Origin of the sequence: Corynebacterium marambiense (assembly GCF_016342275.1) — a bacterium.
GTDB classification, from domain to species: domain Bacteria; phylum Actinomycetota; class Actinomycetes; order Mycobacteriales; family Mycobacteriaceae; genus Corynebacterium; species Corynebacterium marambiense.
Window position 1 is genome coordinate 634,386 of record NZ_JAEIOT010000007.1, and the last position, 57,671, is coordinate 692,056.

The 57,671-nt window shown below is 63.2% G+C and carries 53 protein-coding genes and 1 riboswitch (2 of these 54 cut by a window edge); of the genes, 27 read left to right on the forward strand and 26 right to left on the reverse strand.

From position 1 onward, the window contains the following. From JDV76_RS07895 to ctaC, 10 genes are all read right to left on the reverse strand, one after another. Positions 1 to 358 carry the beginning of an ROK family protein gene (locus JDV76_RS07895; RefSeq protein WP_198736297.1) on the reverse strand. 605 nt of this gene lie to the left of the window's left edge, so 358 of the gene's 963 nt are visible here — the first part of the coding sequence; the start codon lies at positions 356 to 358; the stop codon falls past the left edge of the window. 96 nt (positions 359 to 454) lie between these two features. Continuing rightward, complete coding sequence (locus JDV76_RS07900) at positions 455 to 1,597, reverse strand: glycosyltransferase family 4 protein (protein WP_198736298.1); 1,143 nt, start codon at positions 1,595 to 1,597, stop codon at positions 455 to 457. A gap of 18 nt (positions 1,598 to 1,615) precedes the next feature. After that, entirely contained in the window at positions 1,616 to 2,680 is a 1,065-nt protein-coding gene (locus tag JDV76_RS07905; RefSeq protein WP_248140785.1) for a C40 family peptidase, read from the reverse strand. Between the two features lie 227 nt (positions 2,681 to 2,907). After that, positions 2,908 to 3,528, reverse strand: coding sequence for a C40 family peptidase (locus tag JDV76_RS07910; RefSeq protein WP_198736299.1), 621 nt, complete (start codon positions 3,526 to 3,528; stop codon positions 2,908 to 2,910). Between the two features lie 15 nt (positions 3,529 to 3,543). Then, positions 3,544 to 3,712: riboswitch (cyclic di-AMP (ydaO/yuaA leader) on the reverse strand. Positions 3,713 to 4,613: 901 nt separating this feature from the next. Next, on the reverse strand, positions 4,614 to 6,245 hold the full coding sequence (gene qcrB / locus JDV76_RS07915; protein ID WP_198736300.1) for a cytochrome bc1 complex cytochrome b subunit: 1,632 nt from the start codon (positions 6,243 to 6,245) through the stop codon (positions 4,614 to 4,616). Further along, a complete protein-coding gene (gene qcrA, locus JDV76_RS07920; protein ID WP_198736301.1) occupies positions 6,242 to 7,447 on the reverse strand; it encodes a cytochrome bc1 complex Rieske iron-sulfur subunit in 1,206 nt (401 codons plus the stop codon). The genes qcrB and qcrA overlap by 4 nt, the downstream gene beginning before the upstream one ends. Further along, positions 7,444 to 8,334, reverse strand: coding sequence for a cytochrome bc1 complex diheme cytochrome c subunit (qcrC, locus tag JDV76_RS07925; RefSeq protein ID WP_198736302.1), 891 nt, complete (start codon positions 8,332 to 8,334; stop codon positions 7,444 to 7,446). Before qcrC ends, qcrA begins: the two co-directional genes overlap by 4 nt. Before the next feature lie 92 nt (positions 8,335 to 8,426). Continuing rightward, positions 8,427 to 9,041, reverse strand: coding sequence for an aa3-type cytochrome oxidase subunit III (ctaE, locus tag JDV76_RS07930; RefSeq protein ID WP_198736303.1), 615 nt, complete (start codon positions 9,039 to 9,041; stop codon positions 8,427 to 8,429). A gap of 764 nt (positions 9,042 to 9,805) precedes the next feature. After that, entirely contained in the window at positions 9,806 to 10,237 is a 432-nt protein-coding gene (gene ctaF, locus JDV76_RS07935; protein WP_198736304.1) for an aa3-type cytochrome oxidase subunit IV, read from the reverse strand. A gap of 16 nt (positions 10,238 to 10,253) precedes the next feature. Then, positions 10,254 to 11,390: an aa3-type cytochrome oxidase subunit II gene (gene ctaC, locus JDV76_RS07940; RefSeq protein WP_198736305.1), complete on the reverse strand. Its 1,137-nt coding sequence runs from the start codon at positions 11,388 to 11,390 to the stop codon at positions 10,254 to 10,256. 522 nt (positions 11,391 to 11,912) lie between these two features. Between ctaC and asnB the strand changes: the two genes are divergently transcribed. Then, positions 11,913 to 13,835: an asparagine synthase (glutamine-hydrolyzing) gene (asnB, locus tag JDV76_RS07945; RefSeq protein WP_198736306.1), complete on the forward strand. Its 1,923-nt coding sequence runs from the start codon at positions 11,913 to 11,915 to the stop codon at positions 13,833 to 13,835. A 31-nt stretch (positions 13,836 to 13,866) separates the two neighbouring features. Here asnB and JDV76_RS07950 read toward each other — a convergent pair whose 3' ends face one another. Next, complete coding sequence (locus JDV76_RS07950) at positions 13,867 to 14,415, reverse strand: hypothetical protein (RefSeq protein WP_198736307.1); 549 nt, start codon at positions 14,413 to 14,415, stop codon at positions 13,867 to 13,869. 206 nt (positions 14,416 to 14,621) lie between these two features. Then, complete coding sequence (locus JDV76_RS07955; protein WP_198736308.1) at positions 14,622 to 14,966, reverse strand: HesB/IscA family protein; 345 nt, start codon at positions 14,964 to 14,966, stop codon at positions 14,622 to 14,624. 237 nt (positions 14,967 to 15,203) lie between these two features. On the opposite strand from JDV76_RS07955, the gene JDV76_RS07960 reads away from it, so the two are divergent. The 4 genes from JDV76_RS07960 to JDV76_RS07975 all read left to right on the forward strand — a co-directional run bounded on the left by JDV76_RS07960 (position 15,204) and on the right by JDV76_RS07975 (position 18,487). After that, on the forward strand, positions 15,204 to 15,938 hold the full coding sequence (locus JDV76_RS07960; protein ID WP_198736309.1) for a DUF3043 domain-containing protein: 735 nt from the start codon (positions 15,204 to 15,206) through the stop codon (positions 15,936 to 15,938). A gap of 16 nt (positions 15,939 to 15,954) precedes the next feature. After that, positions 15,955 to 16,482: a bifunctional adenosylcobinamide kinase/adenosylcobinamide-phosphate guanylyltransferase gene (locus tag JDV76_RS07965; protein WP_198736310.1), complete on the forward strand. Its 528-nt coding sequence runs from the start codon at positions 15,955 to 15,957 to the stop codon at positions 16,480 to 16,482. A 104-nt stretch (positions 16,483 to 16,586) separates the two neighbouring features. Further along, entirely contained in the window at positions 16,587 to 17,630 is a 1,044-nt protein-coding gene (cobT, locus tag JDV76_RS07970) for a nicotinate-nucleotide--dimethylbenzimidazole phosphoribosyltransferase (RefSeq protein ID WP_198736311.1), read from the forward strand. 2 nt (positions 17,631 to 17,632) lie between these two features. Then, entirely contained in the window at positions 17,633 to 18,487 is an 855-nt protein-coding gene (locus JDV76_RS07975) for an adenosylcobinamide-GDP ribazoletransferase (RefSeq protein WP_198736312.1), read from the forward strand. Between the two features lie 112 nt (positions 18,488 to 18,599). On the opposite strand, the gene JDV76_RS07980 is transcribed toward JDV76_RS07975, so the two are convergent. Then, positions 18,600 to 19,721, reverse strand: coding sequence for a branched-chain amino acid aminotransferase (locus tag JDV76_RS07980; RefSeq protein ID WP_198736313.1), 1,122 nt, complete (start codon positions 19,719 to 19,721; stop codon positions 18,600 to 18,602). Positions 19,722 to 19,913: 192 nt separating this feature from the next. On the opposite strand from JDV76_RS07980, the gene JDV76_RS07985 reads away from it, so the two are divergent. Further along, the gene (locus JDV76_RS07985) at positions 19,914 to 21,407 is read left to right on the forward strand and encodes a leucyl aminopeptidase (protein ID WP_198736314.1); all 1,494 of its coding nucleotides are present in this window, start codon (positions 19,914 to 19,916) and stop codon (positions 21,405 to 21,407) included. Between the two features lie 116 nt (positions 21,408 to 21,523). Here the strand turns inward: JDV76_RS07985 and JDV76_RS07990 are convergent, their stop codons facing one another. Further along, positions 21,524 to 21,919 carry an oxidoreductase gene (locus JDV76_RS07990; RefSeq protein WP_198736315.1) on the reverse strand — a complete coding sequence of 132 codons (396 nt, stop codon included), beginning with the start codon at positions 21,917 to 21,919 and terminating at the stop codon, positions 21,524 to 21,526. 126 nt (positions 21,920 to 22,045) lie between these two features. On the opposite strand from JDV76_RS07990, the gene sucB reads away from it, so the two are divergent. The 6 genes from sucB (at position 22,046) to JDV76_RS08020 (ending at position 29,310) form a co-directional block, all read left to right on the forward strand. Then, positions 22,046 to 23,776 carry a 2-oxoglutarate dehydrogenase, E2 component, dihydrolipoamide succinyltransferase gene (gene sucB, locus JDV76_RS07995; RefSeq protein ID WP_198736316.1) on the forward strand — a complete coding sequence of 577 codons (1,731 nt, stop codon included), beginning with the start codon at positions 22,046 to 22,048 and terminating at the stop codon, positions 23,774 to 23,776. Positions 23,777 to 24,020: 244 nt separating this feature from the next. Next, on the forward strand, positions 24,021 to 24,626 hold the full coding sequence (locus JDV76_RS08000) for a TetR/AcrR family transcriptional regulator (RefSeq protein ID WP_198736317.1): 606 nt from the start codon (positions 24,021 to 24,023) through the stop codon (positions 24,624 to 24,626). Between the two features lie 40 nt (positions 24,627 to 24,666). Continuing rightward, a complete protein-coding gene (lipB, locus tag JDV76_RS08005) occupies positions 24,667 to 25,446 on the forward strand; it encodes a lipoyl(octanoyl) transferase LipB (RefSeq protein ID WP_198736318.1) in 780 nt (259 codons plus the stop codon). Between the two features lie 44 nt (positions 25,447 to 25,490). Next, positions 25,491 to 26,558 (forward strand): lipoyl synthase, encoded by a 1,068-nt coding sequence (gene lipA, locus JDV76_RS08010; protein ID WP_198736319.1) that lies wholly within the window; start codon positions 25,491 to 25,493, stop codon positions 26,556 to 26,558. Positions 26,559 to 26,611: 53 nt separating this feature from the next. Next, positions 26,612 to 27,385, forward strand: coding sequence for a DUF4191 domain-containing protein (locus tag JDV76_RS08015; RefSeq protein WP_198736320.1), 774 nt, complete (start codon positions 26,612 to 26,614; stop codon positions 27,383 to 27,385). 305 nt (positions 27,386 to 27,690) lie between these two features. Then, positions 27,691 to 29,310 (forward strand): aspartate:alanine exchanger family transporter, encoded by a 1,620-nt coding sequence (locus JDV76_RS08020; protein ID WP_198736321.1) that lies wholly within the window; start codon positions 27,691 to 27,693, stop codon positions 29,308 to 29,310. 87 nt (positions 29,311 to 29,397) lie between these two features. Here JDV76_RS08020 and JDV76_RS08025 read toward each other — a convergent pair whose 3' ends face one another. Then, a complete protein-coding gene (locus JDV76_RS08025; protein WP_198736322.1) occupies positions 29,398 to 29,874 on the reverse strand; it encodes an RDD family protein in 477 nt (158 codons plus the stop codon). Between the two features lie 220 nt (positions 29,875 to 30,094). On the opposite strand from JDV76_RS08025, the gene glnA reads away from it, so the two are divergent. The 3 genes from glnA to JDV76_RS08040 all read left to right on the forward strand — a co-directional run bounded on the left by glnA (position 30,095) and on the right by JDV76_RS08040 (position 33,612). After that, positions 30,095 to 31,531: a type I glutamate--ammonia ligase gene (gene glnA / locus JDV76_RS08030; RefSeq protein WP_198736323.1), complete on the forward strand. Its 1,437-nt coding sequence runs from the start codon at positions 30,095 to 30,097 to the stop codon at positions 31,529 to 31,531. A gap of 330 nt (positions 31,532 to 31,861) precedes the next feature. Continuing rightward, positions 31,862 to 32,569, forward strand: a complete 708-nt coding sequence (locus JDV76_RS08035; RefSeq protein ID WP_198736324.1) for a hypothetical protein — start codon at positions 31,862 to 31,864, stop codon at positions 32,567 to 32,569. Positions 32,570 to 32,592: 23 nt separating this feature from the next. After that, a complete protein-coding gene (locus JDV76_RS08040) occupies positions 32,593 to 33,612 on the forward strand; it encodes an AbiH family protein (RefSeq protein WP_198736325.1) in 1,020 nt (339 codons plus the stop codon). On the opposite strand, the gene JDV76_RS12600 is transcribed toward JDV76_RS08040, so the two are convergent. Genes JDV76_RS12600 through JDV76_RS12610 form a run of 3 tightly spaced genes read right to left on the reverse strand, consistent with a single transcriptional unit; the run spans position 33,577 to position 35,143 of the window. Further along, positions 33,577 to 34,005, reverse strand: coding sequence for a hypothetical protein (locus JDV76_RS12600; protein ID WP_232958973.1), 429 nt, complete (start codon positions 34,003 to 34,005; stop codon positions 33,577 to 33,579). The two genes, JDV76_RS08040 and JDV76_RS12600, sit on opposite strands and share 36 nt — an antisense overlap. Then, positions 33,995 to 34,522, reverse strand: coding sequence for a recombinase family protein (locus tag JDV76_RS12605; protein ID WP_232958975.1), 528 nt, complete (start codon positions 34,520 to 34,522; stop codon positions 33,995 to 33,997). Before JDV76_RS12605 ends, JDV76_RS12600 begins: the two co-directional genes overlap by 11 nt. Before the next feature lie 24 nt (positions 34,523 to 34,546). Continuing rightward, on the reverse strand, positions 34,547 to 35,143 hold the full coding sequence (locus JDV76_RS12610; RefSeq protein ID WP_232958977.1) for a recombinase family protein: 597 nt from the start codon (positions 35,141 to 35,143) through the stop codon (positions 34,547 to 34,549). Between the two features lie 29 nt (positions 35,144 to 35,172). Here JDV76_RS12610 and JDV76_RS08050 point away from each other — a divergent pair, with 29 nt between their 5' ends. Further along, positions 35,173 to 35,955: a DUF3644 domain-containing protein gene (locus JDV76_RS08050; RefSeq protein ID WP_198736326.1), complete on the forward strand. Its 783-nt coding sequence runs from the start codon at positions 35,173 to 35,175 to the stop codon at positions 35,953 to 35,955. 11 nt (positions 35,956 to 35,966) lie between these two features. After that, on the forward strand, positions 35,967 to 36,209 hold the full coding sequence (locus JDV76_RS08055) for a hypothetical protein (protein ID WP_198736327.1): 243 nt from the start codon (positions 35,967 to 35,969) through the stop codon (positions 36,207 to 36,209). Between the two features lie 175 nt (positions 36,210 to 36,384). Here JDV76_RS08055 and JDV76_RS08060 read toward each other — a convergent pair whose 3' ends face one another. Then, the gene (locus JDV76_RS08060; protein WP_198736328.1) at positions 36,385 to 36,594 is read right to left on the reverse strand and encodes a hypothetical protein; all 210 of its coding nucleotides are present in this window, start codon (positions 36,592 to 36,594) and stop codon (positions 36,385 to 36,387) included. A gap of 246 nt (positions 36,595 to 36,840) precedes the next feature. Here JDV76_RS08060 and JDV76_RS08065 point away from each other — a divergent pair, with 246 nt between their 5' ends. The 4 genes from JDV76_RS08065 (at position 36,841) to JDV76_RS08080 (ending at position 40,396) form a co-directional block, all read left to right on the forward strand. Continuing rightward, on the forward strand, positions 36,841 to 37,443 hold the full coding sequence (locus tag JDV76_RS08065; RefSeq protein WP_198736329.1) for a hypothetical protein: 603 nt from the start codon (positions 36,841 to 36,843) through the stop codon (positions 37,441 to 37,443). An 83-nt stretch (positions 37,444 to 37,526) separates the two neighbouring features. Continuing rightward, positions 37,527 to 38,462, forward strand: coding sequence for a uridine-preferring nucleoside hydrolase UriH (gene uriH, locus JDV76_RS08070; RefSeq protein ID WP_198736330.1), 936 nt, complete (start codon positions 37,527 to 37,529; stop codon positions 38,460 to 38,462). Between the two features lie 84 nt (positions 38,463 to 38,546). After that, positions 38,547 to 39,824 carry an MFS transporter gene (locus tag JDV76_RS08075; protein ID WP_198736331.1) on the forward strand — a complete coding sequence of 426 codons (1,278 nt, stop codon included), beginning with the start codon at positions 38,547 to 38,549 and terminating at the stop codon, positions 39,822 to 39,824. 152 nt (positions 39,825 to 39,976) lie between these two features. Continuing rightward, entirely contained in the window at positions 39,977 to 40,396 is a 420-nt protein-coding gene (locus JDV76_RS08080) for an organic hydroperoxide resistance protein (RefSeq protein WP_198736332.1), read from the forward strand. A gap of 197 nt (positions 40,397 to 40,593) precedes the next feature. On the opposite strand, the gene JDV76_RS08085 is transcribed toward JDV76_RS08080, so the two are convergent. After that, positions 40,594 to 41,259, reverse strand: coding sequence for an anaerobic ribonucleoside-triphosphate reductase activating protein (locus tag JDV76_RS08085; protein WP_198736333.1), 666 nt, complete (start codon positions 41,257 to 41,259; stop codon positions 40,594 to 40,596). After that, a complete protein-coding gene (locus JDV76_RS08090; protein WP_198736465.1) occupies positions 41,256 to 43,031 on the reverse strand; it encodes a ribonucleoside triphosphate reductase in 1,776 nt (591 codons plus the stop codon). Before JDV76_RS08090 ends, JDV76_RS08085 begins: the two co-directional genes overlap by 4 nt. A gap of 597 nt (positions 43,032 to 43,628) precedes the next feature. Here JDV76_RS08090 and JDV76_RS08095 point away from each other — a divergent pair. Then, positions 43,629 to 43,805: a hypothetical protein gene (locus JDV76_RS08095; RefSeq protein ID WP_198736334.1), complete on the forward strand. Its 177-nt coding sequence runs from the start codon at positions 43,629 to 43,631 to the stop codon at positions 43,803 to 43,805. A 50-nt stretch (positions 43,806 to 43,855) separates the two neighbouring features. Here JDV76_RS08095 and JDV76_RS08100 read toward each other — a convergent pair whose 3' ends face one another. Further along, on the reverse strand, positions 43,856 to 44,086 hold the full coding sequence (locus JDV76_RS08100) for a hypothetical protein (RefSeq protein ID WP_198736335.1): 231 nt from the start codon (positions 44,084 to 44,086) through the stop codon (positions 43,856 to 43,858). A gap of 1,397 nt (positions 44,087 to 45,483) precedes the next feature. Continuing rightward, complete coding sequence (locus JDV76_RS08105; protein WP_198736336.1) at positions 45,484 to 46,158, reverse strand: biliverdin-producing heme oxygenase; 675 nt, start codon at positions 46,156 to 46,158, stop codon at positions 45,484 to 45,486. Positions 46,159 to 46,583: 425 nt separating this feature from the next. Between JDV76_RS08105 and JDV76_RS08110 the strand changes: the two genes are divergently transcribed. Further along, the gene (locus tag JDV76_RS08110; protein ID WP_198736337.1) at positions 46,584 to 47,375 is read left to right on the forward strand and encodes a CPBP family intramembrane glutamic endopeptidase; all 792 of its coding nucleotides are present in this window, start codon (positions 46,584 to 46,586) and stop codon (positions 47,373 to 47,375) included. A gap of 610 nt (positions 47,376 to 47,985) precedes the next feature. After that, positions 47,986 to 48,306: a hypothetical protein gene (locus tag JDV76_RS08115; protein WP_198736338.1), complete on the forward strand. Its 321-nt coding sequence runs from the start codon at positions 47,986 to 47,988 to the stop codon at positions 48,304 to 48,306. A gap of 486 nt (positions 48,307 to 48,792) precedes the next feature. On the opposite strand, the gene JDV76_RS08120 is transcribed toward JDV76_RS08115, so the two are convergent. Both JDV76_RS08120 and JDV76_RS08125 read right to left on the reverse strand, forming a co-directional pair. Next, on the reverse strand, positions 48,793 to 51,912 hold the full coding sequence (locus JDV76_RS08120) for a bifunctional [glutamine synthetase] adenylyltransferase/[glutamine synthetase]-adenylyl-L-tyrosine phosphorylase (protein ID WP_198736339.1): 3,120 nt from the start codon (positions 51,910 to 51,912) through the stop codon (positions 48,793 to 48,795). Positions 51,913 to 51,965: 53 nt separating this feature from the next. Then, on the reverse strand, positions 51,966 to 53,306 hold the full coding sequence (locus JDV76_RS08125; protein ID WP_198736340.1) for a glutamine synthetase family protein: 1,341 nt from the start codon (positions 53,304 to 53,306) through the stop codon (positions 51,966 to 51,968). Between the two features lie 119 nt (positions 53,307 to 53,425). On the opposite strand from JDV76_RS08125, the gene pip reads away from it, so the two are divergent. Then, a complete protein-coding gene (gene pip / locus JDV76_RS08130) occupies positions 53,426 to 54,433 on the forward strand; it encodes a prolyl aminopeptidase (protein WP_198736341.1) in 1,008 nt (335 codons plus the stop codon). Positions 54,434 to 54,498: 65 nt separating this feature from the next. Continuing rightward, a complete protein-coding gene (locus tag JDV76_RS08135; RefSeq protein ID WP_198736342.1) occupies positions 54,499 to 56,163 on the forward strand; it encodes a CYTH and CHAD domain-containing protein in 1,665 nt (554 codons plus the stop codon). A 19-nt stretch (positions 56,164 to 56,182) separates the two neighbouring features. Here the strand turns inward: JDV76_RS08135 and JDV76_RS08140 are convergent, their stop codons facing one another. After that, positions 56,183 to 56,416: a hypothetical protein gene (locus tag JDV76_RS08140; RefSeq protein WP_198736343.1), complete on the reverse strand. Its 234-nt coding sequence runs from the start codon at positions 56,414 to 56,416 to the stop codon at positions 56,183 to 56,185. Between the two features lie 210 nt (positions 56,417 to 56,626). On the opposite strand from JDV76_RS08140, the gene JDV76_RS08145 reads away from it, so the two are divergent. Then, positions 56,627 to 57,671: the 5' portion of a galactokinase family protein gene (locus JDV76_RS08145; protein WP_198736344.1), read on the forward strand. It continues 296 nt past the right edge of the window; the window shows 1,045 of its 1,341 coding nt (coding positions 1-1,045); the start codon lies at positions 56,627 to 56,629; its stop codon lies beyond the right edge, outside the window.

A 57,671-nucleotide genomic window follows, 5' to 3' on the forward strand; every position in this document is an offset into this window, starting at 1 on the left:
GGTATTCTCCCCAGGCTGCGGCGTTCGCGTCGTGCTCGAGCGTCACCGGGACACCCAACTGGTCCTGCAGGGTGTCCCGGACGGCGGCGTCGCGCCAGGGCAGATGCGGGGCGAATCGGACGGTGGTGCAGTCGGGATCGAGGAACCCGGCGACCGCGAGTCCGACCGCACTGACGTCCTGGCGACGGCTATGGTAGGCCACGATCTCCGCTACCGCGGATTCCAGTTCGGCCGCGGTGGCTGGGGTGGGTACCTTGGCGGAATCGATGATCCGACCCGTGGCATCCACCGCAGCACCCCGGAGGTTGGTCCCACCGATATCGAACCCGACGGTGACCGAACCGGATGGGAGTGGCATGTGCGCACCTTAGTTTCTTTGACGTCCTGATCAACAACCCGGTCATTATATCGGGAGGAAACCGAAACTCCCCACTTACGCCCGGTGACCCAGTGTCTAAATCGATGCAGTTCCGGCGAGCACGTTCCGGAGGCGCTCCCCCATGCTGTCCCATGTCCAGTGCTCAAGAACGTGCTTCCTGCCCGCCCCACCCATCCGCTTCCGGAGATCGGCGTCGCCAAGGAGACGGTTCAGAGCCTCAGTGAGGGCTGTGGTGTCACGACCACCGACAACGATCCCGGTTTCCGGGGTCACCGTCTCCGGGGCACCACCGGAGTCTCCCGCGATGACCGGTACTCCGCTGGCCTGGGCCTCGAGGTAGACGATTCCCAGCCCCTCCACATCGAGTCCACGGCCCCGGGTCCGGCACGGCATCGCGAAGACGTCGGCGGCGGCGAGGAGTCGTCGCATGGCGTGGAAATCGAGTTTTCCGGTCAACCGGACCCTGTCGGCGATGTCCACCGGGATCAGCGACGAGAGTCTGCGGCGATAGGCTCCCTCCCCGACGATGAACAGATACGCATCGGGATGCGCGGCCAGCACCCCGGGCAGCGCGCGGATGAGCTGATCCTGCCCTTTCCTCGGAACGAGCCGCGAGATGCAGACGATCAGCGGAGCCTCCGCGGGAAGGGCGAACTCTTGCCTTGTCGTGAGCCGCTCCGCCGCCGACACCGGCCGGAATAGCATGGTGTCGACCCCCGACGGCAGCGGACTGAAGGTGACGTCGCGTCCGAAGGCGCGCCGAAACCTGCCGAGTGTGTACTCCGAGATGTAGGTGATGTGGTCACAGTGCGCGCCGATCCTGCGGAGTGCGGACCTCGCCCCGGGGAGCATGGACCACCCGACCTCGTGCCCGTGGGTGGAGGCCACGATCCGCCGAGCTCCCGCACGACGCGCCACTGTAGCCAGCAGTGCCAGGGGCGCCGCCGCCCCGAACCAGACGGTCTCTATGTTCTCCCGACGGATGATTCGTTCCATCTCACGGGCCGTGGCCGGGGTGGGGAGCATGATCCTGCGGTCCCACCTATAGACCCGGTACCGCACACCTGCGTCGTGCTCGGCGGCGGCGGCCCGGTCCTGGGTGGAGGCGAACACGACGGTGTCCGCGGGGTCCAGGGTGTCGACGTAATCCCTGAGGTATGACTGTATTCCCCCCAGGGTCGGCGGGAAATCGTTGGTGACGAGAAGCGTCCGGGTCATCGACAGGGTCGCCCGCGGTCAGTAGCGGCGCGCGCCGACGAAGGGCATTGAGTCCATCGGGACGACCTGGACCGGGATCCCGTAGTCCGAGGCGTGGACGACCATGCCATCACCGGCGTAGATACCGACGTGCGTCGCCCCCGGGTAATAGCCGATGACGTCACCCGGCTGCAGTTGATCACGGCTCACCGGGACGCCCCCCGCCATCTGTGCCTGAGAGGTCCTAGGGAGACGCTTGCCCTGCTGGGCGTACGCCCAGACAACCAGACCCGAACAGTCGAAGGCATCGGGGCCTGTGGCGCCCCAGACATAGGGGGAACCAATTTTGGTCATCGCCTGTTCGAGCGCCGACATGCCGGACGGATTCAGCCCCATGATGCCGTCCAGCGAGTGATCGACGGGGCCGTTCTTGTTGATCCATGCGAGCTTCTCGGCCGCGGACATATTCTCGACGCGGTCACGGATAACGGTGGTGCGTTCCTCCAGGTCCGTCCGCTCCCGTTCCAACTTCTCCCGGCGCACCCGGAGATCACCGGCCTGAAACTCGGCCTGCGCGCGCGCCCGCGCGACGGCTCCCCGGGCCGCGCCGGCCTCAGCACGGGCGCGCTCGAGCTCACTGAGCGAATCGGAGTACTGGCGCGATAACGCATTCATGTACGCGGACCGGTCGATCGCTTCCTGCGGGCCGGTCGCGTCAATGAGCATCGTCAACGGATCGACTGTCACGCCCCGGTAGCGGGACTGTGCGATCCGGTTCACCTCAACCCGTGCGTCAGCGACCGCGCGGTCGGCCGCCTCGGACCTTTCCCGCGCCTCCACCGCGCGTTTGTTGAGCTCGTCGAGTTCCCGTTCCCGAGCGGCAATCTGCTCTTCGAGGTCTTTGACCTGTTCGGTGCGTTCCTCAGCCTCGTGCGAGATCCGGTCCAGTTCGTCGATGAGGGACCCCAGGTCCTCGGTCGCCGGAGCTTCCACGGGGAGGCCCGCGGGGTCGGCCATCACCGGTGGGACCAGTGAGAGGGAGATGCCTACAGCAGCTACGCCAGCGAGAACCAGCTGATGATAACGGAAAGTGGAAAGCTGCACGGATAACTCACCTTCGGAGAGGACGGATGGGGGATACAGGTCCTGGCGGATCACTGCGCCACCTCGACTATAGAACGAGGGACGAGATTGGGGAAACGGGGCAGCCGTCGGTTCTTCCGGCGAAACCGGAGGTTGTGACGGATATTTCTGATGATTCAAACCTGAGAGACACGGACCGCCACCCGGGATACTTCCCGGATGGCGGTTTCAGTGGAATCTGTGCGACGTCAGTAACGGACCGCAGAATGGAAGGGCATGTAGTCCATGGAGGTCTCGGACAACGGTGTACCCGACTGGATGGCGTGGATGACGGTGCCGTGACCCGAGTAGATGCCCACGTGGGAGGCTCCCGAGTAGAAGGCGATGATGTCGCCAGCCTGGAGGTTGTTGAACGAAACCGGGGTTCCACCGGCGGCCTGTGCGTAGGAGGTACGGGGAATATGCTTCCCGACCTGTGCGTAGGCCCAGGAGGTCAGACCGGAGCAGTCGAAGGCGTTCGGGCCGGTCGCGCCCCAGACGTACGGGGACCCGATCTTGGACCGTGCCGCGTCGACGACGCGCTGACCGTCAGCGGCTGGCTGGGCGATCGGGGCGGCTGCGATAGCGGAATAGTTGGCCTGGGCTGCCTGGCCCGCGAGTGAGGGAACCCACTCGGAGATACCGGGCACTGAGGCGATGTTCGGAACGTTCTCGAGCCCAGCGACCTCAAAAGAGAGGTCAGTGTTAGGAACATGAACCTGAGCGGCCTGCGCCGGACCTGCCAGTGCGGCGGTGGCGCCAAAAGTGACGACGGACGCGATTGCTGTGCGTTGGACCGTCTTGTTACTACGGCGGCTGTGCTTACCCACGAATGAATCTCCAAATCTTCCAGTGTTTTTACCTGCCGGGTTAGCTGTCGGGCTTGGAAGCGGAAGGCTCCTACCCCACTCCACGGCCGTCAGATGCAGCGGCGGCCGTTCTTGTGCGGGACTCGCCCCAGAAGAGCTTTGGTGTCGGGTCCCCGGCTCGCGATGTCGACTCGGACAGAGGTTCTGTCGTCGACCGACGGTGCGAAAAGGTGCGTATTTCGGTTTTCATTGGCGGTGCTTCCGGGGCCATCCCCGTTGCCTGCCGCAATGTCTCGATCAGATTACGAAACGGACAACAACATGTCCACTCGAAAGTCGAATTCAGGGCTGTTATCGGTCCGTTATCATTTCTTCATCCGAGCTGCATCGATCCACATAGTCATCATCCGCACCATCAGTACCCTCCGGAGATAGTGCACAAAATGTCTCTGAACAGTGCTTTTGATGAAGAATTCTGGAAAGCGGCCGACCAACGGACCTTCGAGTCACGACCTGAAGACGGGACCCGAATAAACTAATGTGTTCCTCATCACACTTAGGTCTGCATGGGGCAATCCGGCCGAACCGGGCGTGATCGGACGTAGATTCCCCGGCGCCTTCTCATCATCCACCACAGGCAGCCGAGCACGCCCGGGCTACCCAACTCCCGCGCATCCACGAGGACCGTGATCATCAGATAGGGTCAAGGGACGTGCAACGTCGAATCCGTACCTGGGCAGGCAACCACGCACGAAAGGCGTACACACGTCCGAGAGGCATAGTGGCTGCGAAGACACCCCTTTGCTCACGACCCCGACACCTATATATATGTGTGCCAGGAAACGTGCTTCGGTAAACCGTGGCAGGCGGTACCGGGTCCAGACGGGACGGGCGGCGTTCCGGTATCCCCGATCGGCGCATCCCTGCCCCTGGGATCCCCAAGATATCGCTGGGCCACCCACCGTGGAGTATCGCGCCCCGGATCCACTTCCCCCACAGCATGACACCGTCCGCCACTGCACAGGGAATGCAGAAGACCCCGGTCTCCTGGGCATTTAGATGTCCAGGAGACCGGGGTACCGACAGTCAGCTGTCAGCGATTCCCGCTAGTTGTCGAAACCGCGGGCTCTGTCTTCCGCACGAACCGATTCTTGGAGACGTCGGAACATCTCGGTCTCTTCGTGGTGATTGGCTTCCTCGATCTCGCGCGCCTTAGCGGCGAGCTCTTCCGGATCAGCCTTGAAGAATCCACCGCGGCCGGGTTGTCCACCGTAACCGAGCTCGTTCATCTGCTTCGGCACCTTCGCACCGGCGTACTCGAGCGGGATCGGGTGACCGTGCTCATCAACCGGACCCAGGGGCTGATGAACCTCCACAAATGCACCGTTCGGCATCTGGTTGATCACGCCGGTCTCGATGCCGTGCTCCAGGACCTCACGGTCGGAGCGCTGCAACCCGATGCACAGCCGGTACGTCAAGAAGTAGGCCAGCGGTGGCAGAACGACGAGACCGATGCGGCCGATCCAGGTCATCGCGTTCAGCGAGATATTAAAGTGCAGCGCGAAGAGGTCGTTACCGCCGGACAATGTCAGCAGGAAGTAGAACACCATAGCCATGACGCCGATGGAGGTACGGACCGGCACGTCGCGGGGCCGCTGCAGGAGGTTGTGGTGCGCATCGTCCCCGGTGATCTTCTTCTCGATGAACGGGTACGTGAAGAGCAGCGCCACGAGGATACCGAGCATGACCGCCACCCAGAAAACGGCGGGGATCGTGTGGTTACCGAAGTAGAGCTCCCATGCCGGCATGACACGGGCGGCGCCGTCCGTCCACAGCATGTAGATGTCGGGCTGCGAACCGGCGGAGACCTGCGAGGGGTTGTACGGGCCGAGGTTCCAGATGGCGTTGATCTGGGTGACGCCGGCGAGCAGTGCCAGGAGCCCGAAGGTGATGAGACCGAAGGCAACGGACTTGACGGCGAATACTGGGAGAATCCGGACACCGACGACGTTGTTCTCGGCGCGACCCGGTCCGGGGAACTGGGTGTGCTTCTGGAACCAGACCAGAGCCAGGTGGGCGGCGATCAGGGCCAGGAGGATACCGGGGATCAGCAGCACGTGGGCGATGTAGAAGCGGTCTAGCATGAGATCGGACGGGAAATCGCCGCCGAAGATCAGCCAGTGCATCCAGGTGCCGACGATCGGCAGCGAGATGACGATGGCGGACATGATCCGGAGACCGACACCGGAGAGGAGGTCGTCAGGGAGGGAGTAACCGAAGAAGCCCTCGGCCACGGAGAGGAGGAGAAGGATACAGCCGATGATCCAGTTGGCTTCACGCGGACGACGGAATGCACCGGTGAAGAAGATACGCATCATGTGGACCATGATGGAGACGGCGAACATCAGTGCCGCCCAGTGGTGCAGCTGCCGGATGAACAAACCGCCACGTACCTCGAAGGAGATGTTCAGCGCGGTCTCGTAGGCGCGGGACATCTCCATGCCCCGCAACGGCGCGTAAGTGCCGTCGTAAATGACCTTCGTGATCGACGGATCGAAGAAGAGGGTGAGGTAGATACCCGACATCAGCAGGATCACGAAGCTGTACAACGCGATCTCTCCGAGGAGGAAGGACCAGTGGGTCGGGAAGACCTTGTTGATCTGGGTGCGCATGACACCCGAGATGGTCAACCTCGAATCAAGGTTGTCGGCTGCTTGGGCCAGTTTCTTGTTACTCATGAGCGACGCTCCCAGAAGGCCGGACCAACCGGCTCGATGAAGTTACCAGCCGCGACGAGGTATCCCTCATCATCGACGGTGATCGGCAGCTGAGGCAGCGCGCGGGCGGCGGGGCCGAACACCGGCTTACCGTACTGCAAAGCGTCGAACTGCGACTGGTGGCACGGACAGAGAATGCGGTTGGTCTGCTGTTCGTACAGCGAAGTGGGACAACCGATGTGGGTACAGATCTTGGAGTACGCGTAGTAGTCACCGTAGTGGAAGGCCTCTTGACCCGCACGCTGAACGGCACGGGCCGCATCCGCGCTACGGAGACGGATGAGCATGACAGGGTTCCGCGGTCCGTGGATCGAGTGCATCTGTTCCTCGTACACGTCGAGCTTCGGGTCGTAGGAGTCGCCGTCGTTCACGAAGTCGACGGGGAGCGGGTAGACCGTCTCCATTCCGCCGGCCTGCATGTCTTCGGGGCGCATGCGCACGAGACGGGTAACGCCCTGGGTGGACATATGGCCGTGGTGCTCTTCAGCGATGGCGCCGGTGTCGCGCCCGAGGTAGAGCTTCTCGCCGTGGTCGAACAGCGTCCAACCGGAGGTCCAGAGGGTTCCGTCACCCTGGATTCCGAGGGGCCCCTTCTTCCAGGGATTCTTGATCATCCCTCCGAGCGGGACGAACATCGCGATACCTGCCAGGACCGCGCTGCCGCCCATGATGCCCATGAGCACCTTACGGCGACCGAGTGTCGAGGTCTCCCAGGAGTCGTTCAACAGGGCGACGATCGTCTTCCGGTCGACCTCGTCGGAGGGGCCGTCGTGACGTCGCTGGACCGCGACCTCCTCCGGGATGAAGCGTTTGACGAATTCAACCGCCCCGACGCCCAAGGACAGAACGGAGAGTCCGAGGGTGAGTCCCACGAGGGGGGTGTAAAGCGAGTACGCCCACAGCCCATCCTGGCCCAGGTACTTGTATTCCCAGGGCCATGCGATGTAGATGACGATGCAGGCCAGAGCCATGATGCCGCCGAGGCCAAACCAGAAGCCGACGGTGCGGACTGCACGCTTCTCCGCTGGATCGTTGTCCAGCGGGAAACGCTCCTTGCGGTACGCGACCGTGACGTCGTCGAGCTCGGTCCCCAGACGGGCGAGCTCCTCGTTGGTCATCGCGTTGAGTTCCTGGGTCGTGTACTTCTTATCAGTGTTGCTCATGAGCGCGATCCAATCCACAGTGCGGCGGCAACGAGAACCACGATGCCAAACAGCCACATCAGGAGACCTTCAGCGACCGGTCCGACACCACCGAGACCGTAACCACCCTGGTCGGGGGTTTCCTTGACGGACTTCAGGAAGGCGATGATGTCCTTCTTCTCGTCCGGAGAGAGCTGCCGGTCGGAGAACTTCGGCATGTTCTGGGGGCCTGTGAGCATGGCCTGGTAGATCTCCTGCTCGTTGGCGGGCGCCAGCGGCGGGGCGAACTTGCCCGAGGAGAGGGCGCCGCCCTTACCGGTGAAGTTGTGGCACGAGGCGCAGTTCAGGCGGAAGAGCTCCGACCCCCGGGCGACGTCTGCGGGATCGATGTTCCCGTTGTAGTTGGCACCACGGAGGCTCTCGAGGGCGACGGATCCGTCCTCGTTCTTCACGATCCCGGGGCCGCCACCGTTCGCGTTGACGTACGCCGCGAGAGCGAGGGTCTGTTCCTCGTTGTACCGGGCGGTCTTCCGCTCCGCCTGAGCGTTGTTCGACATCATCGGCATCCGGCCACTGTGGACCTGGAAGTAGACGGCGCCTTCACCGACACCGATCAGGGACGGACCGCGGCCCTTGACGCCCTGGAGATTCGCACCATGGCAGGTGATGCAGGCGGTGTCGTAGAGGTCCTTACCCTCCTGGATCAGGGACTGTTCATCCTTGGCCGCGGTGGCGGTCTGGACGTCAGGCGTCAGAGCGCCGGCCAGGAGGCCGGTACCGGTCAGACCGACGGTCAGCGCGACTGCACCGGCTACGGTGCGCCGAACCTTGCGGCGGTTCTTGACCTTCTTGGCCGAGCCCGCTGCCGAAGCAGCGTTCCCGGTGGTCTGTGGGTTGGTTTCCATCATTTTCCTTATTACGTGTGCTCGGAAAGTGAAGGGCTGTAGGCCTGTGCGCGGATACCTGGGGGTGAGTCCGTTGTCGCATCGGCAGCTACGGCCTACTTAATGAAGTAAATGGTGATGAACAGCGCGATCCAGACGACGTCAACGAAGTGCCAGTAGTACGACACAACCATCGCAGCGGTGGCCTGGGCAGGCGTGAACTTCGACTTGCTCACCCGAATGAGAACCACGACGAAGGCGAGAACACCAGCGAGAACGTGTGCCGCGTGGAATCCGGTCGTGATGTAGAAGACCGAACCGTAGACACTGCTCTGGATCGTCATGCCCTCATGTACCGCGTGTGTGTACTCGTACATCTGCCCGCCAAGGAAGGTCAGACCCATGAGCGTCGAGATTGTGTACCAGATGCGAAGACTGAATACGTCACCCCTTTCAGCGGCGAAGACGCCCCACTGTGCGGTGAACGAAGAGGCCACCAGAATAGTGGTGAACACCAACGCGTATGGGACGTTGAGAAAGCTGGTCCAGTGGTCCCAGCTCTCCCCCTGACCGTTCGCGCGCGATACGAAGTACATCGCGAACAGGCCAGCGAAGAACATCAATTCCTGCGACAGGAACACAATGGTGCCGACACTGACCATGTTGGGTCGGTTCAGTGCCGCAACACGTTGCGTTGCTGCCATTCCTGGGTTTCCTACTGCGCTCGTCACGTCAACCAGTATGGTCGGTTTTCAGGTTTAAGTCACTTCACGCCCCCCACCGCTTTTACCCAATGATCAAAATGTGCAGGTGCCTGCGGTCTCGACTTAAAATTTCAGAAAATTTTCCGACCCTGTGGAACTTTCCCGTACCTCTATCCGACGCGGGATTCTCGCAGGTAGTGGAGCCGCACCCCCTTGCCCCCTCCCCCACAGGGTGACGGGCTCCGCCATTTTCAAACACCCCCGCCCCCCAAACGATGACCCGTCACCCGAATCAGTTGTGCCCTATCTCACATTTTAGAAGCGCCCAAACAGGGCCTCTTACAACTTTAGTTTGACCCCCGATAACCAGGCTTTTTCAGGATGTCGAGGGCAGAAACCCGGTTCCTCCGACCCGCGGGCACCCTCAAGGATCGCAGCACTCCGGTTCAAGTTGTTTCAGCTGACGCCCATTATGGATCCCCCCGGCAGAGAGCCCCCAAACCTGCACTCGGCCGTCGACGGATGCGCGATAACGGACAACAGCATTCAGAGCGGGATACGACACAACACAACACCATCACAACAGCTGGATCGATCGGGCCTTCCGGAGAACGGTCCTAGACACATCTTCCCGCTTTCTCAGGAAGCCATCTCAAGGAGGTCCCAAATCCACACGCTCACCGACACCGTGACAAAAAGTGGTGCCCCATCACCACTGAGGGGATGGGGCACCACTTGTCCTCCGGAAGGCTGGAGGTGGGACCGGAAAATCCTACGGACTCCGGTGTCGGTCAGTGCTTCTCACGCGGAATACCGTACTGCAGGTTGAGCAGGGTAGCGAAGAGGATCAGCAGAACGGCGCCGATCGCGATCAGCCAGTAAGCCATGAACACGATGCCGTAGCCGAGAACAGCGATTGCACAGGTCATCGCGAAGGGCCAGATGGACGAGGGACTGAAGAATCCGAGCATACCGGAGCCGTCCTCGACCTCGGCCTCCTCCCAGTCCTGCGGGAGAATGTCCATCCGCCGCTCGGTGAAGTGGAAGTATGCGCCGAGCATGAGTGCCAGGCCCGCGGCGAGAGCGAGACCGGTGGCACCGGCCCACTCAAGTCCCTGGATGTTCCCGGAATCATTCAGATACATGGTGGTCACGATGTAGATCACGGCCATGACCGCCATGAAGACGGTGATCCCGTAGAAGATCTTGGAGGCATTCCTCATTGTTCGTCAGCTCCCTTTAGAGTGCGGTCTTGTTGAGGTCGACGGTGTTGCTTCCGGGGCTGACGGAGCGAGTGTCCGTACGCCCGGGAAGGAACGGGCTGGTGCTAGTCGCATAGGGAGCCTCACCGATCGCCTTGAGAGCCTCCGAGTTCGGGGCGTCCGGATTGTCCATCCGGTAACGCAGGTACTCAGTGAAACGCTCGGGCGAGACAACACGAATCTCAAGGTTCATCATCGCGTGGTACGTGCCACACATCTCAGCGCACCGTCCGACGAATGCTCCCTCTTCCTCGATCTTCGCGACCTGGAATCGACGCTCGGAGAGATTCGCCTCCGGGTGCGGGAAAGCATCACGCTTGAACAGGAACTCGGGGATCCAGAAGGAGTGGACCACGTCTGCGGACGCGAGATCGAACTCGATCGCGGTCTGCGACGGAAGGACCAGAACCGGAACCTCCTCCGTGGTGCCGATGGTCTCGATCTTGTTGAAGTGCAGGTAGCTCAGATCGGACGCTGACTTGCCGTGGATCGGGCCTGCTTCCCCCGCGTGGTGGGCCTCACCCTCGGCACCACGGGTGGTCTCGAAACCCTCGTGCTGCTCGGCGGCAGCCTGGCGGACCTGATCGGTGCCGTCATACAGGGTCCCCGTCGGGGAAAGCTCCGGAGCGACCTCTCCGTAACCGAACTTCCAGTTCCACTGGAACGCGGTGACGTCGACGGTCACCTTCGGATCCTTATCCAGCGCAGTGACCTTGTCCTGCGTCTGAACGGTGAAGAAGAAGATAGTCAGCACGATCAGGACCGGCATCACCGTCAGCACGAGTTCAACGGGAACGTTGTAACCGACCTGTTTCGGAAATTCGCCCTTACCCTGCTTCTCAGCGCGCTTCGCGGTGAACACGAAGAGCGAGTAGAGCATGAGGCCCCACATCACGGCGCCGATGATCCAGGCAGCGACCCAGATCCAGACCCAGAAGTTCCCCATGGCCGTCGCTTCGGGGGTGATGCCTTCCGGCCATCCGAAACGCAGGAGATGTCCGATAGTGCCGCCCGGTGCCGCGACATCACAGCCGGTCAGTGCAAGACTGCCCGCACCGATGGTGCCTGCGAGCATCGCCTTGCGTCTGAAACCATGCTTGTTTGGCTGTTCCACGTGTGTCTGCCTTCCTGTCCACACTAGAAATGTAAGGACGTTAACGCCCTTCCTAACTTCGCAGACTATCGCATCCGGCGCCGGAATCCACGCCGTTTGTCTTCGCTGCAGCAGCGTGATCATCGCACGCCTGATAGAACAGTGAGGATTTTACTGCATGCGCCATGCGCAGACCCAACGCAAACCCCTTTTCCTGTTAGGCAACTCACACCGTCTCAACCTTGTGGCTACCCTCAAATGGGCGAATGGGTCGACCTATCCCCCGCCGTGTCGCATCAAGCATTGGAGTTTCGGGATTTCGCTACCCCCGCCGTCGGACCTGCCCCGCTGCCCCCGAAGAGTCCCCCCGAGTGTCGTTTCCCGCCGTTTCCCGGCACCCGCCGCCACCTCTCACATTCGGGTCCCGAGCGAACTGCCCGAAACTCCACACATCCGACCCAAGTACAGTGATCCCAATGAGTCCGGTTCTGACCCGGACGGTCTCCAAGTACCCGGCCCCGACAGGAAGAAGGACACCCGGCAATGTGCGGTCTATTAGGAATGCTCACGTCCGGCGGAAACGCCGAATCCTACGTGACAGCTGTCGAGCGGGCCCTGCCCTGTATGCGGCACCGCGGCCCGGACGAGGACGGCACCTGGCACGATGATTCCGCCGTTTTCGGGTTCAACCGCCTCTCCATCATCGACATCGCGCACTCCCATCAACCCATCTCCTGGGGCCCTGAGGGCGAACCCGACCGCTACACAATGACGTTCAACGGCGAGATCTACAACTATCTCGAGCTACGTCAGGAACTCGAGGACGCAGGCTATCCATTCACCACCTCCGGCGACGGCGAGCCGATCCTGGTCGGCTTCCACCACTGGGGAGCTGACGTGGTGAACCACCTCCGGGGAATGTTCGCCATCGCCATCTGGGACACGAAAGAGCGCAAACTCTTCCTCGCCCGCGATCCCTTCGGCATCAAACCGCTGTTCTACGCGACGACCGACCACGGCACCGTGTTCGCCAGCGAGAAGAAGTGCATCCTCGAGCTGGGCCCAGCCATCGGATTCGACCCGGCCTTGGATGACCGCGCCATCGAGCACTACGTCGATCTGCAGTACGTCCCCGAGCCAGAAACCCTCCATGCGGGGATCAGGCGCCTCGAATCCGGTTGCACCGCCACGGTCGTTCCCGGCGGCGACGTCACCGAGAGCCGGTACTTCCGCCCCCGGTTCCCGGCACGTCCCGTCACCAAGAGCCGCGAACAGGACCTGTTCGACCGCATCGCCGCGGCGTTGGAGGACTCCGTCGCAAAGCACATGCGGGCGGACGTCACCGTCGGCTCCTTCTTGTCCGGAGGAATCGACTCCACCGCCATCGCTGCGCTGGCCAAGCGCCACAACCCAGACCTCCTGACCTTCACCACCGGGTTCGAGCGCGACGGATACTCCGAGGTTGACGTGGCCGCTGAGTCCGCTGCGGCGATCGGCGCGGAACACATAGTGAAGGTCGTATCACCCGAAGAATACGTCGAAGCGGTACCCAAGATCATGTGGTACCTCGATGACCCAGTGGCGGACCCATCCCTGGTTCCCCTCTACTTCGTGGCGGCCGAAGCCCGCAAGCACGTCAAGGTCGTGCTCTCGGGCGAAGGCGCGGACGAACTGTTCGGCGGCTACACCATCTACAAGGAACCACTGTCCCTGGCGCCCTTCGACAAGGTCCCCGATCCTCTGAAGAAGGCACTGGCACTGTTCTCGCGTGCACTCCCCGACGGTATGAAGGGCAAGTCACTCCTCGAGCGTGGAACCACACCCATGGAACAGCGGTACTACGGCAACGCCCGGTCGTTCAACTGGCAGCAACTGCAGAGGGTGCTTCCCGACGCTCGCCGGGAATGGGACCACACCGACGTCACCGCCCCGATCTACGCTGAATCCGCACACATGGATCCCGTCGCCAGAATGCAGCACCTCGACCTGTTCACATGGATGCGCGGCGACATCCTCGTGAAGGCGGACAAGATCACGATGGCGAATTCCCTGGAGCTGCGTGTCCCGTTCCTCGACCGGGAGGTGTTCGCCGTCGCCGAAACGATCCCCCACGACCTGAAGATCGCGGAGGGGACCACGAAGTACGCCCTCCGGCGAGCACTCGAGCAGATCGTTCCCCCGCACGTCCTGCACCGCAGGAAGCTCGGCTTCCCTGTCCCGATGCGGCACTGGCTCGCCGGGGATGAACTCCACGACTGGGCGCTGGACACGATCAATGCCTCGGGCACGGAGCACATCTTCAGCATTCCGGCCGTCCGGGAGATGCTCGCGGAACACCGCGCGGGAGTCTCCGACCACTCGCGCCGTCTGTGGACCGTCCTGGCGTTCATGATCTGGCACGGTATCTTCGTCGAGGACCGGATCCGTCCGGACATCGAGCAAAGGGATTACCCCGTGGAGATCTGACGCCACGGGGCACCACCCCACCGGTACCGTGCTAGTACAGCCACCAGCTGGTCCGGGGGGTGTATGGCACGAACCTGCGGAGCAGGAGACTGATCGTCGCGGTCACCGTGAGACCCGCGGGGACCATGGCGACGGTCATCACCGCCGACATCTCCGTGGCGTCGGCGCGCCGGCCCGCGGCATAGCCGAGAAGCAGCACGGTGAACAGTGCTCCCACGGTATTCTCGTACCACGCACTGCGCACCGTCGGCAGGTGCACGGACGCGAAAAACCGCCAGAGACCGAGGATGAGGTTCCAGAACAGGGCGCACAGCAGCGTTCCGGCGAGCCAGAGTGTCAGCATGATAATTTCCTCCCGGGGGAACACCACCGGGACGATCACCACCACGAGAGCGAGGACCCCCTCGACCCGGGCCAAGTGTGGCCGCCGCCGGGGAGCGGTCGGGGTGACCCCGTCCGCGGACAGGCCCGCAACCGCGAGAGCATCGATCCGCTTCTGTTCTTCGAGTCCATCGAGCCGCTTCCGGAGAGCCGTCATCTTCCGGCTGACCAACTCGAGCAGACGATCCAGTGCGGTCATGGCGGTGGAATCCTTCCCGGGAGAGGCGACCCGTACGTGCGGTTCACCAGTGGCCTGCACGCCTGCAGAGCCTAGCGGACCACCCGGGAAATCCACCCCCGCAGCAACCTGCCAACACAGATGAGACGGCCGCTGAACCCCGCCGGTTCAACGGCCGTTCCTCCGTAAGATGCCGCGGCGCTGACGCACCGGGGCGACCTTCGGTCTCAGTTGAAGGAGTCCCCGCAGGCACAGGAACCGGACGCATTCGGATTGTCGATGGTGAATCCCTGGGACTCGATGGTGTCGGCGAAGTCGATCCGTGCACCGTTGAGGTACGGGACACTCATCTTGTCGACGACGAGACGGACCCCACCGATGACGTCGACTTTGTCTCCGTCGAGGTCGCGGTCATCGAAGTAGAGCTGGTAGCGCAGTCCGGCGCAGCCACCTGGCTGCACGGCGATGCGCAGGGACAGGTCGTCGCGACCCTCCTGATCGAGCAGTGCCTTGGCCTTGGCTGCCGCAGCGTCAGTGAGGATCACACCGGTGCTTGTCTCGGGTGCGGTCATATCGGTGTCTCTCCTTGATAAGTGGCACCCTGTGACGGGTGACGTAGAACTCGTGTGCACCACCGTACTACTGCGTCGGGGAGTGGTGCACCCGGCGGGTGCCGTCCACATCACACGACCGGGATTTTTCGCTATCGGCACCGCCCTCACGGATTCCGGTTTCCGGGGACATCGACTGCAACGCGCGGGCGTATCCCGGTATTCCCGGTCGGCAGGGGCCCCTGTACCCTTGAGTCCGTGAAACTACCCTGGCAGAAATCCTCGAGCACCGACGCCGCCGCCGACACGACTCAGTCCGGTCCCACCGGGGCCGGTTCCGCAGACGGGCACGACGCATCTTCGTCCGATTCCCGGGACGCTTCCTTCCCGAAGGGGTACACGCCTCCCAAGGGGCGGCCGACTCCCAAGCGCAGGGAGGTCGAACGCGAGAAGGGGATCATCAGGGAGCCCGCGGACACCCCGCAGACTCTCCGCCAGATGAGGGAACGGAAGAAGGCGCTGAAGGCGTCAATGACCAAAGAGGAATACAAGGCGTACAAGAAGCGCGAGCGCGAAGAACGCGCCGCACGGAGACACGAAGCACAGAAGCACATCGACGCCGGCGACGAGCGCTACCTTCAGGACCGGGACAAGGGGGCCGAGCGTCGTTTCGCCCGAGACTGGGTCGACAGCCGTCGATTCTTCAACTCCCTTTTCATGCCGGTGGCACTCGTTCTCCTGGTGGTGATGTTCACCTCCCAGTACTATCCCGTGGTCGCCAATGTCCTGACCCTGATCGCGATGGCCGTGATCCTGATGTTCTTCATCGAGGGCGTACTCATCGGCCGTCGGGTGAACCGGGCCACCAGGGAGCGGTTCCCGGGCAGCACCGCCCCCGGGTTCTCGCTCGGGTTCTACGCGTATTCCCGGTCGACGCAGCCGCGGAAGCTGCGGACCCCGAAACCCCGCGTCAACGTCGGCGACGACATCTAGAACCGGCACCGTCCCCGTGCGAACACTCATTCTCGGTGGGGCCCGCTCCGGCAAATCATCCCATGCAGAGGGGCTGGTACCCGCGGATGCGACCAGAGTATCCTACATAGCGACCGCCCGACCGTGGCCCGGCGACAACGACTTCTCGGAACGTATCCGGGAACACACGGTCCGCCGCCCCGAGCACTGGAACACCATCGATGACGTGGACGCGGTCGAGGTTCTCGCGGATCCCCCGCCGGGCTGGATCATCGTCGATGACCTCGGCACGTGGTTGACACACACGATCGACTCCGCGGAGGCCTGGGACCGGCCCCGGGGTACCGTCGCCCCACGGTGCAGAGCCCTGGTATCCGCGGTGACCCGACTCCCCGCGGGCACCGATCTCGTCCTCGTTTCGCCGGAGGTGGGGATGGGGGTCATCCCGGAACACCGTTCGGCCCGTCTGTTCCGCGACGAGATCGGAAGACTCAACGCGGATCTCGCCCAGGTCTGTGACAGAACCGTCCTGGTCGTCGCCGGACTCCCGCTAGTCTTGGGATAGCCGCACCCAGCGATCACAGACACGACCGGGTGGCTCCGGACCACCGCCATACTCCCGGCCCGGGTCCGACCCGGGACCACGCCACCGATAAGGAGACGGCCCCCATGACTGAAACCGACTTATTCCCGCCAGTGACGCCTCCCGATGCCGACGTGCACCGGGCCGCGATCGATCATCAGCTGACTCTCACGAAACCCCCCGGTTCCCTCGGTCGTCTCGAGGAGATCGGCGCATGGCTGTCCGCGTGCCAGGGCTGCTGTCCGCCGAACAGAATCACCGATCCATCGGTGGTGGTCTTCGCCGGCGATCACGGTGTCGCGGCGCACGGGGTCTCCGCGTTTCCCGCGGAGGTCTCCCTGCAGATGGCCCACAACATCGATGAAGTGGGAGGCGCGGGGATCAACGTTCTGGCGCGCGCGGCAGGCGCCCGGGTCCAGGTCGCCGACGTCTCCCTTGATCATGACGCCGAGGGCCCGGACCGGGTCCGTAGAGGCTGCGGGGCGATCAACATCGAGGACGCGATGACCGCGGATGAGACCCTCCGGGCCATCGAGTTGGGCAAGAGGATCGCCGACCGGGAGGTTGATTCCGGGGCGGACCTGCTCATAGCGGGCGACCTCGGGATCGGCAACACCACTCCGTCAGCGGTACTCATCGGTCTTGCCACCGGAACAGAACCCGTCGTCGTCGTCGGACGCGGCAGCGGCATCGATGACGAGGGCTGGAAACGCAAGACCGCCGTCGTCCGGGATGCGATGTTCCGGGCCCGGGATCTCAAGCACGACCCGGTGGCGGTTCTCCGCGCAGTGTCCTCCCCCGACATGACGGCGATGGCCGCGTTCCTCGCACAGGCCGCCGTACGCCGCACACCGGTGATCCTCGACGGTGTCGTCGTGACGGCCGCTGCGCTGTGGGCCGAACGTCTCGCACCCGGTGCCGCCGCATGGTGGATGGCCGGCCATCGCAGTGTCGAGCCCGCGCACAGCATCGCGCTGGCACACCTGGGGAAACGACCGATCGTCGAACTCGGCATGCGGCTCGGTGAGGGATCGGGAGCCGCCGCGGCGCTGCCGTTGGTCCGGGTCGCAGTCGACGTCATGAGGGACATGACGACGTTCGAGTCCGCCGGTGTCTCCGGGGCGCACTGATCTTGTCCGGTAAAGCGGTCGAGACGGCTGGAGAACACGGCCCGGCGCTCCGCGAGGGATTGTCCACGGCGCTGAGCTGGCTGACGGTCCTCCCCTTCGCCGGGGCGACCGTTTTCGACCGCACCACGGGCCGGCGGGCCATGGCGGCGATCCCCGTTCCGGGCCTTGTCCTGGGCCTCGCGGCTGCGGCGATCAGTACCGGTGCAACGCTGGTGGGTTTCGCCCCGCTACTGACGGCTGTCCTCTGCGTCGTCTCCTGGGAGCTGTTGACCCGGATGATGCACATCGACGGCCTCGCGGATGTTGGCGACGCCTTGGGGTCCTATGCCTCCCCGGAGAGGGCCCGGGAGATCATCGCGGACCGCTACACGGGTGCACTCGGGATGGGTGCCGTCCTGCTTACCCTGGGGGTACAGGTGGCGGCGTTATCTGATCTGCTCGCCCTGCCGTCGGCGAGCACCGGGATTCTGCTCATCGGGGTGATACCTGCGCTGTCCAGGATGTCGGCGATGATCGGGTGCAGCCGCCTGTTCCGACCGTTCTCCACGGGTGGTTTCGGCGCGATGATCATCGGCACGGTCCCGCTCCGGTGGATCGGGCTCTGGTGGCTGGCGCTCACAACCACCGCCGGTGTTCTCGCAGCGGTGGCGCTTCCCGGCGTGAACGCCTGGGCGGTCACGGGCGGGGTGGCGGTCGCGGGGGTCTGCGGCATCGGTTTCACGTTGGTGCTCGCCCGTCACCTCAACCACCGGCTCGGCGGGCTGAACGGTGACTGCATGGGGGCGTTGATCGAGACGTCCACCGCGGTGTGTGCCCTGACGGCGCTCGTCGTCGTCAGGGCCGCAGTGCAACCGTGACCGACCATCGTTGAAACGGAACCCGCACCAGAACCGGGACGGTCATACACGGTGTCCCGCGAGGAGGGATCAGTGTACACACCGTCCTCTCGGGGCCAGCCGCGTGGAACTCCTAGTCGATGAGGGTGTGCATCCAGCCGTGGGTGTCCTCGACCTCACCTCGCTGGATACCGGTGAGGATCTCACGGAGCTTCATCGTGACGTCACCTGAGCCGCCGTCGGCGATGTCGAAGTCACCCTCCCTGCTCTTCACGTGTCCAACAGGGGTGATCACGGCGGCGGTACCACAGGCGAAGACCTCCCGGAGCTTGCCGGAGGCCGCCTCGCTGCGCCACTGATCGGTGGAGATGCGGAACTCCTCGGTCCGGTACCCCTGGTCCTCGGCGACCTGCAGCAGGGACCGACGTGTGACACCGGGGAGCAGCGAACCGGAGAGCGCCGGGGTCGCGACGGTCACCTCACCGGGCGTAGTCTCGGCGCCACCGTCACCGTAGACGAAGAAGAGGTTCATGCCACCCATCTCCTCCACGTAGGAGTGCTCGATGGCGTCGAGCCACACCACCTGGTCGCAGCCCTTCTCAGCGGCCTGCGCCTGGGCTTTCAGTGAGGCGGCGTAGTTGCCTGCAAACTTCGCCGCGCCAGTGCCACCGGGGCAGGCGCGGACGAAGTCCTCGCACAACCAGACGGAAACCGGGCTGACGCCGCCGCTGAAATAAGCACCGGCGGGCGATGCGATGACCGCATAGGTGTAGCTATTCGAGGGGTGCACACCGAGGGTACTCTCGGTCGAGATCATGAACGGTCGGAGATAGAGGGCCTCCTCGCTTCCAGCCGCGGGAACCCAATCGCGGTCGATGTCGACCAGCTGGCGGATAGACTCGATGAACACATCGACGGGGAGCTCCGGCATGGCCATCCGGGCGGCGGACTGCTGCAAGCGTTCACCGTTCGCGTCGGGCCGGAAGGTACGGATCGAGCCGTCTGCGTGGCGGTAGGCCTTGAGTCCCTCGAAAATCGCCTGACCGTAGTGCAGCACCGAGGTCGAGGGGTCGAGGCTCAGGGGGCCGTAGGGCCGGACCCGTGCGTCGTGCCAGCCTTCGTCCTCGGTCCACTCGATGGTGACCATGTGGTCGGTGAAGTAGCGTCCGAATCCGGGATCCGCGAGGATCTCGGCACGTCGTTCGGCACTGGTCGGATTATCGGTCGGGATCACGTCAAATGTCAGGGAGCTCATGAGAATCAGGTTACACCTCCGATATCCGGGTTTTTCCGGGGTTCCGCCCCGTTCCGGGGATCCCCTCGCCGGGCGTCCCGGTGCCTGCCGGGCTAGGCTGGTCCCCGAGCCCGGCAGGCACCGGGACCACGCGCATCGGCCCGGTTCCCGGGTGTTCACGTCCGACGAAGTTATCTCTGGAGGAATGTCACTGTGACTGCCACTTTCACGCTTCCCGCCAAGGGCAGTGTCCCTGCGCTGAGCCTCGCGAAGAAGATCTCCGGCGACACCGACGCCCTGCTAGTCGCGGTGTTCGAGGGCGAGGAGGGCCTGGAACTGGCGGCAACCGGTCTGTTCGACGATGAGGTCGAGATCGCCGTGTGGCAGCAGCTCGCAGCCGTCGGCACCACCGGTGCCAAGGAGGAGATCACCCGGATTCCGGGTCTCAAGGCTACCGGTGTGGAGACCATCGTCGCCGTCGGTCTCGGCAACTCAGATGATCTCGACGCCGATCGCCTCCGCCGGGCCGCGGGTGTCGCCGCCCGCAGCCTCAGGGGTTTCCGCCGCGTCGCGACGACCATCGGTGCCTTCGGCCTGCGTGCGGCGGTCGAGGGAATCACCCTCGGCGCCTACGACTACCGGGGACTGAAGACTGACGAGGTCCCCGAGCGTAAGCGAACCGTCGGCGAGGTCGTGTTCGTCGGTGGCGACAAGAAGGAGTTCGTCGCCGCACAGATCACCGCAGAAGCCGTCGTGCTCGCCCGCGATCTCGTCAATACCCCGTCCTCCCACCTCTACCCGGAGTCCTATGCAGAGATCGCCGCAAAGGAGGCCAAAGAACACGGCGTCAAAGTTGAGATCCTCGATGACAAGCGCCTCCTGAAGGACGGCTACGGCGGCATCATGGCTGTGGGCCAAGGCTCCAGTCGCAAACCGCGTCTGCTGCGCCTCACCTGGTCCCCCCGCAAGGCTTCCAAGTCCGTCGCGCTGGTGGGCAAGGGAATCACCTTCGACACCGGTGGGATCTCGATCAAGCCGTCCTCGAACATGGACCACATGATCTCCGACATGGGTGGGTCAGCAGCGGTCATCGCCGCCGTCATCGCCGCCGCCCGTCTGAATCTGCGGGTGAACGTCACGGCGACCGTCCCGCTGGCAGAGAACATGCCCGGTGGCGAGTCCTACCGCCCTGGTGACGTGATCACCCACTACGGTGGCACGACCTCCGAGATCCTCAACACCGACGCGGAGGGCCGTCTCATCCTCGCAGATGCGATCGCCCGGGCCTGCGAGGACGATCCGGACTACCTCATCGAGACAGCCACGCTCACCGGTGCACAGCTGGTGGCCCTCGGAGCCCGCACCGCCGGTGTCATGGGCTCCCCGGAATTCCGCGACCGGATGGCCGCGCACGGCCGCGCGGTCGGCGAGGATGCCTGGGCGATGCCGATCCCGGAGGATGTAGCCGAAGGAATGAAATCCACCGTGGCCGATCTCCGGAACATTAATCCCTCCCGGAACGGTGGAATGCTCGGGGCCGGTCACTACCTCAGTACCTTCGTCACCGAGGGTGTGGAATGGGCGCACATCGATGTGGCTGGTCCCGCCTTCAACACCGACGGAATCTGGGGCTGCACCCCGAAGCGGGCGACGGGTGTTCCGGTCCGGACGATCGTCGAGGCGCTCACCGGAATCGCGGGCGAATAGGCCGAAAAGGATACTGCCCCGGGGCACAGGGGGACACAACCATTCAGGGGCCCGACCACGGTAGGTGGTCGGGCCCCTGAATGGTTGTGGAGCGATCACTGGAGGGACCGCCGGGATCAGGCGTGCGGATTCTCTCCCCGTTCGAACCTGGCTCGGCGTTCCTGCTGTTCGCGCCGTTTCCGTAGCAACCGCTCGCGTTCTATGCGCTCACGCATACGCTGGGGATAACCAGTTTCCTCCACGTCATAGACCGGTATACCGAGCCGCTTCGCAACCACGTCAATGCCCTTGGGGCCGCCGATACTCCGGCGGATGAAATCACCGTCGCCGTCCACGAGAACCATCGACATCTCGTTGATCACGGTCTCGGGTTCGACGAACCCCTCGATGAGGGTCCTGCCCTCGACCCACGTCACCAGGTCGGTGAGATCAGCGTCCCGGATTGTGTCCCCGGGGGCCCTCGGAGGCTTCAGCCCCGGTTTTGACTTGCTGCGACCGAATATGTTGAACACAATCAACGATTGTAGGGGGAAAATCCGATTCTCTGTGGCCCGAAAGCCACACCTGACGGGTTGAACCGGTACTCTCAAGTTACTAAGAGCTTTACCCGACACGACGTTTTTGAGGAGTCTGACACAATGGCGTTCTCTGTAGAGATGCCCGAACTTGGTGAATCTGTCACCGAGGGCACAATCACCCGCTGGCTCAAAGAAGTCGGTGACACGGTCGAAACCGATGAGCCGTTGCTGGAGGTCTCCACAGACAAGGTCGACACCGAGATCCCGTCCCCGACCTCCGGTGTCCTGACCAAGATCCTCGCGGAGGAGGATGACACGGTCGACGTCGGTGCTGTGATCGCCGAGATCGGCGATTCCGCTGAGGCTGCGGATGAGTCCGACTCCGATTCCTCCGATGAGGCCGCAGATGACGCCGCTGAGTCCCGGGACGACGCGGAGAAGGACACCTCTGCTTCCCCCGCAGAGAAGAGCGGTTCCGGTCAGGCCACCGATGTGGAGATGCCCGAACTCGGCGAATCCGTCACCGAAGGCACCATCACTCGCTGGCTGAAGTCCGTCGGCGATACCGTCGAGGTCGACGAGGCACTCCTCGAGGTCTCCACCGACAAGGTCGACACCGAGGTTCCCTCCCCCGTCGCAGGAACCATCTTGGAAATCCTCGCCGAGGAAGACGACACCGTCGACGTCGGCGCGGTCATCGTCCGAATCGGCGACGAATCTGCGAAGCCCGCCGAGAAGTCGGAACCGAAGCAGGAAAAGAAGCCTGACCCAGAGAAGAAGCCTGACCCAGAGAAGAAGCCTGAACCCAAACAGGAGAAGGTCGAACCGAAACAGGAGAAGGCTACAGAGAAGATGACCGCGCCGGAGAAGAAGCCCGAGTCCAAGCAGGAGAAGACCCCGGAGAAGAAGACCTCCGACAACGGTTCCGTGCCGTATGTGACGCCACTTGTCCGCAAGCTCGCGGACAAGCACGGAGTTGACCTCAACTCGATCGCGGGCACTGGTGTCGGTGGACGAATCCGCAAGCAGGACGTGCTCGCTGCCGCGAGCGGTGGGGAACAGTCAGCTACCGCTGCTCCCGAGAAGGTTTCCCGGGTCTCGACGAAGTCGGTTGATCCGGAGAAGGCGAAGCTGCGCGGCACCACCCAGCGCGTCAACCGGATCCGCGAGATTACCGCGAAGAAGACCCTCGAGTCGCTGCACTCGGCAGCTCAGCTGACACAGGTCCACGAGGTCGACATGACCAAGGTGGCGGAACTGCGCAAGGCCAACAAGGTCGCTTTCCAGGAGAAGCACGGTGTCAATCTGACATACCTCCCGTTCTTCGCGAAGGCGATGATCGAGGCCCTCGTATCCCACCCGAACGTCAACGCGAGCTACAACGCCAAGACCAAGGAAATGACGTACCACGAGGACGTCAACCTCGGCATCGCCGTGGATACCCCGCGTGGGCTGCTCTCACCGGTCATCCACAAGGCGCAGGACATGTCGATCGCAGAAATCTCCAAGGCCATCGCGGATATCGCTCAGCGTGCCCGTGACAACAAGCTCAAGCCGAGCGATCTGACTGGGGGAACATTCACCATCACGAACATCGGTTCCGAAGGTGCTCTCACCGACACCCCGATCCTCGTCCCGCCGCAGGCTGCGATGGTTGGAACGGGCGCCATCGTGAAGCGCCCGGTTGTGGTCACCGACGACGGTGTCGACGCCATCGCTGTCCGTCAGATGGTGTTCCTCCCGATGACATACGACCACCAGGTCATCGACGGTGCTGACGCCGGGCGGTTCATGACGACTGTTCGCGACCGCCTCGAGAAGGCCGACTTCGTGGAGGATCTGGAGCTCTAGCGCTCCGATTCACGTCAGCCACACTGCCTCCTGCCCACACCTGGGCCGGGGGCAGTGTGGTTGAAGGACATTTTCACGCTGGCTTTGACTGGCGCCGCCGATCCCTTCTGAGGCATGGCGATATACCCCTGAAAAACATGCCCATTTGACCTTTACCGCCATATTTGGAGATACCTAGCCAGATCTATCGGACAAGGCTTCGATTTTGCATCCCCGCTACGTCAACAGTGATACATTGAGGCCCGTGAATATCCCCGCCCCCACGCTCCCCTCGCGCACCGCACGAGCCGAGCAGATCATAGCGACCGCCCGTGAGATGACGGAATCCGAAGGATGGGATTCGCTGACCATGCGGGGTCTCGCGGAGCGAATCGGTATCAAGGCCCCGTCGCTTTACAAGCACACGTCCAACAAGGACGAGCTGCGGGCGATGCTCACCATTGACGCGGTCGAGATTATCGGCAACGTGCTCTGGGCGACGCGCGACGAGAACGGATTCTTCCATCTGGCAGATCTGATGGCCGCCTTTCGGCGGGTGGCTACGGAACAGCCCGAACTCTACCGACTGGTCACCACCGGAAGGACGCACTGTATAACGCTCAGGTCCAATCCCTGGCGACAGTTACTCACAGACATGCAGGAATGGGCAGGAACCCCGGTCACCTCCATTGCAGACAACGAGTTGATCGCAGTCACCCTCTGGTCATCCGCGCACGGGATCGCCAGCATGGAAACGGACCACCGCTATCCGAGCACGTCCTTCGCGGATGCCGTTTGGGCGACCCTGGTAACCACCTTCGAGCCGTACTGCAGCCGACAGTGCCCTGTCGGAACACCTCGCCCCGCCTAATTCAATCGGTCGCGGACGCAGTTGTAGTGTTGAGTTCACTATGACTGCCCCGCGTCCCCCGTTCACTCCAGCCGATTCCCCGATCCGCGATTGCGGTGTTCCGCTCCTGACCAGAGAACTCGGTGAAGTCGACTACCTGAAGATGTGGCACGAGCAGGCCGAGATCGCGGCTGCCCGTGCCTCCGGAGAGGTTCCGGATCAGCTGCTAATGCTGACCCACCCCTCGACTTACACGGCGGGCAAGCGGACCCAACCATCGGACCGCCCGACGAACGGAGTGCCCTGCGTGGACGTCGATCGCGGCGGCCGGATCACGTGGCACGGCCCCGGACAGCTTGTCTGCTACCCGATCATCAAACTGGTTGAACCCATCGACGTCGTCGACTACGTCAGACGCATTGAGGAAGCGTTGATCCAGGTCATCCGCCAGGCCGGGTTGCCGGAGGCCGGGCGGATTGAGGGGCGCTCGGGTGTCTGGCTCCCAGCTGACGGAGATCTGCTGGACAGGAAGGTGGCTGCGCTGGGGATTCGCGTGACGAGAGGGGTGACAATGCATGGCCTCGCCCTCAACTGCTGCAATGCTCTCTCTTTCTACGAGCACATAGTCCCCTGCGGAATATCTGACGCGGGCGTCACAACGCTTACCGCGGAACTCGGGCGGACAGTGACGCCGGAGGAGATGATCACCCCACTCGCGACCGCCCTGGACGATGCTCTCTCCGGTCGGCTCACCGTCGCAGATCACACCCTGGGTACCGCTCCGGACCCGTGCGCACCGGTACGTAGCCCGAATGCGACATCCGGATCGACGGAGCGCTGACGGGACTTTTCGCCGTGCAACCTCCCCCGGGTAGGGTGGGGGCCGTGACTGTCGCACCAGAAGGACGCAAGCTGCTCAGGGTCGAAGCCCGCAATGCACAGACTCCGATCGAGACCAAACCTAGGTGGATCCGTACGACCGCCAAGACCGGTCCCGAGTTCAAGGATATGAAGAAACGGGTCGCCGGAGCCTCCCTGCATACCGTGTGCCAGGAGGCCGGTTGCCCGAACCTGCATGAGTGCTGGGAGTCCCGCGAAGCCACCTTCCTGATCGGTGGTTCCCAGTGCTCCCGCAGATGTGACTTCTGCCAGATCTCGTCCGGCAAGCCCGATCCCCTGGACAAGGATGAGCCCCGCCGTGTGGCCGAGTCCATCCGGGAGATGAAGCTCAACTATGCGACCATCACCGGTGTCACCCGTGATGACCTCCCCGATGAGGGCGCGTGGCTGTACGCGGAGGTCGTGCGAAAGATCCACGAGCTGAACCCCAACACCGGCGTCGAGAACCTGACCCCGGACTTCTCCGGTAAGCCGGATCTGCTCCAGGAGGTCTTCGAAGCACGGCCCGAGGTGTTCGCACACAACGTGGAGACGGTGCCTCGAATCTTCAAGCGAATCCGTCCCGCGTTCCGCTACGACCGTTCCCTGGAAGTCATCCGGCAGGCCCGCGACTTCGGCCTCGTCACCAAATCGAACCTGATTCTCGGAATGGGTGAAACCTACGAGGAAATCACGCAGGCCATGCACGACCTGCACGACGCTGGCTGCGATATCCTGACCATCACCCAGTACCTCCGCCCCGGCCCGATGTACCACCCGATCGCACGCTGGGTGAAGCCGGAGGAGTTCCTCGAGCATGCTGAAGCCGCCAAGGAAATGGGCTTCAGCGGCGTCATGTCCGGCCCCCTCGTCCGGTCCTCCTACCGGGCGGGACGGCTCTACGCCCAGACCATCGAGGCCCGCGGTGAGGAGCTCCCGGAGAACCTGGCGCACCTCAAGGAGACGACGGAGGGCTCCACCGCGCAGGAGGCGTCCAGTCTCCTCGGCAAGTACGGTGCATCGCAGGACACTCCCGTACAGAGCTTCGCCCCCTTCCAGCGCACCGGTTGCTGACGCGACCGGGCCCGGTGGCCGAGTTCGTCGCTTCATCGCCTATTGTTGAGGCCATGGCAGATGAGAAGAAGGCGGCCGCCAAGGCCGCTATGAAGGAAGAGAAAGCCGCGAAGCGTGCCCAACGCAAGGAAACGCGTGCCCAGCTGTGGCAGGCATTCACCATGCTGCGGAAGCAGGACAAGATGTTCCTGCCTCTCGTACTGCTCGCCATCATCGGGCTCGGTCTCGTCGGATTCCTCATCGGACTACTGTGGGGTGGACAGTGGTTCATGCTGCCCATCGGTCTCATCTTCGGTGTCCTTGCCGCCCTGTGGATCTTCACTAACCGGCTGCAGAAGTCGGTATTCAGTCGTGCTGAAGGTCAGCCCGGGGCAGCGGGCTGGGCGTTGGAGAATCTGCGCAGCGGCGTCGGGATGGTGTGGAAGACACACAACGCCGTCGCCGCGACAACGCAGATGGACGCCGTACACCGCGTCGTCGGTGTCTGCGGCATCGTCCTGGTCGGCGAAGGCGAGAAACGTCGACTGAAGCCGCTGATGGCGCAGCAACGCCGCCGCCTCCAACGCATAGCCAGCCAGTACCCGGTCTACGAGATCTACGTCGGCGAGGGCGAGGGCGAGGTTCCGGTGGCGAAACTTCAGCGAGCAATGGTCCGCCTCCCGAGGAACATCAAGAAGAACGAGGTCCACTCGCTCTACGCCCGCCTGGAGGCGATGGACACCCAGCAAGGCAATCCCGGGCTCCCGAAAGGCCCAGTCCCCAAGGGGGGCACCATGTCCGGTCTCAACCGTCGTGCCCGTCGAGCAGCCGATCGCAAGAAAAAATAGTTCTTCCGTGTGCCTGCCCCCTTCCTGTCTCTCCATCCGGGAAGGGGGCTCCCATATCCCAGGCACCTGGTGTCGCCGACAGGACATCGATACTCCGGAAGAACCGCCCTCTTTCGGGAGACACGTCCCACAAGAATCCCATCGTCTTTGTCTGACTGTGCCCGAACGGTCCCCCTCGGGCACAACCCCAGGGGGCCCATTTTTTCTGGGAATCTCCATTGTGTCCGCTTACCTGCACCTTAATGTGATGATTCCCCTAGTGAATCCGTTTGCAAACCGGGCACGAACGGCGGGATCATGGAGGTGTGCAACTACTCGTCGACAATCAGCTCCTGGCCCTCCTCGTCATCATGTCGATCGGTCTGGTCATCGGCCGGCTCCGGATCGGCGGATTTAGTCTCGGTGTCGCCGCAGTCCTCTTCGTCGGCATCGGTTTTTCAACCGCCGAACCCGAGATCCAGCTCCCACCGATCGTTTTCATCATCGGACTCTCCCTGTTCGTGTACACGATCGGACTGGAAGCAGGCCCCGGGTTCTTCCGTTCATTACGCACCACCGGGGTCCGGCACAACATCCTCGGTGTCAGCGCCATTCTTCTCGTCGCCCTGATCTCCCTCATCGTCGTCCCGATCCTGGGCGTCGGTGGTGCCTCCGGTGCAGGCATGTTTACCGGTGCGATGACCAACACTCCCGCCATGGCCGCCGTGGTGGATGCAATCCCGGGGTTGATCGATGATCCCGCACAGTTGGCGGAGGTAGTCGAACTCCCCGTCGTCGCCTACTCCCTCGCCTACCCCATCGGTGTTCTCGGGGTCATCCTGTCGGTCGCCATCCTCGGAAAGGTGTGGAAGATCGACCACGATGCCGAGGCTCTGAAGGCCGGGGTCGCGCCGCAGAAGCTCATCACCCGGCGGGTCCGGGTCGAACGCGATGATCTTCCCGTCGTCACCAGCCTCCGGAACGGCCTCCACCTCCAGATCATCGTCTCCCGCATCGAGCACAACGGGAAACTCTTCCTGCCCGAGCCCGGCGACACCGCGGGCCCCGGCGACATCCTCTCGATCGTCGGCACCGCCGAGGAGATCGAGCGGGCCGCCGCGGAGATCGGTGAGCTGCTCCCCGGCGATCCGACCCACGATGAGCGCCTCGACTACCGGCGCATCTTCGTCTCGACGAGCTCGATGGTGGGGATCCCGCTGTCGAAGCTGAATCCCCGGATGCCCGGGATGCTGGTGACCCGCGTGCGCCGCGGTGACGTCGACATGGTCGCTACCCCCGACACCGTTCTCCAGCTCGGTGACCGCGTCCGGGTCGTGAGCACACATGACCGGATCGATCAGGCGACCCGGTTGTTCGGCGACTCCTACAAGCGGCTATCGGACATCAACCTCCTTCCGCTGCTCGCCGGAATGGCGATCGGTGTCCTCATCGGCATGATCCCGCTCCCCCTGCCCGGCGGCATCACACTCCGCCTCGGCAGCGCCGGCGGACCACTCGTCGTGGCCCTGATCCTCGGGTCACTCGGCCGTACCGGCAAGATCGTCTGGCAGGTGCCCTACGGCGCGAACCTCGCACTCCGGCAGTTCGGCATCACGCTGTTCCTCGCGGGTATCGGTACGACGGCTGGTGCCGGGTTCAAGGAGGCCCTCGGCGATCCCGCGACGCTGAAGATCATCGGTGGCGGCGCCATCCTGACGTTCGCACTCTCCCTGTTCACCCTGTTCATCGGGCACCGCGTGATGCGTATCCCGTTCGGCCAGACCGCCGGAATCGTCGCCGGCCTACAGACACACCCCGCGGTTCTGAGCTACGTCTCGGACCAGACCCGCAACGAGCTGCCCTCCATGGGGTACACCACGGTCTACCCGATGGCGATGGTCGTGAAGATCATCGCCGCCCAGGCGGTGCTGTTCATCTTGTTGTGACGCGTGGCGGGATCGACTCCCCGCGACAGATCAGGGCGCGTACCCGCCTCGGGGGTACGCGCCCTTGCTGTTTTCTCCGCACCGTGGTCAGCCGAGAATCACCGCTGTCCCGGTCACCCGGTCGTGGAGACCGCGACCGTCGGAGTCGACGAGCACCGGCGGGAAGATGAACACGGTGAGAACGGCCCGAACCAGAGCCCGGACGAAGCCGACGCGCTGGTCGGGACGGTCGATCCGCGCCACCCCCATCTTCATCATCGCCTGGCCCGGGGTGCGGGCGAACAGCGTCACAGAGATGACGCTGATGATGAAGAACATCAGCAGCTCGACGGTGGCGAATCCCCCGAGAGCATCCGTCATCGAGGTGACGATCACGGTGGCGAGCATGGCCACGACCCAGTCGAGGGCGATCCCGCCGACACGGCGCATGACGCTGGCCAGGGCGCCGTAGCCTTTTTCGGGCAGACCGAGTCGCTCACCGGGCCATTTCGCCGGTGCGAGTGGGTCCTCATTCTCGGCGGGAATCTGTGGTCCATCGAGCCAACTGTGTTTGTCGCGTGCCATGTCCCCTAACTTAGCGTCCGGACGGTGCCCCTGCGCGCAGGGCGTGGGTTATGGTCGCGCGACAGATACTGGGTACAGTGGTTGATATGTGTGAACGGTTTTCCGGTGGCCACCGCCGTCCAGAACTGCGAAAGCCACATCGGTTTCCGTTCATGTCAGAGATCATCCGAGACGATCATGCACCCGGCACCCCGAGACCGGCCCGCTATTAGGAGTCACCGTGGCATTTGAAACCACAGAAGACGTCACCAAGTTCATCGCCGACGAGAACATCGAGTTCGTCGACATCCGATTCACCGACGTTCCCGGAATTGAACAGCACTTCACCATTCCGGCCTCGATGTTCGACGAAGATGCGGTCGAGGAGGGCCTCGCGTTCGACGGTTCGTCCATCCGTGGCTTCACCACGATCGACGAATCCGACATGAACCTGCTCCCGGACCTCGCCACCGCCGTGGTGGACCCGTTCCGCAAGGCCAAGACGCTGAACATGAAGTTCTTCGTCCACGACCCCTTCACCCGCGAGCCGTTCTCCCGGGACCCGCGCAACGTCGCCCGTAAGGCGGAGGAGTACCTCACCTCCACCGGTATCGCCGACACCTGCTTCTTCGGCGCCGAAGCCGAGTTCTACATCTTCGACAAGGTCTCCTACGCGACCGACACCAACTCCGGCTTCTACCACCTTGACTCCATTGAGGGCTGGTGGAACCGCGGTGAGGAAGAGAACCTCGACGGCACCCCGAACCTGGGATACAAGAACCGCATGAAGGGCGGCTACTTCCCCGTAGCACCGTACGATCACGCGCAGGACCTGCGCGACGACATGTGCCGCAACCTGGCGAACTGCGGGTTCTCCCTCGAGCGCGCGCACCACGAGGTCGGCACAGGCGGCCAGCAGGAGATCAACTACAAGTTCAACACCCTGCTGCACGCCGCGGATGACCTGCAGAGCTTCAAGTACATCATCAAGAACACGGCGTTCCAGCAGGGCAAGTCGGTGACCTTCATGCCGAAGCCCATCGCCGGCGACAACGGCTCCGGCATGCACGCCCACCAGTCGCTGTGGAAGGACGGCAAGCCGCTGTTCCACGACGAGTCCGGCTACGCAGGCCTCTCGGACATGGCCCGCTACTACATCGGCGGCATCCTGCACCACGCCGGCGCGGTTCTCGCGTTCACCAACCCGACGCTGAACTCCTACCACCGTCTTGTCCCGGGCTTCGAGGCGCCGATCAACCTCGTCTACTCGCAGCGCAACCGTTCCGCCGCCGTGCGCATCCCGATCACCGGATCGAACCCGAAGGCCAAGCGCATCGAGTTCCGCGCACCGGACCCGTCCGGCAACCCCTACCTCGGCTTCGCGGCGATGATGCTCGCCGGTCTCGACGGCATCAAGAACCGCATCGAGCCGCACGCGCCCGTGGACAAGGACCTCTACGAGCTACCTCCGGAGGAGGCCGCCAGCATCCCGCAGGCACCGACCTCCCTCGAGGCCTCCCTGAAGGAGCTGGAGCGCAATCACGACTTCCTCACCGAGGGCGACGTGTTCACCGAAGACCTCATCGACACGTACATCAAGTTCAAGTACGACAACGAGATCGCCCCGGTTCGGCTGCGTCCCACCCCGCAGGAATTCGAGATGTACTACGACTGCTAATTCGAGCAGCTCCTGACGGTTGCGTTTCGGCTGTTCAGCCGCAAATCGTGTAGTTCATATCCCCGTCTCCCCGGATTGATGCGGTCAGAAGGCGGGCTAGAGCGTTGTTCTCTGGCCCGCCTTCTGCGTCTGGTCCGGGATCTGGGCGAGGCGGAGGGTGTGGTTCCCGTGAACTCCGACCCCGGACCGATCGGGTGAGCCCCGATTGTTCCCAGTGGTGGGCCGGGTACCGGTAGCCTGACAATGCATGGTGACCTACACACACTCGTGGAAACCACGGAACCAGGATGCCGTCATCGCTACCGGCCGGATGATCGCGGCGATCGACGGGTGCTCCCCATTTCGTCGGCGGTTGGCTCCGGTGAACGGGTCTCCGATTTCGCGGCTACCTTCGCGGAGGGTCGCGCAGCCAGCGTGTCGGATCCGGGCTATGTCCGCGGTCAGATCGCGACGGCCCTGCAGAGCACACAGGAGCGGTGCGGAAACCACGCCTTGTCCGCCACTCTGGCGCTCGCCGTCTGGAACACGGAGAACCTCGCCGTGGCGGCTATCGGCGACAGCCCGGTCGTCGTCGAGCGGACCGGCGGCGACGCCACGGTGATCATCACCGACCCAGCCTATGGCGACCACGAGGACGCGGCTCTAGCCCGGGTGAGGGAGGTTCTGTCCGAAGGCCTGTCGGCCTCCCTGGCGTACGCCTCGGGCCGACCGCTCCTGGCCGCTGACAGGGCGGCCCGGAACACCTGCGAGGGACGGAGGATCATCTCGGATTTCACTTCTGCGGAGGACGCCGCTGCGAGGATCACGGTGCGCACGTTCCCCACTGGATCGGTGCCACGGGTCTCCGCGTGCACCGATGCCATGAGCTGGATCGTCGAACTACTCGGAGCGCTCACCTACCCGGAGCTCTTCGACCGGGTCCAGGCCGACGCCGGGGACGAACTGGTCTCGATCATCATGAACTGGAAAATGGACAAACTTTGCGAGCGGAATGGATACAAATTGGCAGAACCTACACACTCGCAGCGTAGGGGGTAGTTTTCGTCATGGGGAGAGTACCAATGAATACGTCTGATAAAGAGAACAATGCTTCCAGTCTGATGCTCGTTGGCAACGGCTTCGACTTGATGCACGATATGAAGACTAGCTGGCGTGATTTTCAAGAATGGTGGCTGTGGAGAATCGGCTCGCCACAAAGCAATTTAGTAAAATTCTTGCAGCTAGCCGCTCCCTTCGATATCGATATTTTTACACTAGGGGCGTTCTTCCTTGACCAGGTTCACTCAGATATCAAAACTGAGAACTTGTACCTGAATAATTCCGAAGATGAAATCGAAGAAGCGATATTTGTAGACCTGTGCGCTGCAGCTGCAGAATCCAATAATTTGAGCGTAAATGGTTATGACAGCCTACTCTGGAGCGATTTTGAATCGTTATTGAAATGCCTAAATCTTCCGAGCGTAGGGTCATCGGATGACGGTGACTGGAAACGAGCAGCTATGGAAGAAGGATCATCCGAAATAATTCGAAATTCGCTAGGGCTTTCGGGCAAGCTTTCCGAATGGCTAAGTACGAAAGCAATGCCGCCGTATCCATTCACTGGCGTGTCGCATGTAATCGCAAATGTCGATTTGCTGGTTTCCTTCAACTACACTGACACGATCGAGCACCTATACGGACGCGAAGTGCTGCATATTCATGGTAGGTTGAACTCAAAAAAAGATGAGCTCATTGTCGGAAGTGGCCCGCACAGCAACAATAGCTACGGCTTGAGCAGCTCGCTTTCATACGATGTAAATAATGATGAGTATCATGACTATATTGAGAAATTCACTCAAGAGAAGAAGCTTGAAGATCGCCTTTCAAGCGTCCGACTAAAGGAAATAACCACTTTAGGTTTTTCTTTCGGCGACGCCGACCACATCTACGTCAAAACACTCGTCGGACACACAACGGAAAATTCGTTGTGGACGGTCTATTTCCATAGCGAAAGCGATATTACTACCGCACAACAAGCGCTTCACAAAGCTGGCTATACCGGTCGATTAGTTTTTGAAAGCAGCAAGGCACTTGCTTCTTAAGCCATATCTGAACTCGTAGGTGATGGTGCCGTCCGTTCCGACTTCGGCATGGACGAGGAGGGTGTGCCAGCGGAAGGGACTGTATTCGCTGCCGATGCCAGTCTCGAGTTTGGCTAGTTGTCGCTGGTTGTGCTCGTAGGCTTTGCGACGGGTCTGCCGGTCGGTTATCTCGTCAGCGATTGCTTTGTGTTCGGCAAGCAGTCGCACGTGTTGTTCGGCGAGGGCGTTGAAGCGTGTTTGGTAGTCGTCTTGGTCGAGTGGCTGACGTGAGTTAGTAGCGATCAGGTCGTCAAGAGCTGTAGCTGCGGCATCGAGTTGCCCGGCGAGTGCTGATTCTTGTGCTTCGAGGTCGCGGGTGTCGAACCGTTTGCGGACGAGCGCGTCAACGTCCACCGCGACGTCTTTCTTCGCCGCGAGTTTCCTGAGAGCTTGGGTGAATGTGTCTTTGATCTGTTGGTCGGTGAGGTGAGGGGTGGAGTCTTTCTCGGTGCCAGCGTATTTGTGGTTGCACCGCCAGGTCCGCTTCTCGTATTTTTGTGCCTGCGTGCCAGGTTTTTGACCCGTGCCAGGATCCGCATTGGCCGCACTTGATCTTGCCGGAGAATTCGCGTGATCGTGAGCTGGAGCGGCGTCCTTTCTTCACGTCGGCGAGTTCGGCTTGGACGAAGTCCCATACTTCTACTGGCACGATCGGCTCATGGTTACCAGTGACGTAGTACTGGGGCATCTCGCCCCCGTTCCTGATCTGCTTTTTGGTGAGGAAGTCAGCGGTGAACATCTTCTGCAGGAGTGCGTCGCCTTTGTATTTCTCGTTGGTGAGGATCCCGCGTATCCCACCGATCGTCCCCGTACTCCGACCTTTTGCAGTGGTATACCCGTATACTTCTAGGTGGTGGGCGATGCCAGACATGGATTGACCTTCGAGGAAGAGCTGCTAGATCAGGCGGACAGTGGCGTCTTGTTCGGGGTTGACGACGAGGTTGCCATCTTCACTTCGGTCGTAACCGAGGAAGTTGGTGAACGGGACAGTGACTTTCCCGTCGGCGAAGCGTTTGCGGTGACCCCAGGTGACGTTCTCTGAGATGGCGCGAGCTTCTTCTTGTACGAGTGAGCTCATGATCGTGATGAGCAGCTCGCCCTTGGCATCAAAAGTCCAGATGGTCTCCTTTTCGAAGTAGACCTCCACGCCTGCGTCTTTGAGTTGACGAACCGTAGTCAACGAGTCGACCGTATTACGCGCGAACCGCGAGACGTACTTGGTGATGATCAGGTCGATCTTGCATGCGACCGCATCTGTGACCATGTTTTGGAAGCCTTCACGCTTCTTGGTGGAGGTACCTGTAATTCCCTCGTCGGTGTAGATGCCTGCGAGCTGCCAACCAGAATGGTTGGTGATGTAGCCGGTGTAGTAGTCGACTTGCGCCTCGTAGGAGGTGACTTGGTCTTCGTGGTCGGTGGACACACGTGCGTAGCCTGCGACTTTGCGGATCACAGGCTGATCGAGGGATTGCCCAGTGAACAGGCGCTTCATTGCTCGGGGTCTGCTGGAGGTTCAATAAAATGCCCAAACTCCCCAGATGGCGTCGACTCCTTGAAGAGTCCCGTCGTCAGGCTCTAGTCGCGATTGACTTCTACAATCGTCCAGGCGACCGACGTAGTTATAGTGATTTCATAGTTCATCTGCATCTCGCCTGGCAGGATCTTCTCCTAGCGTCGCGCATGAAAGACAAATGCCAAATTTATTACCAGGAAAAACGAAAGTATGTGAAGAATCCTGACGGTTCGCGTAAAACATGGGAACTTGGCTGTTGCCTAAAGGAAGAATATGAGGAAAATAATCCTATCCGAAGCAACTTGGAGTTCTTCATTGGGCTACGTAACAGGATTGAGCATAATTTTGAAGATTGCTTACTAGTAGCCACCGCTTCGGAGGCACACGCCTGCATCATCAACTACGAGGCAGAAAACATTCGACGATTTGGAGATGAGTTTACGCTTGGGAATGATCTTAAGATCCCAATTTTTATCCACTCATTACAGCCTGCTGAATATGATTACATGGCAGAGATGCGACGCGGCATACCTCGAGCGACCCTTAACTACATCACAGAATTTATGACAGGACTACCAGGGGAAACTTCCAGCGATGAGAAATTTTCCTATCGACTAGCACTGATGCCAGTGAAGGGCCCAAAAACCGAAGCAGACATGGCTTTGACCTTCGTTAATATTCACGACTTGAGTGAGGATGAAAAGCTTAAACTCATGGGCAAAGAAGGTAGCGAATCATCGCCGAGAAGTTTCGTAACGTCGTTCACGGTGATGAGCTGCTGCCGAAAGTAATCGCCAGGGAGGTGGAAGAACGCATCCCGCTCAAGTTTACTCTCAATGATTTCACCCAGCTTCGGAAAAATTGGGGAATCGGCCCGGCAAAAAGTGGCGACAAAAAGGGGTTGCCTAAATCTGAAACTTTTTGTCTCTACTCCCCGGCATTCAAGAAATTTGTCTACACGCCCAAGTTGCTCGAGCGGATTGTCGCCGCGCTGACCACAGCGGAGAAATTTGAGGAGACTATGGGCAAAAAAAACCGCGCTTGAAGGGGTCGGGCTAGAAAACTGAACAGTTTGGCGTCAGTAGAATCTTTTGGCGGCATATTCCGTTTCGATGACACGGGGGCAGCCTGCGCCGCCGGGCAATTATCAGGCGGCTGGCTTGGTTCGATTGACCTAGTCGCGACACGCGCTACGGCGTCAATGGAGCGCTGATTTTCGCCTAATCACAAGCCATTTCTTCCGTATTCGGGCAACCGTCCAGCGCCCCAGCCCTGTATCCAATCCGCTCCCATTCCCGACCCGGAAGATGCCCACCGTTGTAACCGATCTTCTCCTTGACGTTGTTCCGCAGGTCGTCGATGATGTGCATCGCGGACGCCCGTCCCGCTGCCGCCGGAGAGCCGACCCCGAGCGGCCATGACAATGACACCACCCGGATCCATGTGACGCCTCGCGGAGAAACGGATCTCCGGTCTCCATCCGTCATCTGACGCTGTCGGATATCACCGACTCATCAGTCGCGAATTCAGAGACCGGGGCGGCTGGCGATCAGCTTCATTCGAGGGGCTGACGCCCCGGTACCCGCTCCCCTAACCTACGGTCCCGTATCCTGGGGTTGCGCCCGGCACGGGCGCTATGTCCAAACACACCCCCAGGTTCAAGGATTGATGACGGCATGAAAACCCACGAAGCACATGTCACCCAGAGGATTTCCGGGGAAAACTGCGTCACCCGGGGTATCGACGTCGACTTCACGACAGATACTGGTGACCGGGCCGCCGCACTGAGGAACGCCACCGCAGCGGCCGCCGCCGCCCGGGGGATCGAACCATCGGAGGTGACCCTCAAGGTCTACGACGAGACACCCCTCGACGATTCCAGTTCAGTGATAGTCCGCATCTACCGCGACCCGGAGAATGATCATTTGGACCTCCGGAATCTCATGGTCCCCCGTCTCACGAAGGCACTTGCTGGCGACCCGGATCTGGTTTCCGCTCTGCGCGACGCGACCGGAGCTGGGGCCGGCGAGCTGGTGGTGACGATGGCGCTACCCGACGACCGGCTGTCCGATTGCCTGGTACAGATCGGTGACGATCAGGCGGTGGCGTTCGGGATGCTCGACAACGGACGTGTGCGGTGGCGTGTCTTCGCGGACGTTCCCGGCGCGCCCACCGTGGGGTCCCTCGATCTGACTCCGGCCCATCCTCTCGGCGAGTTGGTCCGGGTCACGGCCCGAGCCGAGGACGGGCGGGGGATTCTCTCGGTTTCCGACCGCTGAGCGATCCGGGACACGTACCATCGGGAGCAGAAACCGGGGCACTCCCCGACGACGTCGAGCACTGACAGGCAGGGCGGAACACCATGGCACGGAAGATCATCCTCGACTGCGATCCGGGACACGATGACGCGGTGGCGCTGATACTCGCGGTCGGCAACCCCGAGATTGATCTGGTCGGGGTGACGACGGTGGGTGGCAACCAGACGCTGGAGAAGGTGACCCGGAATGCGCTCGCCGTTCTCCAGGTGGCAGGCCATCCGGAGATCCCCGTCTACGCGGGCTGCGGGCGACCGCTCGTCCGCGAAGGTGCGGTGGCGGCGCACGTCCACGGCGAATCCGGTCTGGACGGGGTCGAGCTGCCCGAGATCACGGGGGCAGCCGCGGATGGACACGCCGTCGACTTCATCATCGACACGGTCATGTCCTCCGATCCGGGCACGATCACTCTGGTCCCCATCGGACCGCTGACCAACATCGCGATGGCGGTGCGCAAGGAGCCCCAGATCGTGGAGCGTATCCGCGAGGTGGTGCTGATGGGCGGTGGTTACGGAACGGGCAACTGCACGGCGGTCGCCGAATTCAACGTGCACACCGACCCGGAGGCCGCCCACATCGTGTTCAATGAGGACTGGCCGGTGACGATGGTGGGTCTCGATCTCACGCACCAGGCACTCGCCACCGCTGAGGTCGGGGAGGAAATCCGGGCACTAGACAGCGACACGGCCCGTTTCCTGCTGGGGTTGTTCGGCTTCTTCCGCCGCGCGTACAGAGACAATCAGGGTTTCGATGATCCACCGGTGCACGACCCCTGCGCGGTCGCGTACCTCATCGACCCCGAGGTGATGACGACCCGTGCCGCCCCCGTCGACGTGGAGTTGAACGGGTCCTTGACCGCCGGCATGACGGTCGCCGATTTCCGGTCCCCGGTGCCCGAGGGCTGCTCGACCAAGGTTGCAGTCGAGCTCGACCACCGGCGGTTCTGGGACCTCGTGGTCGCCGCGGTGGCGGCGGTCGAATAGCAGTTCCGGTTTTCCCCCCGGGCGCTCCCCTCCCCCGCTGTGCGGGGTCAGTGATCGACCGCACCACGTCCTATTGTCTTACTTATGGCTGGAAGCGGAGGCGAGACGATCCGGGTGACCAGACGCGCGCTCGTGGTCTGGTTGGCGGCGGTCGCCGTCTACATCACCGCGACGACGGGCCGAACCTCCTTCGGGGTCGCCGGTGTCGCCGCCCTGGAGCATTTCCAAATCGATGCGTCCCGGGTCGCGGTCTTCACTGCGGTTCAGGTTGGCGTCTACTCCCTGGCACAGATCCCGATGGGACTCGCCATCGACCGCTTCGGGCCACGGCGGATGCTCGTGGTCGGCGCTGTCATCATGGCCGTCGGCCAGATCGTCCTCGGTTCCACCGGGTCCTTCGCCGTCGCGGTGTCGGCACGCGTGTTGATCGGAGCGGGCGACGCGACGGCGTTCCTCTCTGTGCTCCGGATGCTGCCGAGTTGGTTCCCGCTGCGTAGAGCGCCGTTGATGATGCAGCTGACCTCCGCGCTGGGACAACTCGGGCAGGTGCTCTCTGCCGTCCCGTTCGCCGCAATCCTGTATTCGCGCGGCTGGTCGACGGCCTTCATCTCTCTCGGGGCAACCGGTCTGATCGTTGCGGTAGCGGCCTCTCTCGTCATCCGTGACGTCCCGGAACCGACCCAGACCAGACAACAGTCGGACACACCCGTACAGCTCGCCTCGGCCCTGCACAGCGTGGTCACTCACCCGGCCTGCTGGCAGGGGTTCTTCACCCACTTCACCTGCATCTTCCCGCAGATCGTGTTCACGCTCATCTGGGGCGTTCCATTGATGTCCCTGGGACTCGGCCTGAGCCAGTCACAGGTCAGCACCGCGCTGGTGGCCAACATGGTGGTCATCATGATCGCGAGCCCTCTGGCCGGGCTGGTGTCCGGTCGGGCAGGCCAGAGCCGGGACCGGCTGGTGGTGCTCTCAGCGGTTGTTCTTGCCGGTATCTGGGTGTGGTTCCTCTTCCCTGCCGAACCACGCGGATATGCCGTGCTGATGGCGGTGAATCTGATCATGGCGCTCGTCAGCCCGGCGGGAAACTTCGCCTTCGACACGGTGCGCGAGCATGTCGACCGTCGGGTATTGGCAGCGGGCACGGGACTGGCGAACATGGGCGGTTTCACCGGGGGGATGATCGCGACGCAGGGTATCGGGGTGCTGCTCGACGTCGCGCACACGGGTGGTGAACCGGGCTACGTGTGGTCGGATTTCCAGATTGCGGGCTGGGCGGCGCTCGTCGTGTGGACCGCGGGACTAGCAGGCTTCCTCATGAGCCGCCGTGCGCTGCGGAAACGGATCGCCGCCGGACAGTGATCCGAAGCCCGTTTTTCCGCTCGAACAGGGTTCCGGGGAAGCCTGCCGCTGAACATCCGGTCCACCCCGGTCGCGCACTTCGAGACGTTCGCTCCGCAATTCCTCTACGGTGGTCGGTACCTACCGTTCACCAACCAACAAGGAGACCTCTCATGGAGACCATCTACACCGCAGAAGCGCTGGCGACCGGTGGCGGACGCGACGGCCACGTCCGCACCACAGACGGCCTCGTTGATACGGATCTCGCTCTGCCGAAGACGATGGGGGGAGCGGAGAACGCCCCGAACCCGGAGCTCTTCTTCGCTGCGGGATACGCAGCTTGTTTCCACGGCGCCCTCCAGCTCGTGGCGGGAAACGAGGGTGCATCCATCGACGGGTCTTCCGTCGGTTCCCGGGTGAGCCTGGGCAAGGACGACGAGGGGTTCGCCCTCGCCGTCGAGATCGAGGTCCACATCCCTGGGATGACGTTGGACGACGCCCAGAAACTCGCTGACGCCGCACACACCGTCTGCCCCTATTCCCGGGCGACGCGCGGCAACATCGAGGTCACCGTCACCGCGGTGGAGGACTAGACTCCCACGTCGGCCATTCCCTGGAGCAGCGGAGAGACCCGGTAGCAGCAGCATGGATGTGTGCGCGTCGTGAACGCTCGTACATCTGCAATTGAGGCTGAGGTCCGCTGCCCAGCAGTACTCAGGGACACCGTCCTCAACGGGCTGGAGGCACCGCGACGACGGTCGATGTCGGCGTCTCCCTGGTCTAGGAGCGGTCACGCCGTGAGCCGGTAGACGCCATCAGCATCGACGTTCCGGGCCTGCTGCACAACCAGATCGAATCCGTATGCCGCAACCAGTTCCCTCAACTCATCGAGGTTCCGATCAACGACTCCGCCCCGCCAGACAGTGGTACGAACCTGCACCTCCATTCCGGTACGGGCCGCCGTCTCAGCGACCAGACCGAGCGCCGCAGCGGACCGTTCCGCCACGGCTGGGGTGCACCCGACGACGGGCGGCAGATCCGCCGGGAGCGCCTTGACGTCCAGCCCGATCCAGTCCGGCCGGGTCCGATCATCGTCCAGGAGTACCGCGAGTCGGGCCGGTGCATATCCGCAGGTGTGCAATCCGACTAGAAATCCGCGGCGGTGAGCCTCTCGGATCGCTCCGGGAAGTGACCGGTGCATGGTGGGTTCTCCGCCGCTGATGACCAACCCGTCGAGCAGACCGCGGCGACGCTCCATCAGCTCAAGCACCTCCGCGAAATGATGGGAACCGGTGCCCACGTTCTGCAGGGACGGGTTGTGGCAGTAGACGCACCGCCACGGACATCCCTGCGTGAACACCGTCGCAGTGAGATGGCCTGGCCAGTCCGTCGCGGAGAACGGGATGATCCCCGCAATCGGCAACCCAAGCGCCTCCCGCTCCGTCTCCTTGGTCACAGCGCCGGTTCCGCGAAGTACATCCGCTCGCGGAATTCCCCCTTCTTCCCGGTGTTGAAGCTCGACACCGGGCGGAAATACCCCATGACCCGGGTCCACATCTCGGTTGTCTCCCCGCAGTGCTCGCACGTCGGGTGTTCTCCGGACAGGTAGCCGTGGTTCGGGCAGATGGAGAAGGTCGGTGTGATGGTGATGTACGGCAGCCGGAACGTCTCCAGCGCCCGCCGCACGAGGGTGGAGCAGGCTTCCCCGGAGCTCATCTCGGCCCCCATGTAGAGGTGCAGGACGGTACCTCCGGTGTACTTGACCTGAAGATCCTCCTGCTGGGAGAGCGCGGCGAACGGGTCCGGCGTGTGATCGACCGGCAGTTGGGAGGAGTTGGTGTAGTAGGGCTCGGAGATCGTTCCGGCGTGGATGATTCCGTCGCCGAACCGCCGAATGTCCTCCCGGGCGAACCGGTGGGTCGCCCCTTCCGCGGGCGTGGCCTCGAGGTTGTAGAGGTGCCCGGTCGCCTCCTGCGCCTTCACCAGAAGGGAGTTGATGTGATCCAGGAGGCGCGCGACCTGCGCGTGCCCCTGCGGATCGGTGATGTCGTAAGCGTCGCCGGTGAAGTTCCGGATCATCTCGTTGCACCCGTTGACACCGATGGTGGAGAAGTGGTTGTCCAGACTCGGCAGCCAACGCCGGGTGTGGGGGTACAGGCCGGTGTCGATGAGCTCCGCGATCGTCGCGCGGCGCCGCTCCAGCGTGTCCACCCCGAGTTCCACCAGGCGCTCCACCTCGGCGAGGAGTGCTTCCTCGTCGCCCGCGAACCGGTATCCAAGGCGGGCGCAGTTGAGTGTGACCACGCCGATCGATCCCGTCTGCTCGGCGGAGCCGAACAGCCCGTTGCCCCGGGCGAGGAGTTCCCGGAGATCCAGTTGCAGTCGGCAGCACATGGATCGGATCTGGCCGGGGTCGAGTTCAGAATTGATGAAGTTCTGGAAGTAGGGCAGTCCGTACCGCGCAGTCATGTCGAACAGCCGACGGGCATTGTCACTGTCCCAGTCGAAGTCGCGGGTGATGTTGTAGGTGGGGATCGGGAACGTGAATACCCGGTCGTCGGCGTCGCCCTCCGCCATCACCTCGATGAAGGCGCGGTTGATCAGATCCATCTCCGCACCGAGTTCCCCGTAGGTGAAGTCCATGACCTCTCCACCGATGAACGGGTGGTCCTCGGCGAGATCTCCGGGGCAGGTCCAGTCGAAGGTGAGGTTGGTGAACGGGGTCTGCATCCCCCACCGACTCGGCACGTTGAGGTTGAAGACGAACTCCTGCAGGAGTTGCTTCAGCTGCGGGTAATCGAGACCGTCGATCCGCACGAACGGTGCCATGTAGGTGTCGAAGGAACTGAATGCCTGAGCACCGGCCCACTCATTCTGGAGCGTGCCGAGGAAGTTGACGATCTGTCCGCAGGCCGATGAGAAGTGCTTCGGCGGTGCAGAGCTCACCGAGCCGGGTACTCCCCCGAACCCCTGCTCCAGCAGCTGCCGGAGCGACCACCCCGCGCAGTACCCGGCGAGCATGTCGAGGTCATGGATGTGGATGTCGCCGTCGCGGTGCGCCGCTGCGGCGTCGGGGCTGAACACCTCGCTCAGCCAGTAGTTCGCCACCACTTTCCCGGTGGCATTCAGCATCAGCCCGCCCAGGGAGTAGTCCTGGTTGGCGTTCGCATTCACCCGCCAGTCAGCGCGGGAGAGGTACTCGGTGACGGTGCTCACGGGATCGACCATGTCGGCGGCGTGGCTCACGTGGAGAGGGAGAATTGTGCTCATGCTCGTCACTCTAAGCCTGTAATGACACTGGTGTCATTATTCGAACGCCATTGTGAGAAACACGATATGCGCTCACCGAATGGGTCACAGGAACAATATATGGGATATCAGGCCGGTGGCGAGCCCTCGACGGACCTCCGATTGCCCAGTACGCGCGAGTAGCGGCGGACCCCATCCGTTGTACCGGCAGCACCCGGCCGGGCCTGCACCGACGAAGACAATCACCTCCCCGGAATCCCGAGAACGAGACATCGCTCACGCCTCCGTTCAGCCCCATCCGGGGACGGGGCACACACGTGCCCGGTACCCGCGACCCGAGGACCGACAACCGAATACGCCGGGCCACTGGTGGGTGTTCCCGTTCTCGACGCATGCGCCCGGAGGCGTCCGATCAGCCGGCAGCCGGACCGATAACAATGGCGGAGGGCCAGCACATCGCCGGAGCCACGTTCTCGTGAGTCCGAGGCCGCTGCGCAACCGAGGTTGACCTGCGGTCGGAGTCCTGCTGCAGGATCCGGTGACAGTGGTTCTCTAACCTCGGTGGCTGCCGGCCTCATGACCATCTCAAACTCGACGGCGATCGACCGTCCGGCTCACCTCGTGCCGTCGCCGACGATGGTCAGTCTCCTCGATCCAGATCACGATCGCGATCCGCAGCTCCCCGCGGGTGCGGCATCCCGACAACCGGCCGCCCCCTTCCTCGAGCGGTGTTCTACCCGGAGATCCCTGTGACCCACACTCGGTTCGGCGTCCCAGCGCGGAACAGGCTCTCCACGAGGTCGTCACGGACGGGCCGCCCGGTACGTTACTGCCTGCCGCAACCAGGTTCCCCCGAACACCGACCACCACCGGTCCGCCCAATTCAAAGCCACCGACTCGATGGTGGTGGTTCCAGACTGCTCGCCGGTGTCGATGCGGTGCTGCCGGAGCCACTTGTTCAACGTCACCGGATAGACACCGAAACCCCCGGCAACCCGCCCCACCGAGACGCCGTCCCCACGACTGTGGGACACACCCACGTCACCGCGGAACTTATCTGGGACACGGCCCGGGCAAACTGACATCCTTCCAGCCGGTCCCACCGGGCCAGTCATCTCGAATGTCCCCCATCCCTGCATCAGCCCCCACCGGAAATAGTATGGGACGAGATGACCATATTTCTTGAGCGGCTGTTGTGGACCGTTATTGCGGTGCCCTGCGCCCTGTTGCTGGGGACGTGGACTGGGCGGTGGATCCAGCATTTTCGCCGCAATAGTGTGGCTGGTCACTGCTGTCCCTATCTGGCTGAGACGCCGTAGAGAATGAACCTGCCCTTGATGGTGCATTGTTCCCCCAGAGAGCGGCTCGACGCCTCTTTTCTGGGGGTCTTATTTCTACCCACCGAATCTCATTTGTGCTGTTTGCGCATTGATTCAGTGGTCTGCACTCGCCCCTGATACGGACGCACCCACCGCCAGGGCTTGTGCGTCCCCCTAGACGAGGTCCGATTTCCGACGACGCAGGTGCACTGCCCGTTTTCTCTTTGTCCCGGTCGATTCGACGAATTTGAAGGCGTGGAGTCCGACTCCCGGCCCTCCGCTGTCCGGTCGCTCGGCCACATCGAGCAGACGGCCGGGCTTCTCGCACAGTCGGGCGGCCGCTCCCCCAGAGTATGAGGACGCGATGGTGCTGGTGCTGCCCCTCGGCGCGACGGCGGACGGCGACTCGCAAGGTGATCAACCCGCGAAGGGTACGCACGGACACAAAACCGCGGGCGGCGGAGTCGATGTAGAGCGCCTGCCGGTGGCTGCTCAGATCCGAAAGCCGATCAACGTACCGCGGACCGTACGACCGGCGCCCCAATTTCACGGGCGCTATGGCAGTTGATCTCGCGACTCACACGGGGATGCATGCGGGTGAGGTGCCCGGTGGACGGCTGTGCGGTGTGAGCACTGTGGCGGAACGATCCACGCGGCCCAGCATGCCGGCGGCGCGCCGTTGAAAACGGAGACGCCAGCCGAGACTGGTTCAATCAACGCGGGGCCGGCACATCGACCGGTTGGTCATGCGGCGGGTGAGCGTCGCGGAGCTTACAAGTGCATGGTGCGACTGACGCGGCCTAATACGCGCCGGTGCACATCTACGGGATCAAGGGTGGAATTTTGCCACTGGGGGCACATTCGACACCTTCCGGAACTTCCGCGCGATGAAATCGCGCCGGGCTGGCTTCCCATGTCCACTCTGTCGAAGCGGTTGGGGCATGCAACTGCTTCGGCGACTCTGGATATCTACTCCCGTGTGCTGCCGTCCGGTGCTTCCGATGCCGCTGAGACTGCCGCGGGGCTGGCGCGGGATCAATGCGGCATGGGGGCTGGTGACGGGCCGGGATCATGCAGGGTGAGACGGAGCTAAACGACCTTTTCAGACCTGTTTACCGGGTCGTGCGCCCGAGATCGGCGAAGAGGTTGAAGTTGAACAGGAACGCCGCGCACGCCTCATCGAGCAGACGCTCGCGGTCGCTCGCCTCCAGGGGGAGAGCGTCGAGTGCCGCGCGGTAGCTGTCTTTGTAGGGCTTGACCTTCGGGATCTCTGCGAAGCGGTAGAAGGAGAGCACCTCGGGCCCGAGACCATAGTGGCGCTGCATCATGCGGGCGATGACCTGACCGCCGGAGAGGTCTCCGAGGTAGCGGACGTAGTGGTGTGCGATCAGCCCGGGGGCGTCGGCGGTGTCCGCGATCTCGTTCAGCCGGGCGACGTATGCCACGGTGGAGGGCAGCGGTGTGACGTTTTCCCGCCATTCGGTATCACCGTGGAGCACATCAAGGTCAGCTTCGATGGAGGGGACACGCTCGAGGGCCGGGTCGACGATGGCGGCGGCAATGGGATCGACGGCGACGACGCGCGCAGCGTTCTCAAGGGCCTGATAGAACAACCAGGACTGCTCCTGGAGAGCAATGAAGTCAGAGACCGTAAGGTTGCCTGCCATCAGGTCCTGGGTGAACGTCGAGTACTCAGCCGATTCATGGGCGTCCGCTGTGGATGCCTTGAGAGCCTTGGAGAGCGGGAGGAAATCTGAACCGTTCCGTGGTTGGACTGCTGTGGTCATGTCTGTTCTGCCTTCTTGTTCGTGGGGCAGCGGGGCCCCATCAGCGTTTACGCCTGCCAGGCCACGCGCACCATGCCGTGTTCCGTTGCGATGACCTAACCGTAACTTAGGACACCCTGACCATCTATAGTCCGAATTGTTGATGCTATATCGAACCTCCTACCTCTGTCGGACCTCTACCTCGGGACATTGCCACCGACAGAGGTCATCCACCTTTCCGCCGATGGGCGATGGTCCCGCCGTTTCAGACCCACCACGCCTTGCAGTGCCACGTCGACGGACTCCTCCCCTCAACACCACCTGTGCTGATGCTGTGAGTTCGCCGCGAGGTGTCCGGTGAGAGCCCCGGAGAAGCGATTCCGTTCGGTGTGTCCGGTTAACATTCTCTGCGGTACCGCTCGGTACCACAGAGAAAGAAAGGAACGATGTTGCGTCATACTCATTGGCAACACCGCTGGGCGGCCCCACTGGCCGTCCTCGTCGCGGCCATCGGGCTCGCGAGTCTCTGGGTGTCTGCCCTTCTGGTGGGCGACAAACACTCAACGGCACCGACCGCGGTGACCATCTACGTGCTCCCGCTCCTCGTCACCGGCCTGCTCTACGTAATTCTCGGTCAGGTCTCCATCGTCCGGGACACGAGGTTCCGCTTCGCGAACATCCGGCGTGGAAGCTATCTCCTCATCGCCGGGGTGATCATCAGTTCCGTGTTCTTCCTCTCCCCGCCCCCCGGGGGGTTCACGTCCCCGTCAGCCGGTTCCGTGCTTTTCTTCGTGGTGGGCGCCCTTCTGACCGGGCTCTGGGAGGAACTCCTGTGTCGCGGTCTGATCCAGAACATTCTGGTCGAGGCCTTCGGAACCGACCGGCGGCGAACCTGGTGGTCGATCGCCGCGGCGTCCGCGGTTTTCGCGGTGATGCACTTCATCCGTCTCACCACCGATCCGCAGCTGGCACTGACCGTGACCACCCAGGTCCTCTACGCGTTCGCGATCGGACTGCTGCTGGGTGTCATCTACCATTTCACGAGGGATCTGGTGACGGTGATTCTCCTGCACGCGCTGTTCAACATGCTGGGCGGTATCGGTGATCTGTTCGTCCCGCCGCCTTCCGGGTCCGCGACGGACATGCCCCTCATCGGCGCGGTGATCCTCCTCGCCGTGCTGATGCCCGCCATCTGGGTGGCGCGCCACATGTATGTGCGAGAGGCCGCGAAGGCATAGCCCGTGTGGGATTCGTGCCCCTCGGGAGCCGTTCCACCGAGGAACCTCGGGCCTCCTCATCGACCCTGTCTCATCCATGAGACGGGGTCTTCGCGTGTCCGCCAACCACCACGACGGAAACCCGCCCATCACGCGCGCAGTTCTCCCACACATCACGGGACATCGGGGTGGCGACCACCCGGCCATCCCCGTTCCGCCACAGTTCCCCCAGCAACGACCACGGTTTCCCCGCTCCGCAAGCCGCGATACCCGTTTCTCGACCGGGCAGGAGAAGCTATCCCGGAGCAAAGCGAATTCTCTACACTGCTTCCCGGGTCGTGAACGACTGCGGTCACGGACACTGCTGCGGGGACCTCGGCCGAAAACCTCAGACCGCCATCACGGTTGATGCTCGGAGAGCCCCCACATGAACTGACAGTCGACACGAGGACCGTTCCTGATCGGCGTCTACAGTGTGGTCGCCGTCATCTGCGGGGTCGTTTTCACCTTGCTGACACTCCCGCTGGCCACCGGCATAGTGGTGGAGCTGATGGGGATGCGGCCAGGGGAAGATCCCCGGTAACTGCTTCCGGTTCTGGGATTCTGCATCGCCGGTGTAACGGTCGTGTTCGTGGACCTCCATTCCCTGCACCTCCTGTTCAGCGGATGGAGCTCCTGGAGTTTCATCCGCTCGGTGCGGGCCGCATTGACCGTCGATCTCATTGCTGTGCCGGCAGCGACGATGTACCTCGTGGCGTTGGGTGGAGGATTCACCGGTGAATCGGCGTTTATCTCGGTCGGAGTGATCGCCGGAATGTCTGCACAATCGGTCTCTGCCCCCTGGGATTGCGAGGCCCCTCCTCAGGGGATGTCCGGGATGGACGACGTCGGGATCCCGTATGTGCTCTGTTTCGGTGTCGCCGGTGCATCCGTTGGACTTCTGGACCTGTAGTCCGGGTACCTCACTACCCGCGGCTGGAACTCGCGACGCTTCATCGGGGCAGTGTTCGTGGGATTGATCGTGTACACCGTGGCCGCGATCGGATCAACGGTCTGGTTCGTCGAGATGACCTGACTGTTCAGCGGCCCGGGGGTATTCCTGGTGTTCGGAACAGCCGTCGGGGGACTTTAGGAGATTGTGCTCTGCGGACTGCGGTTGGGCATGCCGGGCGGTGACGCGCCTACGCCCTACACATCTCCTCTCAATTCGGACGCCTCTGTGTCGTTCTCATCCGACCGAACAACCCGCGCTGCACACCGGTAGCCGGTCCTCTGTCCGGGTCAGTTCCGTGGATGACACCCACGGAGGAGAGCTCACCGGAGCGGGAGGTGTCCGCGTTCCGGGACGCCTCGACCACCGGTACAGCACAGCGTGCGACACCCGGTCACGGTGAACGCCACAGCGTCCCGCGTCCTGGAGCCTCAGTGGAACCACCTCCTAAGGTTCGAAGGTGGGTTCGCCCCAGAACACCTCGTCGACGACCTGCCGGGCCCGGCGGGTGACCTTTAGGTAGTACTCGAGGAACTCCTGGTAGCGGCTCGGGTCCCAGCCCGCGGCACCGGCGACCTGCGCCAGTTGCGGTCCGGCAGGCGGGAGTTGGTCGGTTCGTTTCCCGCGCACGAGGACCAGTGCGTTGCGGGCGCGGGTGGCGGTCAGCCACGCGGTCCGGAGGCGTTCGACCTTTCCGTCATCGAGGATGCCGTGGTCCTCGATGACGTCGAGGACCTCGAGGGTCGAGGTGTTGTGCAGCTCGGGGACCTCGTGTGTATGCAGCATCGTGAGCAGCTGGACGGTCCACTCGATGTCCGTGAGGGCCCCACGGCCAAGCTTGGTGTGGGTCTTCCGGTCCGCACCGCGCGGGAGCCGTTCGTTATCCACCCTGGCCTTCATCCGACGAACCTCACGGACGGTGTCCGCGCTGATGCCCTCCGGCGGGTAGCGGAACCGGTCGATGGCGGTCAGGAACCGATTCCCGACGTCGGGGTCACCGGCGATGGCGGTGGCGCGCAGAAGGGCCTGGATCTCCCAGGTCTCCCCCCACTTCTCGTAGTACCTCTCGTACGACTCAATGGTGCGGACGATCGCCCCGGAGCGTCCCTCCGGTCGGAGACCGAGATCGACTTCCAGTGGCGGATCGTCACTCGGCTTCGACAGGCGTCTCCGGAGACGGTCACAGATACCGATGGACCATTTGACCGCGTCAGAGTCGTTCACCCCGTCAGCCGGTTCACACACGAACATCACGTCCGCGTCGGACCCGTATCCAAGTTCAGCACCGCCGAGGCGTCCCATTCCGATGACGGCGATCCGCGCGAGGGGACCATCAACGGAGTTTGCGTCAGCCGCAGCCATCTCGACCCGCAACGCGGCTTCCAGAACAGCGTCCCAGACGAGCGACAGACTGCGACAGACCTCCTTGACGTCCATCATGCCGAGTAGATCGGCGGCGGCGACGCGGGCGAGCTCGGCGCGGCGAAGGGAGCGGGCGGTCGCGATGGCCTTGTCCGGATTCGTGTGTCGGCAGGCGGCGCTGACGAGAGACTTGGACACTGTGTCCGGGTTGGTGTCCAGGAGTTTCGGCCCATTCGCCCCATCGCCCAGCCGTTTGACGGTGTCCGGGGTGGATAAGATCAGGTCGGAGACATAGGGGGAGTTCCCGAGGATCTTCATGAGCCGCTGACCAACAATCCCCTCGTCCCGCAACATGCGCAGGAACCACTGCCTGTCGGTGACAGCCTCGGACAGTTTCCGGTAGTTGAGGAGACCTGCGTCCGGATCGGCGGTGGTGGACAGCCACTCCATGAGGGTGGGCAACAGCATCGCCTGGATCTTCGCCCGGCGCGAACCCCCGGACGCCAGTGCCTGCAGGTGCTCGTAGGCGCGGTCTGGAAACTGGTAACGGAGAGCGGCAAGCTGGAGCTTCGCCGATTCGGCGGAGAGTCGGAGGGTCTCGACGGGGAGGTTGACCACGGAGTTGAGCAGCGGCCGGTAGAACAGTTTGGCGTGCAGTGACGAGATCTGGCGGACGACCCGGCGGTGCTCCTCCAGCATGGAGACGGAGAGTGAGGTGTGCCCGGATCCGCGGATCCCGGAGGTACGCGCGAGCCAGCGCAGAGCCGCTTCGTCGTCGGGTTCGGGCATCGTGTGTGTGCGCCGAACCCGCTGCAGCTGGAGCCTGTGCTCAAGCAGACGCATGAATTCGTAGGCACCAATCAGGGTCTGTCCGTCTTCGCGGCCGATATAGCCTGCCTTGATGAGGGCACCGAGTGCGTCGACGGTGGAGGTGACCCGGAGTGTCTCGTCGGATCGACCATGCACCATCTGCAGCAATTGGACGGCGAATTCGACGTCACGGAGTCCGCCACGCCCGAGTTTGAGTTCGCGGTCGCGGAGGTTCTCCGGGACGTTGTCGATCACCCGACGGCGCATCGCTTGGACGTCGTCCACGAAACTCTCCCGGCGGCTGGCATCCCACACCATCGGGTTGAGGGCATCGAGGTAGGCGTGTCCAAGCCCCCGGTCGCCGGTCATGGGGCGGGCTTTGAGCAGCGCCTGGAACTCCCAGGTGTGGGCCCACCGTTTGTAGTACGCGATGTGGGATTCGAGGGTACGGACGAGGGCACCGTGCTTGCCCTCGGGCCGGAGGGCTGCGTCGACCTCGAAGAAGGCGCGGCAGCCGATGCGGATGAACTCGCCGGCGAGCCGGGTCGCGCGACTGTGCGCCGGTTCGGCGATGAAGATGACGTCGACATCTGAGATGTAGTTCAGTTCGCGGGCACCGCATTTGCCCATCGCCATGACGGCGATCCGGGTGTCGAGGGGCCTGTCGCCGTACACACCGCCGACCGCAACGGCGAGCGCAGCGGTCAGTGCGGCATCCGCGAGGTCGGTGAGCAGGCCCGCGACCACGGTGAACGGAACCTCCGGCTGGCCGACGCGGCGTGGCGACTCGGGGTAAGTGCCTGCGAGGTCGTGGGCGGCGATCCGCATGAGCAGGGTCCGGTAGGTGCGGCGCAGTTCCTGCTCAGCCTCCCTACCGGTCATCCGTGCCCGGTAGGTGCCTGCCGCGGAGAGGTACTCGTTGGCGGCGTCGTCCGACTCCTCCCCCTCAGAAAGTGCGAAGGTGGCGGGGACCGCGTCCACGCAGCCGAGCATTGCCTGTGTCATCTCGGCGCGGTCCGGTGCGGGTTTCGCCAAGAGCGGCCACAGCCCGGGATTCGCGACGAGGTGGTCACCGAGTGCGGTGGATGCGCCGAGCAACGAGATCAGCCGCACGCGGAGTGGGAGGTCCTCACGTAGCTGCCGGTCGAGTTCCCGGCGAGACTCCCCCATCTCGCCTTTCGGGACGCCGTCGGCGGCGTCGAGTGCCTCCATCAACCGGACAAGGGAGTTCAACGCCAGATCGGGGTCGCCTGCCCCGGAGAGGGACCACAGGAGATCGACGGATTCCAGGTTCATCCACCCGAGCCAGTCGAGGTCCCTCGCGGCACCCCGGCCATTGAGACTGAGGCCTGCCGGGGTCGGCAGCGTCTTGCGGGTGGATCGAGCGTGTTTCATGAGGGTGCGGGTCCTCCCTGGGGCCGGTCCTCAACCCCGGAGACGTAGGCGAGTTAGTAGTCGAGGTTGGTGCGCAGCTCCCACTGGGTGATCTGCGCCTGGTAATCGTGCCATTCCCGCCATTTGTTGCGCAGGAAGAACTCAAAGACGTGCTCCCCGAGGGTGTCTGCGACGAGTTCGGACTGCTCCATAATCCGCAGCGCCTGGTCGAGAGAGGTGGGCAGGTCCTTGTATCCCAGGGCGCGACGTTCCCGCCGGGTCAGCGAGGAGATGTCATCCTCGGCGGGCTCGCCCAGTTCATACCCCTCACGGATGCCCCTGAGTCCGGCGGCAAGCAGCACCGAGTACGCGAGGTACGGATTGCATCCGGAGTCGAGGTTGCGGACCTCAATCCGTTTGGAATCGACGTTACCGGGCCGGTAGTTCGGCACCCGGATCAGTGCGGACCGGTTGGACAGTCCCCAGGTTGCCGAGGTGGGAGCCTCGGATCCGAAGACGATCCGCTTGTAGGAGTTCACCCACTGGTTCGTCACCGCGGAGATCTCCGGGGCATGTTCGATGATGCCCGCGATGAAGCTGCGCGCGGTCCGCGACAGGTTGTACGGATCATCCGGATCATGGAAGGCGTTGGAGTCCCCCTCGAACAGGGACATGTGGGTGTGCATACCGGAACCGGCGTGATCCGTGAACGGTTTCGGCATGAATGTGGCGCGCACGTTGTTCAGTAGAGCCACCTGCTTGATGAGGTAGCGGAAGCTCATAATGTTGTCGCTCATCGTCAGGGCGTCGGCGTAACGGAGGTCGATCTCCTGCTGTCCCGGTGCGGTCTCGTGGTGGGAGAACTCGACGGAAATACCCATGTACTCGAGGGCCTCGATCGCATCCCTCCGGAAGTTCGGGGCATCATCGTGGACCGCCTGGTCGAAATAGCCGCCGTTGTCTGTCGGCACCGGCGGCTGGCCGTCCGTATCGAGGGATTTGACCAGGAAGAATTCGATCTCCGGGTGGATGTTGCACACGAACCCGTCATCGGCGGCGGCTGTCGTCTGGCGGCGCAGAACCTGTCGGGGATCAGCCCAGGACGGCTGGCCGTCGGGCATCGTGATGTCGCAGAACATCCGTGCCTGCTTCGGGGAGCTCTCGTCCCGGTCGAACGGGAGCACCTGGAACGTCGAGGGATCCGGGCGGGCGATGGTATCCGCCTCACTGACCCGCGAGAACCCCTCGATGGCCGAACCGTCGAATCCGATGCCGTCCGCAAACGCGGTCTCGAGCTCCGCCGGCGCAACCGCCACGGACTTCAGGTATCCGAGGACATCGGTGAACCAGAGCCGGACGAACCGGATCTCCCGCTCTTCAACGGTGCGCAGGACGAATTCCTGTTGACTGTTCATGACATCCAACTGTAGCGGTCCGGGCATTTCCGGGTCGGGGGTATACTCTTCGGCTGCCCGAAGCTTCTCCCCTGATCCGGGGCGGGCACCACCTGACGACACCGCGAGGAGGGCATCTCGTGCCGAAAGAACTCCATCCTGTGACCGACGCATACGACAGTGGACGTCTTGACGTCGGGGACGGACAGCTCATCCACTACGAACTCCACGGCGATCCGGAGGGCCGTCCCGTCGTCGTGGTGCACGGTGGTCCCGGCGGAGCGAGTGATCCCTCGGTGTCCCGCTTCTTCGACCCGGAACGCTACCGGGTGATCATGTTCGATCAGAGGGGCTGCGGTCGCTCGACCCCGCACCTGGCCGACCCTGACACCGACTTCACCCGGGCGCTGGAGACGAACACCACCGCTCACCTCATCGCGGATATGGAGAAGCTGCGTGAGCATCTCGGCGTGGAGAGCTGGCAGGTGTTCGGCGGATCCTGGGGATCGACGCTCTCACTGGCCTACGCCCAGGCCCACCCGGAGCGGGTCCAGGAACTCGTCTTGAGGGGTGTCTTCCTGATGCGGCGCAGTGAGCTCGACTGGTTCTACAACGGAGGAGCAGATCATCTGTTCCCCGATCTGTGGGAGGGGTATCTCGAACCGGTTCAGGACGTCCACGGCGGTGACGTCACCGGGTTGGATCTGATCGCCGAATACCACCGGCTGTTGTCCGCCCCGGACCGACGCACCGCTCTCCGGGCGGCCCGTGCCTGGACGGCCTGGGAAAAGTCGACCTCCACGCTGGCAGTCCCGGAGAACGTCGACGCTGATTTGCTCGACGACTACGCGCTCGCCTTCGCGCGAATCGAGAACCACTACTTCATGCACGGGGCGTTCATGCGAGACGGCCAGCTGCTAGAGAAGGCCAACATAGACCGGATCCGGCATATCCCGACAGTGATCGTCCAGGGACGGTACGACGTGGTGTGCCCCGCGCGAAGCGCGTGGGACCTGCATCGGGCCTGGCCGGAGGCAGACCTGAGGATCTGCCCCAACTCCGGTCACTCGCAGATGGAACCAGAGATTTCCCGTACTCTCGTCGCCGCGACCGACCGTTTCGCCGCTGCCACGCCGGCGGGCAGCTGAGCTGCGCCTCCCCCGCTCCGGATGCTCCCCTATGCAGGGGAAACAAAGCTGGTAGAAACGGACATATGTCCACTCGTGAGTTTTTTGAGGTCGAAGCCAAATTCTCCGTCACCGACGACACGGAGATCCCGGATCTGACCGGGATCTCCGGCGTTACTGGGGTCGCCGATACCGCGGTCCATGAACTGTCCGCCGTCTACTACGACACGGGGGATCTCCGCCTCACTCGTTCAAAGATCACCCTGCGCCGCCGGACCGGCGGCACGGACGCCGGCTGGCACGCGAAACTGCCCGGCGACGGCGGACGCAGGGAGCTTCACCACGAGCTGACCGACGAGGACGCGCACACCGTCCCCGAGGCACTCATTGATCCTGTACGGGCGATCGTCCGCGACCTGCCACTCATCCCGATCGCCCGGGTGGACAACGAACGTCACGAGTCAACGCTGACGGACTCCGGGGGAACTGGGTGCGCCGAGTTCTGTGACGACCACGTCACCGCATGGTCGTTGCTCCCCGGCGGGGACCGGACCACCTGGCGGGAATGGGAGATCGAGCTCTCGGACGCCTACGCCGGCACGGACGCGGGCGCAGACCTGATCGAATCCGCCACGGAGCTGTTCCGTACCGCTGGCGCGGCCCCCTCCGCCAGCCCCTCGAAACTGGTCGCCGCCCTGGGGGACTCCCTCGACACCGCACCGACCCCTCCCCGCGTCGCGGAACTGGCTCCGGATTCGGCGGAGGCCGGTGTGCTCGCGGCATTGGCACACAACTACCGCAGACTGCTGGACTACGACCCCAGGGTCCGGCGGGACGAGTGGGATTCCGTGCACCAGATGCGTGTCGCCACACGTGAGCTGCGCAGTCATCTCGAGACCTTCGACGGGGTCATGGACGGTGACAGCTACCGGGGCACCGCGCGTGGGCTCCGCGAACTGGCGGCTGTGCTGGGCACCGCCCGGGACGCGGAGGTCGTCGCCGAACGGTTCCGGGAACTCACCGCTCATGAGGAGACGGAGGTCGTCTCGCCCGAGTCGGCAGCAGCGCTCGTCGACTCGGTCCGTGCCGACTACCGCGACGCGCACGCCCGGGTGGTGGATTATCTGGATTCCCCGGACTATCTGAGACTACTGGCTGAGTTGGAGGAGCTGCTCGCCGATCCGCCCTTCCGGGAGAAGACGGCGGGTGAGGCGGAGAATGACAGTTCCGCGGATACTGCGGCCGAAGTGCTGCTGGAACATCTCGGGCACGCGTACAAGAAACTGCTCACCCGGCACGATCACGCGATGTCCGTCTGGGAGGACGACTCCGTTCCGTTGCGGGAACGGGAGGAGAACATCCACCGGATCCGCAAGGCGGCAAAGAAGCTGCGCTACTCGGCCGAGGCCGTCGGTGCCGCCACAGGCCTGAAGACGAAGCACCTGTACAAGGCCTGCAGCAGGATGCAGTCGGTCCTGGGTGACTTCCAGGACGCCGTCACCTCACGTGACATTCTCCTGGCCAAGGCGGAGCAGGCACGCGCCGCCGACGGTGGTGCGGACACCTTCCTCCACGGACTGCTCTACCAGCGGGAACTGAGCAACGGTGAAAAGGTTCTGGCCGGGTACCGGAAGACGATGGATGCCGTCGTTGACGCCTATTCGGAGTTGGACAACCAGCGGAGGAAAGCCCGACGGAAGGCCGAGCGGACGTCGGGGAAGAAGGAAAAAAAGGGGAAGAAGAAGCACTGATCTTCTTCCCGCGGGCGAATCAGTGGCCCGCGCCGCTTTCCCAGGAGGGTGTCTCGCCCCAGGAGTCATCCTCCCGATCGAGAGCGTCTGCTTCGCGGTTTCGCTGCTTCGCGATGTCCATGGCGTGCCGGGCCTCGCCCTCGGAGTCGTAGGGACCCATGCGGTTGGCCCAGCTACCCTGCTTGCCTGCCACCACCTCACCGGTCTCCGGGTTGTAGTACCACTTCTGGTCGTCGGGGGTCACGGGGTCCATTGTCGGTGTTCTCCTCGCTTCTGTTCGGCGGATGACCGGTCCGGGGTGCCCGGGTACCGGCGACAGGCGGCGCCCGTCGATGCCACGGTTTTCCAGGCTACCGGCGTACCGGGCGATGGGGTGCGGGGACAGCCGCTGCCCACGCCCACGCTGGCCGGGTCCGGCGGACTACAGTGGGACTGTCCGTCACCGATCCAAGGAGCCGAGTTCTTGACCAGTCTGATGTGGCCGATAGCGGGCGATGCAGTCCGGGAGACCGCGCTCGATGAGCATCGAAGCACCTACGGCACCGCCCCCGGGCTCATCGCGAGTGCGCCCGCCACATTCCTCATGATCGGTGAGCACACCGACCCGTACGGCGGGGTCGTGCTGACTGGTCTCTCCGCCAGACAGGTCGTCGTCGCCGCATCGCGTCGATCCGATGACCGGGTAGGGGTCCGGGTGCTGCGTGCCGGTACAGACGGTCGAACGGTGCCTCACACGGCCACCACGACGATGGCGGACCTCGCGGCACACGCGAATCTCCACGAGGCCAAGCAGGATGATCCCGGTGCGGATCTGCCCTCGTCACCGCTCAAGGACGGATCGGATGACTGGGCGAACCGGCTCGGTGGTGTGGCATGGATGATGATCCACCGTCAGTTAATCAGCCGCGAGACCCCGGGGTTCGACATCACGGTGGTCTCGGACATCCCTCCGGGATGTGGTCTCGGCGGCCGGGCGGCGGCGGAGGCCGCGTTCGCCCTCGGACTGGCGGATCTCGCCGGCCATCAACCGGACGCACCCTTGCGTACCCGGGTGGCCGAGATCTGCACGCACGCTGCCACGCTGTTCGGTGCCATCTCCCCACTGCGTGCCCGACACACGACCGCGCTGCGGGGTAGCAGCGAACGGGACCTGGCCGTCATCGACTATGCCGACGGTTCCGTCACCCACGCCCCCTCACCCGCACCCCGGAGTTTCCTCCCCTTCCTGGTGACTGTCCCGGATCCGCCCTCCGAGGCGGCCGGGTCCGGAGTCACCGAGCTGCGCCGGCGGAGTGATTTCATCGCACTCGCCTCCCGGATCTACGGGGTGCCGTCACTCCGGCTGCTTCCCGACGCGGAGGAGCGGGTCATCGACTGGCTCGAGACCGTGCACGAGGTGAAGGGGCCAGGCGCCCAGCCTCCGGTCGCCGAAGCCTCCGGGTGGATGCGGTTCCTCACTGCGGAGACGAGACGGTCCTCCGACTGTGCGGCGCTCCTGCGGTCGCGCC

What these genes read in the sequence shown, in the direction of transcription:
- JDV76_RS07900 (WP_198736298.1), bottom strand. Translation starts at nt 1,597, where the DNA reads ATGACCCGGACGCTTCTCGTCACCAACGATTTCCCGCCGACCCTGGGG.
- qcrB (WP_198736300.1), bottom strand. Translation starts at nt 6,245, where the DNA reads ATGAGTAACAAGAAACTGGCCCAAGCAGCCGACAACCTTGATTCGAGG.
- qcrA (WP_198736301.1), bottom strand. Translation starts at nt 7,447, where the DNA reads ATGAGCAACACTGATAAGAAGTACACGACCCAGGAACTCAACGCGATG.
- qcrC (WP_198736302.1), bottom strand. Translation starts at nt 8,334, where the DNA reads ATGATGGAAACCAACCCACAGACCACCGGGAACGCTGCTTCGGCAGCG.
- ctaF (WP_198736304.1), bottom strand. Translation starts at nt 10,237, where the DNA reads ATGAGGAATGCCTCCAAGATCTTCTACGGGATCACCGTCTTCATGGCG.
- asnB (WP_198736306.1), top strand. Translation starts at nt 11,913, where the DNA reads ATGTGCGGTCTATTAGGAATGCTCACGTCCGGCGGAAACGCCGAATCC.
- JDV76_RS07950 (WP_198736307.1), bottom strand. Translation starts at nt 14,415, where the DNA reads ATGACCGCACTGGATCGTCTGCTCGAGTTGGTCAGCCGGAAGATGACG.
- JDV76_RS07955 (WP_198736308.1), bottom strand. Translation starts at nt 14,966, where the DNA reads ATGACCGCACCCGAGACAAGCACCGGTGTGATCCTCACTGACGCTGCG.
- cobT (WP_198736311.1), top strand. Translation starts at nt 16,587, where the DNA reads ATGACTGAAACCGACTTATTCCCGCCAGTGACGCCTCCCGATGCCGAC.
- JDV76_RS07980 (WP_198736313.1), bottom strand. Translation starts at nt 19,721, where the DNA reads ATGAGCTCCCTGACATTTGACGTGATCCCGACCGATAATCCGACCAGT.
- sucB (WP_198736316.1), top strand. Translation starts at nt 22,046, where the DNA reads ATGGCGTTCTCTGTAGAGATGCCCGAACTTGGTGAATCTGTCACCGAG.
- lipB (WP_198736318.1), top strand. Translation starts at nt 24,667, where the DNA reads ATGACTGCCCCGCGTCCCCCGTTCACTCCAGCCGATTCCCCGATCCGC.
- JDV76_RS08015 (WP_198736320.1), top strand. Translation starts at nt 26,612, where the DNA reads ATGGCAGATGAGAAGAAGGCGGCCGCCAAGGCCGCTATGAAGGAAGAG.
- JDV76_RS08025 (WP_198736322.1), bottom strand. Translation starts at nt 29,874, where the DNA reads ATGGCACGCGACAAACACAGTTGGCTCGATGGACCACAGATTCCCGCC.
- JDV76_RS08040 (WP_198736325.1), top strand. Translation starts at nt 32,593, where the DNA reads ATGAATACGTCTGATAAAGAGAACAATGCTTCCAGTCTGATGCTCGTT.
- JDV76_RS12605 (WP_232958975.1), bottom strand. Translation starts at nt 34,522, where the DNA reads ATGTCTGGCATCGCCCACCACCTAGAAGTATACGGGTATACCACTGCA.
- JDV76_RS12610 (WP_232958977.1), bottom strand. Translation starts at nt 35,143, where the DNA reads ATGAAGCGCCTGTTCACTGGGCAATCCCTCGATCAGCCTGTGATCCGC.
- JDV76_RS08050 (WP_198736326.1), top strand. Translation starts at nt 35,173, where the DNA reads ATGCCCAAACTCCCCAGATGGCGTCGACTCCTTGAAGAGTCCCGTCGT.
- JDV76_RS08065 (WP_198736329.1), top strand. Translation starts at nt 36,841, where the DNA reads ATGAAAACCCACGAAGCACATGTCACCCAGAGGATTTCCGGGGAAAAC.
- uriH (WP_198736330.1), top strand. Translation starts at nt 37,527, where the DNA reads ATGGCACGGAAGATCATCCTCGACTGCGATCCGGGACACGATGACGCG.
- JDV76_RS08075 (WP_198736331.1), top strand. Translation starts at nt 38,547, where the DNA reads ATGGCTGGAAGCGGAGGCGAGACGATCCGGGTGACCAGACGCGCGCTC.
- JDV76_RS08080 (WP_198736332.1), top strand. Translation starts at nt 39,977, where the DNA reads ATGGAGACCATCTACACCGCAGAAGCGCTGGCGACCGGTGGCGGACGC.
- JDV76_RS08090 (WP_198736465.1), bottom strand. Translation starts at nt 43,031, where the DNA reads ATGGTCGATCCCGTGAGCACCGTCACCGAGTACCTCTCCCGCGCTGAC.
- JDV76_RS08095 (WP_198736334.1), top strand. Translation starts at nt 43,629, where the DNA reads ATGACCATCTCAAACTCGACGGCGATCGACCGTCCGGCTCACCTCGTG.
- JDV76_RS08105 (WP_198736336.1), bottom strand. Translation starts at nt 46,158, where the DNA reads ATGACCACAGCAGTCCAACCACGGAACGGTTCAGATTTCCTCCCGCTC.
- JDV76_RS08110 (WP_198736337.1), top strand. Translation starts at nt 46,584, where the DNA reads ATGTTGCGTCATACTCATTGGCAACACCGCTGGGCGGCCCCACTGGCC.
- JDV76_RS08120 (WP_198736339.1), bottom strand. Translation starts at nt 51,912, where the DNA reads ATGAAACACGCTCGATCCACCCGCAAGACGCTGCCGACCCCGGCAGGC.
- JDV76_RS08125 (WP_198736340.1), bottom strand. Translation starts at nt 53,306, where the DNA reads ATGAACAGTCAACAGGAATTCGTCCTGCGCACCGTTGAAGAGCGGGAG.
- JDV76_RS08135 (WP_198736342.1), top strand. Translation starts at nt 54,499, where the DNA reads ATGTCCACTCGTGAGTTTTTTGAGGTCGAAGCCAAATTCTCCGTCACC.
- JDV76_RS08140 (WP_198736343.1), bottom strand. Translation starts at nt 56,416, where the DNA reads ATGGACCCCGTGACCCCCGACGACCAGAAGTGGTACTACAACCCGGAG.